This window comes from Nonomuraea recticatena, assembly GCF_039533245.1.
GTDB classification, from domain to species: domain Bacteria; phylum Actinomycetota; class Actinomycetes; order Streptosporangiales; family Streptosporangiaceae; genus Nonomuraea; species Nonomuraea roseola.
On sequence record NZ_BAAATE010000008.1, the window covers coordinates 1 to 56,003 of the forward strand.

51 protein-coding genes and 1 tRNA gene are annotated in these 56,003 nt (G+C 70.3%); 21 read left to right on the forward strand and 31 right to left on the reverse strand.

What is annotated here, in order from left to right; translation table 11 throughout:
* Positions 1 to 235: 235 nt before the first annotated feature.
* The 5 genes from ABFX50_RS17380 to ABFX50_RS17400 all read right to left on the reverse strand — a co-directional run bounded on the left by ABFX50_RS17380 (position 236) and on the right by ABFX50_RS17400 (position 3,672).
* Positions 236 to 309, reverse strand: a tRNA-Lys gene (locus tag ABFX50_RS17380).
* A 45-nt stretch (positions 310 to 354) separates the two neighbouring features.
* Complete coding sequence (locus tag ABFX50_RS17385; RefSeq protein WP_346129758.1) at positions 355 to 1,278, reverse strand: nucleoside hydrolase; 924 nt, start codon at positions 1,276 to 1,278, stop codon at positions 355 to 357.
* Positions 1,279 to 1,530: 252 nt separating this feature from the next.
* Positions 1,531 to 1,920, reverse strand: a complete 390-nt coding sequence (locus ABFX50_RS17390; RefSeq protein ID WP_183656569.1) for an OsmC family protein — start codon at positions 1,918 to 1,920, stop codon at positions 1,531 to 1,533.
* Between the two features lie 61 nt (positions 1,921 to 1,981).
* Positions 1,982 to 2,998: a HAMP domain-containing sensor histidine kinase gene (locus ABFX50_RS17395; protein WP_183656566.1), complete on the reverse strand. Its 1,017-nt coding sequence runs from the start codon at positions 2,996 to 2,998 to the stop codon at positions 1,982 to 1,984.
* On the reverse strand, positions 2,995 to 3,672 hold the full coding sequence (locus ABFX50_RS17400) for a response regulator transcription factor (protein WP_183656563.1): 678 nt from the start codon (positions 3,670 to 3,672) through the stop codon (positions 2,995 to 2,997). Before ABFX50_RS17400 ends, ABFX50_RS17395 begins: the two co-directional genes overlap by 4 nt.
* 45 nt (positions 3,673 to 3,717) lie before the next feature.
* On the opposite strand from ABFX50_RS17400, the gene ABFX50_RS17405 reads away from it, so the two are divergent.
* Both ABFX50_RS17405 and ABFX50_RS17410 read left to right on the forward strand, forming a co-directional pair.
* Positions 3,718 to 4,122 carry a ferric reductase-like transmembrane domain-containing protein gene (locus ABFX50_RS17405; RefSeq protein ID WP_346147604.1) on the forward strand — a complete coding sequence of 135 codons (405 nt, stop codon included), beginning with the start codon at positions 3,718 to 3,720 and terminating at the stop codon, positions 4,120 to 4,122.
* A 35-nt stretch (positions 4,123 to 4,157) separates the two neighbouring features.
* A complete protein-coding gene (locus tag ABFX50_RS17410) occupies positions 4,158 to 4,958 on the forward strand; it encodes an FAD:protein FMN transferase (RefSeq protein ID WP_346147606.1) in 801 nt (266 codons plus the stop codon).
* Here the strand turns inward: ABFX50_RS17410 and ABFX50_RS17415 are convergent.
* Positions 4,955 to 5,230, reverse strand: coding sequence for a hypothetical protein (locus ABFX50_RS17415; protein WP_183656556.1), 276 nt, complete (start codon positions 5,228 to 5,230; stop codon positions 4,955 to 4,957). The genes ABFX50_RS17410 and ABFX50_RS17415 overlap by 4 nt on opposite strands.
* 95 nt (positions 5,231 to 5,325) lie before the next feature.
* On the opposite strand from ABFX50_RS17415, the gene ABFX50_RS17420 reads away from it, so the two are divergent.
* The 3 genes from ABFX50_RS17420 to ABFX50_RS17430 are packed head-to-tail and all read left to right on the forward strand — an operon-like array spanning position 5,326 to position 7,228.
* Entirely contained in the window at positions 5,326 to 5,541 is a 216-nt protein-coding gene (locus ABFX50_RS17420) for a hypothetical protein (protein WP_346147608.1), read from the forward strand.
* Positions 5,538 to 5,909, forward strand: a complete 372-nt coding sequence (locus tag ABFX50_RS17425) for a phage holin family protein (RefSeq protein WP_183656550.1) — start codon at positions 5,538 to 5,540, stop codon at positions 5,907 to 5,909. The genes ABFX50_RS17420 and ABFX50_RS17425 overlap by 4 nt, the downstream gene beginning before the upstream one ends.
* Positions 5,909 to 7,228: an aromatic amino acid ammonia-lyase gene (locus ABFX50_RS17430; RefSeq protein WP_346147611.1), complete on the forward strand. Its 1,320-nt coding sequence runs from the start codon at positions 5,909 to 5,911 to the stop codon at positions 7,226 to 7,228. Before ABFX50_RS17425 ends, ABFX50_RS17430 begins: the two co-directional genes overlap by 1 nt.
* Here the strand turns inward: ABFX50_RS17430 and ABFX50_RS17435 are convergent.
* Positions 7,218 to 8,210 (reverse strand): LacI family DNA-binding transcriptional regulator, encoded by a 993-nt coding sequence (locus ABFX50_RS17435; protein ID WP_346147613.1) that lies wholly within the window; start codon positions 8,208 to 8,210, stop codon positions 7,218 to 7,220. The genes ABFX50_RS17430 and ABFX50_RS17435 overlap by 11 nt on opposite strands.
* Positions 8,211 to 8,340: 130 nt before the next feature.
* Here ABFX50_RS17435 and ABFX50_RS17440 point away from each other — a divergent pair, with 130 nt between their 5' ends.
* Together ABFX50_RS17440 and ABFX50_RS17445 are read left to right on the forward strand one after the other, a co-directional pair.
* On the forward strand, positions 8,341 to 9,189 hold the full coding sequence (locus ABFX50_RS17440) for an amidohydrolase family protein (protein ID WP_346147615.1): 849 nt from the start codon (positions 8,341 to 8,343) through the stop codon (positions 9,187 to 9,189).
* A 6-nt stretch (positions 9,190 to 9,195) separates the two neighbouring features.
* The gene (locus ABFX50_RS17445; protein ID WP_183656544.1) at positions 9,196 to 9,723 is read left to right on the forward strand and encodes a cysteine dioxygenase; all 528 of its coding nucleotides are present in this window, start codon (positions 9,196 to 9,198) and stop codon (positions 9,721 to 9,723) included.
* A 2-nt stretch (positions 9,724 to 9,725) separates the two neighbouring features.
* Here the strand turns inward: ABFX50_RS17445 and ABFX50_RS17450 are convergent, their stop codons facing one another.
* Positions 9,726 to 10,397, reverse strand: a complete 672-nt coding sequence (locus ABFX50_RS17450) for a (2Fe-2S)-binding protein (RefSeq protein WP_346147618.1) — start codon at positions 10,395 to 10,397, stop codon at positions 9,726 to 9,728.
* A 33-nt stretch (positions 10,398 to 10,430) separates the two neighbouring features.
* The gene (locus tag ABFX50_RS17455; RefSeq protein ID WP_428834696.1) at positions 10,431 to 11,588 is read right to left on the reverse strand and encodes a CynX/NimT family MFS transporter; all 1,158 of its coding nucleotides are present in this window, start codon (positions 11,586 to 11,588) and stop codon (positions 10,431 to 10,433) included.
* Between the two features lie 177 nt (positions 11,589 to 11,765).
* Between ABFX50_RS17455 and ABFX50_RS17460 the strand changes: the two genes are divergently transcribed.
* Positions 11,766 to 12,764, forward strand: coding sequence for a LacI family DNA-binding transcriptional regulator (locus ABFX50_RS17460; RefSeq protein WP_346147621.1), 999 nt, complete (start codon positions 11,766 to 11,768; stop codon positions 12,762 to 12,764).
* A gap of 112 nt (positions 12,765 to 12,876) precedes the next feature.
* On the opposite strand, the gene ABFX50_RS17465 is transcribed toward ABFX50_RS17460, so the two are convergent.
* The 3 genes from ABFX50_RS17465 to ABFX50_RS17475 are packed head-to-tail and all read right to left on the reverse strand — an operon-like array spanning position 12,877 to position 15,891.
* The gene (locus tag ABFX50_RS17465) at positions 12,877 to 13,674 is read right to left on the reverse strand and encodes a carbohydrate ABC transporter permease (RefSeq protein ID WP_346148068.1); all 798 of its coding nucleotides are present in this window, start codon (positions 13,672 to 13,674) and stop codon (positions 12,877 to 12,879) included.
* Entirely contained in the window at positions 13,674 to 14,579 is a 906-nt protein-coding gene (locus ABFX50_RS17470) for a carbohydrate ABC transporter permease (protein WP_346147623.1), read from the reverse strand. Before ABFX50_RS17470 ends, ABFX50_RS17465 begins: the two co-directional genes overlap by 1 nt.
* 13 nt (positions 14,580 to 14,592) lie before the next feature.
* Positions 14,593 to 15,891, reverse strand: a complete 1,299-nt coding sequence (locus tag ABFX50_RS17475) for an ABC transporter substrate-binding protein (RefSeq protein WP_183656533.1) — start codon at positions 15,889 to 15,891, stop codon at positions 14,593 to 14,595.
* A 917-nt stretch (positions 15,892 to 16,808) separates the two neighbouring features.
* Here ABFX50_RS17475 and ABFX50_RS17480 point away from each other — a divergent pair.
* Positions 16,809 to 17,360: a hypothetical protein gene (locus ABFX50_RS17480; protein WP_346147626.1), complete on the forward strand. Its 552-nt coding sequence runs from the start codon at positions 16,809 to 16,811 to the stop codon at positions 17,358 to 17,360.
* A gap of 55 nt (positions 17,361 to 17,415) precedes the next feature.
* Here the strand turns inward: ABFX50_RS17480 and ABFX50_RS17485 are convergent, their stop codons facing one another.
* On the reverse strand, positions 17,416 to 18,849 hold the full coding sequence (locus ABFX50_RS17485; protein ID WP_346147628.1) for a peptidoglycan D,D-transpeptidase FtsI family protein: 1,434 nt from the start codon (positions 18,847 to 18,849) through the stop codon (positions 17,416 to 17,418).
* 60 nt (positions 18,850 to 18,909) lie between these two features.
* The gene (locus ABFX50_RS17490) at positions 18,910 to 19,269 is read right to left on the reverse strand and encodes a MerR family transcriptional regulator (RefSeq protein ID WP_183656527.1); all 360 of its coding nucleotides are present in this window, start codon (positions 19,267 to 19,269) and stop codon (positions 18,910 to 18,912) included.
* An 80-nt stretch (positions 19,270 to 19,349) separates the two neighbouring features.
* On the opposite strand from ABFX50_RS17490, the gene ABFX50_RS17495 reads away from it, so the two are divergent.
* Complete coding sequence (locus ABFX50_RS17495) at positions 19,350 to 20,273, forward strand: aldo/keto reductase (RefSeq protein ID WP_346147631.1); 924 nt, start codon at positions 19,350 to 19,352, stop codon at positions 20,271 to 20,273.
* Here ABFX50_RS17495 and ABFX50_RS17500 read toward each other — a convergent pair.
* A complete protein-coding gene (locus ABFX50_RS17500; protein WP_346147633.1) occupies positions 20,245 to 20,904 on the reverse strand; it encodes a TetR/AcrR family transcriptional regulator in 660 nt (219 codons plus the stop codon). The genes ABFX50_RS17495 and ABFX50_RS17500 overlap by 29 nt on opposite strands.
* A gap of 36 nt (positions 20,905 to 20,940) precedes the next feature.
* On the opposite strand from ABFX50_RS17500, the gene ABFX50_RS17505 reads away from it, so the two are divergent.
* Positions 20,941 to 22,206 (forward strand): GH1 family beta-glucosidase, encoded by a 1,266-nt coding sequence (locus tag ABFX50_RS17505; protein WP_346147635.1) that lies wholly within the window; start codon positions 20,941 to 20,943, stop codon positions 22,204 to 22,206.
* 198 nt (positions 22,207 to 22,404) lie between these two features.
* Here the strand turns inward: ABFX50_RS17505 and ABFX50_RS17510 are convergent, their stop codons facing one another.
* A complete protein-coding gene (locus tag ABFX50_RS17510; RefSeq protein ID WP_183656514.1) occupies positions 22,405 to 23,304 on the reverse strand; it encodes a coiled-coil domain-containing protein in 900 nt (299 codons plus the stop codon).
* A gap of 192 nt (positions 23,305 to 23,496) precedes the next feature.
* Here ABFX50_RS17510 and ABFX50_RS17515 point away from each other — a divergent pair, with 192 nt between their 5' ends.
* Positions 23,497 to 26,544 (forward strand): M14 family metallopeptidase, encoded by a 3,048-nt coding sequence (locus ABFX50_RS17515; protein WP_346147637.1) that lies wholly within the window; start codon positions 23,497 to 23,499, stop codon positions 26,542 to 26,544.
* 109 nt (positions 26,545 to 26,653) lie between these two features.
* On the forward strand, positions 26,654 to 28,087 hold the full coding sequence (locus ABFX50_RS17520; RefSeq protein WP_346147639.1) for an aldehyde dehydrogenase: 1,434 nt from the start codon (positions 26,654 to 26,656) through the stop codon (positions 28,085 to 28,087).
* 165 nt (positions 28,088 to 28,252) lie between these two features.
* Here the strand turns inward: ABFX50_RS17520 and ABFX50_RS17525 are convergent, their stop codons facing one another.
* From ABFX50_RS17525 to ABFX50_RS17535, 3 genes are read right to left on the reverse strand one after another with little or no spacing between them, the layout of a single operon-like run.
* A complete protein-coding gene (locus tag ABFX50_RS17525) occupies positions 28,253 to 29,029 on the reverse strand; it encodes an alpha/beta hydrolase (protein ID WP_346147641.1) in 777 nt (258 codons plus the stop codon).
* Positions 29,030 to 29,038: 9 nt separating this feature from the next.
* Positions 29,039 to 29,314, reverse strand: a complete 276-nt coding sequence (locus ABFX50_RS17530) for a hypothetical protein (protein ID WP_183656508.1) — start codon at positions 29,312 to 29,314, stop codon at positions 29,039 to 29,041.
* A 55-nt stretch (positions 29,315 to 29,369) separates the two neighbouring features.
* A complete protein-coding gene (locus tag ABFX50_RS17535) occupies positions 29,370 to 31,778 on the reverse strand; it encodes a helix-turn-helix transcriptional regulator (RefSeq protein ID WP_346147643.1) in 2,409 nt (802 codons plus the stop codon).
* A gap of 200 nt (positions 31,779 to 31,978) precedes the next feature.
* Between ABFX50_RS17535 and ABFX50_RS17540 the strand changes: the two genes are divergently transcribed.
* A complete protein-coding gene (locus ABFX50_RS17540) occupies positions 31,979 to 32,584 on the forward strand; it encodes a TetR/AcrR family transcriptional regulator (RefSeq protein WP_346147645.1) in 606 nt (201 codons plus the stop codon).
* Here the strand turns inward: ABFX50_RS17540 and ABFX50_RS17545 are convergent.
* Positions 32,547 to 33,308: a hypothetical protein gene (locus ABFX50_RS17545; RefSeq protein ID WP_346147646.1), complete on the reverse strand. Its 762-nt coding sequence runs from the start codon at positions 33,306 to 33,308 to the stop codon at positions 32,547 to 32,549. The two genes, ABFX50_RS17540 and ABFX50_RS17545, sit on opposite strands and share 38 nt — an antisense overlap.
* A gap of 186 nt (positions 33,309 to 33,494) precedes the next feature.
* Between ABFX50_RS17545 and typA the strand changes: the two genes are divergently transcribed.
* Positions 33,495 to 35,348, forward strand: coding sequence for a translational GTPase TypA (typA, locus tag ABFX50_RS17550; RefSeq protein ID WP_183656496.1), 1,854 nt, complete (start codon positions 33,495 to 33,497; stop codon positions 35,346 to 35,348).
* Between the two features lie 86 nt (positions 35,349 to 35,434).
* Positions 35,435 to 37,999, forward strand: a complete 2,565-nt coding sequence (locus ABFX50_RS17555; protein WP_346147648.1) for a hypothetical protein — start codon at positions 35,435 to 35,437, stop codon at positions 37,997 to 37,999.
* A gap of 81 nt (positions 38,000 to 38,080) precedes the next feature.
* Here the strand turns inward: ABFX50_RS17555 and ABFX50_RS17560 are convergent, their stop codons facing one another.
* From ABFX50_RS17560 to ABFX50_RS17580, 5 genes are all read right to left on the reverse strand, one after another.
* Positions 38,081 to 38,731 (reverse strand): DUF2461 domain-containing protein, encoded by a 651-nt coding sequence (locus ABFX50_RS17560; RefSeq protein WP_346147650.1) that lies wholly within the window; start codon positions 38,729 to 38,731, stop codon positions 38,081 to 38,083.
* 29 nt (positions 38,732 to 38,760) lie between these two features.
* Complete coding sequence (locus ABFX50_RS17565) at positions 38,761 to 40,254, reverse strand: helicase HerA-like domain-containing protein (RefSeq protein ID WP_346147651.1); 1,494 nt, start codon at positions 40,252 to 40,254, stop codon at positions 38,761 to 38,763.
* Positions 40,251 to 41,039 (reverse strand): polysaccharide deacetylase family protein, encoded by a 789-nt coding sequence (locus tag ABFX50_RS17570; RefSeq protein WP_346147653.1) that lies wholly within the window; start codon positions 41,037 to 41,039, stop codon positions 40,251 to 40,253. Before ABFX50_RS17570 ends, ABFX50_RS17565 begins: the two co-directional genes overlap by 4 nt.
* Positions 41,040 to 41,071: 32 nt before the next feature.
* A complete protein-coding gene (locus ABFX50_RS17575) occupies positions 41,072 to 41,377 on the reverse strand; it encodes a hypothetical protein (protein WP_183656472.1) in 306 nt (101 codons plus the stop codon).
* Between the two features lie 91 nt (positions 41,378 to 41,468).
* Positions 41,469 to 41,780: a cupin domain-containing protein gene (locus ABFX50_RS17580; protein WP_346147655.1), complete on the reverse strand. Its 312-nt coding sequence runs from the start codon at positions 41,778 to 41,780 to the stop codon at positions 41,469 to 41,471.
* A 78-nt stretch (positions 41,781 to 41,858) separates the two neighbouring features.
* Here ABFX50_RS17580 and ABFX50_RS17585 point away from each other — a divergent pair, with 78 nt between their 5' ends.
* Positions 41,859 to 42,725, forward strand: a complete 867-nt coding sequence (locus tag ABFX50_RS17585; RefSeq protein WP_346147657.1) for an anti-sigma factor RsbA family regulatory protein — start codon at positions 41,859 to 41,861, stop codon at positions 42,723 to 42,725.
* Here ABFX50_RS17585 and ABFX50_RS17590 read toward each other — a convergent pair.
* Positions 42,722 to 43,318: a sigma-70 family RNA polymerase sigma factor gene (locus ABFX50_RS17590; RefSeq protein ID WP_183656464.1), complete on the reverse strand. Its 597-nt coding sequence runs from the start codon at positions 43,316 to 43,318 to the stop codon at positions 42,722 to 42,724. The two genes, ABFX50_RS17585 and ABFX50_RS17590, sit on opposite strands and share 4 nt — an antisense overlap.
* Positions 43,319 to 43,554: 236 nt before the next feature.
* Between ABFX50_RS17590 and ABFX50_RS17595 the strand changes: the two genes are divergently transcribed.
* Positions 43,555 to 44,625: a PLP-dependent cysteine synthase family protein gene (locus tag ABFX50_RS17595; RefSeq protein WP_346147658.1), complete on the forward strand. Its 1,071-nt coding sequence runs from the start codon at positions 43,555 to 43,557 to the stop codon at positions 44,623 to 44,625.
* 190 nt (positions 44,626 to 44,815) lie between these two features.
* On the opposite strand, the gene ABFX50_RS17600 is transcribed toward ABFX50_RS17595, so the two are convergent.
* Positions 44,816 to 45,814, reverse strand: a complete 999-nt coding sequence (locus tag ABFX50_RS17600) for an ABC transporter substrate-binding protein (protein ID WP_183656458.1) — start codon at positions 45,812 to 45,814, stop codon at positions 44,816 to 44,818.
* 47 nt (positions 45,815 to 45,861) lie between these two features.
* On the opposite strand from ABFX50_RS17600, the gene ABFX50_RS17605 reads away from it, so the two are divergent.
* Genes ABFX50_RS17605 through ABFX50_RS17615 form a run of 3 tightly spaced genes read left to right on the forward strand, consistent with a single transcriptional unit; the run spans position 45,862 to position 48,727 of the window.
* Complete coding sequence (locus tag ABFX50_RS17605) at positions 45,862 to 46,908, forward strand: FecCD family ABC transporter permease (protein WP_346147660.1); 1,047 nt, start codon at positions 45,862 to 45,864, stop codon at positions 46,906 to 46,908.
* Positions 46,905 to 47,948 (forward strand): FecCD family ABC transporter permease, encoded by a 1,044-nt coding sequence (locus ABFX50_RS17610; protein WP_346147662.1) that lies wholly within the window; start codon positions 46,905 to 46,907, stop codon positions 47,946 to 47,948. The genes ABFX50_RS17605 and ABFX50_RS17610 overlap by 4 nt, the downstream gene beginning before the upstream one ends.
* Entirely contained in the window at positions 47,945 to 48,727 is a 783-nt protein-coding gene (locus ABFX50_RS17615; protein WP_346147664.1) for an ABC transporter ATP-binding protein, read from the forward strand. Before ABFX50_RS17610 ends, ABFX50_RS17615 begins: the two co-directional genes overlap by 4 nt.
* A 20-nt stretch (positions 48,728 to 48,747) precedes the next feature.
* Here ABFX50_RS17615 and ABFX50_RS17620 read toward each other — a convergent pair whose 3' ends face one another.
* The 4 genes from ABFX50_RS17620 to ABFX50_RS17635 all read right to left on the reverse strand — a co-directional run bounded on the left by ABFX50_RS17620 (position 48,748) and on the right by ABFX50_RS17635 (position 55,965).
* Entirely contained in the window at positions 48,748 to 50,400 is a 1,653-nt protein-coding gene (locus ABFX50_RS17620) for a tetratricopeptide repeat protein (RefSeq protein ID WP_346147666.1), read from the reverse strand.
* A gap of 269 nt (positions 50,401 to 50,669) precedes the next feature.
* Positions 50,670 to 51,779 carry a signal recognition particle-docking protein FtsY gene (gene ftsY, locus ABFX50_RS17625; RefSeq protein WP_379506674.1) on the reverse strand — a complete coding sequence of 370 codons (1,110 nt, stop codon included), beginning with the start codon at positions 51,777 to 51,779 and terminating at the stop codon, positions 50,670 to 50,672.
* Between the two features lie 122 nt (positions 51,780 to 51,901).
* The gene (gene smc, locus ABFX50_RS17630) at positions 51,902 to 55,597 is read right to left on the reverse strand and encodes a chromosome segregation protein SMC (protein WP_346147670.1); all 3,696 of its coding nucleotides are present in this window, start codon (positions 55,595 to 55,597) and stop codon (positions 51,902 to 51,904) included.
* 173 nt (positions 55,598 to 55,770) lie between these two features.
* Positions 55,771 to 55,965 carry a hypothetical protein gene (locus ABFX50_RS17635; protein ID WP_183656443.1) on the reverse strand — a complete coding sequence of 65 codons (195 nt, stop codon included), beginning with the start codon at positions 55,963 to 55,965 and terminating at the stop codon, positions 55,771 to 55,773.
* Between the last annotated feature and the right edge of the window lie 38 nt (positions 55,966 to 56,003).

Consider the following 56,003-nt stretch of genomic DNA (forward strand, 5'->3'; position numbering starts at 1 on the left):
CGAGCGGCAGATCATGACCGCGCGAACAGCCACCAAGGCGAGGTCTCAGGAGGCCATCGCCGCATAACCGAGTCTCCACGCTTTCAGGGGATGGACAATCTGCGTGGATACGCCCGGATACACGCGACCACACCACGAGCAGCACGAAGATCAACACCGCCCCAGACAGGCCAATATGTTGAGGCGTCAAACGAATAAACCCCAGCTCAGAAACCCAAGCTGGGGTCTTTCGGTGTGCGCCGCCAGGGACTCGAACCCCGGACCCGCTGATTAAGAGTCAGCTGCTCTAACCAACTGAGCTAGCGGCGCTTGCGACGTCGATAACTCTAGCAGCAGCAGAGCACCACTCGCACATCACCCGATCCGCTCACCCACTCGCTCAAAAGCCTCCAGCGTCAGCTTCCAGAACCGGTCCACGTCCAGGCCCGTCGCCACGGAGGCGTTGGCCGTCCGCTCGTCGATCCTGAAGTCCGTCACGGTCATGCCGGCCGTGTACGTCCCCATCGTCTCGACGTCGACCACCGCGGGCACGCACGTCAGCAGCGTCGGGTCGATCACGTGCGCGACGGCGACCGCGTCGTGGATGGCGGGGCCTCCCTCCGCCGTCACCATCCCGTAGAACTGGGAGATCGGCACCACGAGGTCGGCCAGGCGGCCGAGTGTGCGCATGCGGTCCAGGATCGCCTCGGTGACGACCGCGGTGAGGGTCACGTCGAGGCCGACCATGGTGACCGTCCATCCGGCCCTGAACACGATCGAGGCCGCCTCGGGGTCGGCCCTGATGTTGAACTCGGCCGCGGGGGTGTGGTTGCCGCGGGTGTACGAGCCGCCCATGATCACGAAGTCGCGGGCCCACTCCACGATGCGCGGCTCCCGCCGTACGGCCAGGGCGATGTTGGTCAGCGGGCCGACGGCGGCAAGGGTGATCTCCCCGGGATTCGCCCTGAGGGTCTCGATGATGAAGTCGACGGCGTGGCCGTCGGACACCCCCTTGACCGGCGCGGGAAGTTCCACGCCGCCCAGGCCCGTGGCGCCGTGGACGGATTCGGCGCGCACCCGCTCCCCCATCAGGGCCCCTGCGCAGCCGGGCGTCACGGGGACGTCGCCCAGTCGGTAGAACTCGCGCAGCGCGAGGGCGTTGGCGGTGGTCAGTTCCAGGCTGACGTTGCCGCCCACGGTGGTGATGCCGACCAGGTCGATCTCGGGAGAGCCTCCGGCGAGCGCGAGGGCCAGGGCATCGTCGATACCGGGATCACAGTCGATAAGGAGCTTTTTCACCCTAAGACAGTACATATGAATCGGGGCCGGGCAGTTTCCCCCAAAACTGCCCGACCCCGATCTATCGCGGTCCAGGCCGGGCACCTTCCCCCGAAGCGCCCGGCGGTCCCGCACAGCAGACGACGGTCCCCCTCCGCGTCCGCATCGGCAAAAGCTCTGCAAGTCAGTCGCAGCACCCTTGACCTGCTTCAACGTTACAGAGCCGAATGCAACGGACGCGTCATACCAGGGTCGATAATCGCCCTAATCAGCCTAGGGGAGCTCCAAGCGGACCTCCGTGCCCTCCCGCAGGGAGCGGCTGACCGTGCAGTGCTTGGCCTCCACGCGCTCCGCCACCGCCCTGAACACCTCGTCGGCCTGCTCCGAGGGGAGCTCCACGTCGTAGGTGATGGTGACGGGGCCCAGCTTGTTCGGCTCGACCTTCTCCGCGTCGACGGTCATCGCCAGCTTCAGCAGCCGGTGCCCGCGCTTGGCCGTGAGCGGCTCCACGGTCACGATGCTGCAGCCGCCGACCGCGGCGAGCAGCAGCTCGACCGGGGTGAACACGCCGTCCTGGTCACCGCCGCCGATCTCCACACGCGCGCCCCGCGCGTTGGTCGCCACGAAACCGTCATCTGTCCGCTCAACACGTACGTTCGCCATGCTCGCAAACCTACCGGGAGTATCAGGGCGCCGCGCGAGGCGGTGGAGGTCTCTCCGCGGGTCAGGCCGGGGTGGGGAGAACGAGGCGGACCAAGGTGCCGCCGTCCGGGGCGGGGACCGCCGCCACCGTTCCTCCGTGACTGTCCACCACCTGTCGTACGATCGCCAGGCCCAGCCCCGAGCCCGGCTTCGCCCGCGCCTGCGCCGACCGGTAGAACCGGTCGAAGACGAACGGCAGGTCGGACACCGGAATCCCCGGACCGTGGTCGCGCACCTCGAGCACGCCGTCGTGCAGCGTCACCTCGACCGCGTCGGTGGGCGCGCCGTACTTGGCGGCGTTGTCCAGCAGGTTGCCCACCGCCCGCGCCAGCCGATCGGGCACGCCCCGTACCAGGGTCGGCGAGACCGACACCGTGAAGCGGGTCTCCGGCCAGTGCGACGCCGCCCTCGTCACCTGGTGGGAGACGATCTCGTCGAGGCGCACGACCTCCACCAGGGCCGCGGGCTCCTCGTCTCTGGCCAGCTCGACCAGGTCGGACACCAGCCCCGTGAGCTCCTCGAGACCGAGGACCACCGCCTGCCCCACCTCGGCCCGCTCGGACTCCGGCACGTCGCCCCTGACCAGCAGCTCGGCGTTGGTGCGCACCGCCGTCAGCGGCGAGCGCAGCTCGTGCGAGGCGTCGGCGACCAGCTGCTTCTGCGCCTTGGCCGAGCGCTCCAGGGCGTCCAGCATCGTGTTGAAGCTGGCCGCCAGCTTGCCGATCTCGTCGTCGCGCGTGACGGCGATGCGCAGGCCGAGGTCTCGGGTCACCGCGATCCTGGAGGTCGTGGCGGTGAGGGTCGACAGCGGACGGAGCGAGGTGCCCGCGGCCAGCCAGCCGAAGAACGCCGCGATGACCAGCCCGCCGGCCGCCACGGCCAGGAAGGGCCAGCCGAACTCCGCCTGCCACCGCCCGATCTGCCCCATGACGCTCTCGGCCCTGCGGCAGGTCACGTAGTAGGCGGCGCCCAGCACCAGCAGGACCGACAGCGCCGCCGCGAGGCCCGCCGCCATCGCGAGCCGGAGATGCAGCTTCATAGCTCCCTCAACACGTATCCGAGGCCGTGCACGGTCTGGATGAGCCGCGGCTCCCCGTCGTGCTCGGTCTTGCGCCGCAGGTATCGGATGTAGACCTCCAGCGAGTTGGAGCCGGGGGTGAAGTCGTAACCCCAGATCCGCTCCAAGATGACCTCGCGGGTGAGCACCTGTCCAGCGTTGCGCATGAGCAGTTCGAGCAGCGCCGCCTCCGTGCCCGTGAGGTCGAAGACCCTGCCGCCGCGCCTGGCCTGGCGGCTGGCGGGGTTCAGCGCGAGCCCCGCGAACTCCAGCGCTCCGCCCGACGAGGAGGTACGGCGCAGCAGCGCCCTCACCCTGGCGAACAGCTCCTCCAGGGCGAACGGCTTGACCACGTAGTCGTCGGCCCCCGCGTCCAGCCCCTCGACCCTGTCCCCCACGCCGGACAGCGCGGTGAGCATGAGGACGGGAGTCCTGTCCCCTTCGGCGCGCAGGCGGCGGCAGACCTCGAGACCGTCCATGCCGGGCATCATGACGTCGAGGACGATGAGGTCGGGCCTGTCCACGGCGACCACCGCCAGCGCGGTCGGCCCGTCGGCGGCGCCTCTGACCCGGTACCCCTGGACGCGCAGCGCCCTGGTGACCGCCTCCCGCACCTGCGGCTCGTCGTCCACCACCAAAACTTCGGGCTTACCCATCTTTTGTTCAGGCAACTCTCATGTACGTCGCACACCGTCGGTTCTATGACTACCAGCACCCAGTCTCTCTCGTCTCTGCTCTGCGCCGCGCTGGCGGTGGCGCTCTGGCGGCGCCGTCCCGAGCAGAGAGCGGGGACGCTGCTGATCGCCGAGGGCGTCGGCGCCGACAGGATCGCCTCCAGGGTGAAGGACCCGGCGCGCACGCTGGTGCTCTACAGGGCGCGCGACCCGCGTGAGGCCGAGGCCGCCCGCGAACTGCGCGCCCGCGGCGTGCCCGTGATGATCGTCGAGGGCGCCGAGCACGACCCGAGGGCCAAGGAGGCGGTCAGCGCCTCGGGCCTGAGCCGTCTCGTCCCCGACATCTCCGAGCGCAGGGTCGTGGTCTACGGTCCTCGCGGTTTCGTGAGGTACGTCAGGGGCGCGCTGTCCAAGCTCCGGCAAAGGGCTTAGCCGTGCGTTATCCCGCCCGTGCCACGGTGACTCCTATGACCTTTCCCGGTGTCGCTGGTGTGCAGATGGTGATGGACCTTCCCGTGTGCGTGGACATTCGCACCGCGCTGCCGGAGCGGGAGCTGACGCCCCTGCTCGACGACGCCTTCTCCTGGCTGCGGTGGGTGGAGGACACCTTCAGCCCCGACCGCGAGGACAGTCAGATCGCCAGGCTGAACAGGGGCCAGACGATCGACCAGGTCCCCGAGGTGGTGGAGATCCTGCACAGGTGTGACACGTTGCACGAGGCGACGGGCGGCTGGTTCGACGGACGCGCGGGCGGCAGGCTCGACCCGATGCCGTACGTCAGGGGGTGGGCGGTGGAGCGCCTGTCACGGGCGCTGACCATCGCGGGCGCCGTCGACCACAGGGTGAGCGCGGGTCACGACCTGCGCGTGCGGGGCTCCTCCTCGCCGGGCCGCCGGTGGCGGCTCGGCGTCCGCGATCCCTACGACGGGGTCACCACGCGGGTGCTCTTCCCTCACGACGCCGCTGTGGCCACGGCGGGCGGCTCGGAGTTCAGCGGCGAGGGCAGGGCGTGGGTGTGCGTGATCGGACCCGACCTGGGCGTGGCGGGCGCGTACGCCTGGGCGATGCACGCCATGGGCACCGCGAGGGCCAGGCGTTTCGCCATGCGCCTCGCCGCAGACCCGGGTGCGGGCGCGGCCCCGCACCCCGGCGCCGGGTGGAACGGGGGCGCCCAGCCGTACCAGAGCATGGTCGTGGGCCCCGACGGGCGCGCGACGCTCACGCCGGGGTTCGCGACCTATGACGCCGAGACCAGGCTGGCGGGCTAGGCCTCGGGATGTTTGGCCAGGTACTCGACGTAGAGAGGACGTAGCGCCTCGCCCAGCTCGCCCTGGCCCGAGCTCATGGCGTCGCTGAGCAGCGCGGACAGGTGGCTGAGGTCGTTGACGACCTCGCCGCCGTGACCGCTGGCCGCCTCCGCCGCGGGGATGGCCCTCAACAGCTCCCAGAGGAACCCGAAGTCCCCGTGGCGTACGGCATAGCGCACGGCCCGCTCGTGAAGTTCGCTGGCCGGCATCGACTCGAGTTCCTCAGTGTCCATGTCACTTCCTCCCCAGAATCGGCTCTTTCCCCATAACCCCTCTCGGTAACGCCCTCACGTGACTACGTGGAGTCATCTCCGGGCACATAGCGTGCATGCCTGATCGTCAGCTGACGACCTCTCCGGTCGTCACGCTCGCCACGATTGTGGCGCCGATCATCGCTGACCGGCTGAAACCGTGGATCAGAGTCACGCCCGCCACGGCCGCCGCGATGGTGGCCGCGGGTGTGTCCAGCGTGATGATCTATCCCTTGGCCGCACCGCGGCCCTATCGAATCGCCGATCAGAAATGCGAGGATCCTGTGGCGTGAAGTTCATCATCAAAATTCTCGTCGTGGCGGCTTCCCTCTGGGTCGCCATCCAGTTCGTGGACGGAGTCGAGATCACGACTCCCACGGGCACGGCCAACTACTGGGGCACGCTGCTCGTGGTGGCGCTGATCTTCGGTGTCATCAACGCCGTGATCAAGCCGATCATCGAGACCATCGGCTGCGCCTTCTACGTGCTGACCCTGGGGCTGTTCGCCCTGGTCGTCAACGCGGGGCTGATGCTGCTCACAAGCTGGATCTCCTCCCAGATCGACGTCCCCTTCCATGTCTCCGGCTTCTGGGCCGCCTTCTGGGGGGCGCTCGTCGTCTCCATCGTCAGCTGGGTGCTCAGCCTGGTCCTGCCCGACTGATGCTGCTCGACGGCGCCACCCTCACCTGCGCGCAGGTGGCCTCAGGAGTCCCCGTCTCGATCGTCTCCCTCGATCGGGCCGGGGCCGCCTGGCGGACCGCCCGGACACTGACAGCTCCCGTGTACGGGCAGAGCACGGGCGTCGGCGCGAACAAGGACACCACCGTCGAGGAGGGCGGACTCGACCTGCTGCGCAGCCACGCGGGAGGAGCGGGACCGCTGGTCGGCGAGGAGCGCGCCCGCGCGATGCTCGTCGTCAGGCTCAACCAGCTCCTCGCGGGCGGCTCGGGGGTCGACCCCGCCCTCCTGCCCGTGCTCGCCGAGGCGATCAACGATGGGTTCACACCTCCTGTCCGCACCTACGGCGCGATCGGCACCGGCGACCTGACAGCTCTGGCCACCACCGCGCTGTGCCTGCTGGGCGAGCGCGAATGGCGGGGGCCCGAAGGGCGGCCAGGGCCTGGGCCCAGGTTCGCGCTGTCGTCGGGCGACGCACTGCCGTTCATCAGCTCGGGCGCGGCCACGCTGGCCGACGCGGCGCTGGCCGTCCACAGGCTGCGGACGCTCATGGAGTCCGCCGTCACCGTGGCGGCGCGCTCGTTCACCGCGGTCAACGCCTCCGCCGAGCCGCTGGCGCCGGCCGTGCACGAGGCCAGGCCGCAGCCGGGTCAGGCCGACGTGGCGGCCCGCCTGCGCGGGATGCTCGCCGCCGAGGAGGCGGTCAGGGTCCAGGACCCCTACGGCTACCGCGCCTTCGCGCAGGTGCACGGCGCCGCCATGGACGCGCTGACCAGGGCCGGGCGCGTCGTCGAGGTCGATCTCAACGCCGCCACGGAGAACCCCCTGTTCAGCGACGAGCTGGCCTGGCACAACGGCAACTTCCACGCCGCCCCCGTCGCCCTCGCGCTCGATGCGATGCGGGCGGCGCTGGTGCCCGCGGCGCAGCTGTCGGCCGCCAGGCTGGCCACGCTGATGGAGCCCGCCTACACGGGGCTGCTGCCCTTCCTCGGCGGGGCTCAGGGCCGGTCGGGCGCGATGATCCTCGAGTACGTGGCGCAGGACGCGCTCGCCGAGCTGCGCCTGCTGTCCGCGCCCGTCGCGGGCGGCACGGCGGTGATCTCCCGCGGCACCGAGGACCACGCCAGCTTCGCCACCCAGGCGGCGAGGGCGGCGCTGCGCTGCGTGGAGCCCCTGGAGATCGTGCTGGCCTGCGAACTGGTCGCCGCCCGGAGGGCGCTGGCCCAGCCGGGCTCCCCCAGCGAGCCCGACCGCCCTCTCGACACCGATCTGGACGAGGCGCGCAGGGAGCTCAGCGGCTGATCCGCAGCACCGAGCCGCGCTCGCACAGCGTGGGCTGCTGCACCACCCTGCGCCGCCGCGCGGGGCCGTCCGCGGCGGCGGCGACCAGCCGTACGGCGGCGCGCACGATGCCGTCGATGTTCCAGTCGACCGTGGTCAGGCCGGGGCTGAGCAGGCCCGACATGGGATGGTCGTCGTAGCCCATCACCGACACGTCGCCTGGAATGGACATCCCTCGCTCGGCCGCCGCGGCGTAGACGCCGTAGGCGATGGAGTCGGAGAAGCAGAACACCGCGGTGTGGCGCCCGCTGTCGAGGATGCCGCGGGCGACCTCGGTGGCCGCCGTCAGCCCGTAGGAGGCGGTGGCCACCTCGATGTCGAGGCCGAGCCTGTCGGCCTCGGCGCTGGCGTGGACGTCGGCGGGCCTGTCGGGGGTGCGCGCGCCCGTGGGGGTGAGCACGGCGATGCGCTCGTGGCCGAGCTCCTTGAGGTGCTCGAGCGCGAGGGTGACGCCCCGCCTGTTGTCGAAGATCACCTCACCGGCCGTGCCGGGCAGCCCGTCGCCGATCGCGACCACGGGCACCGACTCGCACAGCTCGGCCCAGAACGCCGCGGCGGGATCGACCGGCTGCACGATCAGGCCGTCGACGCGCTGGTCACGTAGTTGCTGGGCCAGGGCCCGCTCGCGGGCGGGGTCGCCGACGGCGTCGAGGATCAGCGCGTAGCGATCCTTCTCCCTCAGCCCTCTGCTGATGCCGACTGCCAGCGACTGCTGCCACAGGTCCTCGAGGGAGCCGCAGAGCACGCCGATCATGCCGGTGCGCCCGCTGGCCAGCGCACGGGCGATGGGGTCGGCCTCGTAGCCGAGCTCGGCGGCCGCGGCCCGCACGCGCTCCATGGTCTCCTCAGAGACCTGGAGCCCGCGTAGCGCGTAGGAGACGGCTGCAGGCGAAAGGCCGGTCGCCTGCGCGACCTCTTTGATGGTCGCTCGCTTTCTGGCCATCGGACCAGCGTAGCCAGCATTGACAAAACCGGGGGTGAAGCGTTTCACTGAAACGCATCACTGAATCGCTTCACATGGCAGCCCCAGGGTTTACATGTATTCTCGGTAGGAAATAGAGGGAGGTGTGGCCGTGAGCATCGATGTCCATCAGCACCTGTGGACGCCTTCGTTCGTCGAGGCGCTGCGCGCCAGGTCGCGCCCTCCCTACCTGGACGGCTGGACCCTGATCCTGGACGGCGAGCCGCCGTACGAGGTCGACCCCGCCGACCACGACGCGCGCGACACCACGGACCTGGAGCTCGCGCTGGTCTCCCTCTCCAGCCCGCTGGGCATCGAGTTCCTGCCGCCCGAGGAGGCCTGGCCGCTCATCGACGCCTACCACGAGGGCGCGCTGAAGCTGCCCGAGCCGTTCGGCGCGTGGGCGGCGACCTGCCACAGCGACGTCGACCCGGCCAGGCTGGCCGCCGACCTCGACCGCGGCTTCGCAGGGCTGCAGATCCCCGCGACCGCCGAGCCCGACGACCGGCTGCTCGACGTGCTGACCGAGCGTGACCTGCCGCTGTTCGTCCATCCGGGCCCCGCGGCCGCCACGCCTGGCGTGCCGGGCTGGTGGCCGGCGCTGGTGCCGTACGTGCAGCAGATGCACGCCGCCTGGCATCACTTCCACGCCGTCGTGCGCCCGCGCCACCCCAGGCTGCGAGTCTGCTTCGCGCTGCTGGCGGGACTCGCGCCGCTGCACACCGAGCGCCTGATCGCCAGGGGCGGCGGCAGGGGCCAGGTGGACCCCCTCTGTTATGTGGAGACCTCCTCCTACGGCCCGCGCGCGATCGACGCGATCGTCCGCGAGCTCGGCATCGACGTGGTGGTGAACGGCTCGGACGCGCCGTACGCCACCGCCCCCGACCCGGGGATGGGCGCCGCCGCGGCGCACGCCATCAGGGTCGCCAACCCTCGACGTCTACTCGGACGAAAGGAGTAAACGCACGTGAGCACCAACCTTCCCGCCAGGACGCTCGACCGGCGGGAGCTACGCGAGCTGGTCGACGACCTGGCCGCGGACCCCGCCCAGTGGCAGGACCAGGTGGACTTCCCCGCCGACGGCGGCCGGCACTACGCCTCGCTCTACCGTGACGCCTATGTGGACGTGTGGCTGCTCTGCTGGCGTCCCGAGGACGACACGGGCTGGCACGACCACGACATCTCCTCCGGCGCCGTCCACGTGGTGCAGGGCGCGCTGCTGGAGTGCAACCCGCGCATCGGCGGCGAGCACCTGGAGACCGTGGTGGCCGAGGGGCAGTCCTTCCACTTCGGCCCCGACCACATCCACCGGCTGACAGGCGCGGTGGACAGAAGCGTGTCGATCCACGCCTACTCCCCTCCGCTGTGGCGCCTGGGGCAGTACTCCATCGACGACACCGGGCTCATGCGCAGGGTCTCGGTGAGCTACGCCGACGAGCTGCGCCCGATCGACGACGACTTCATGGGCGAGGTGCCCGCCGCCGAGGTCGCCTGAGCTCAGGCCGCGCACGACTCCCGCAGCACGCAGCAGGTCGAGCAGGGCTCGGCCTCGGGCAGCGTGACCCACAGACAGCAGGTCCTGCGCCGGTAGCCGTCGGCGGTCTGCTCGAGCAGACCGTCGACCGGCCGGCCGACCGCACGCAGCAGGCCCATGTAGTCGCCCTGGAGCACCGCGGTCATCGGATGAGCGAACGCCTCCGCGGTGGAGCCCCACAGCGTGCGCGCGCCGACCCGCGCCTGGCCGCTGATCGCCTTGACCAGTGGTTCCTGCGACTGACGCAGGGCCTCGGCGATGGCCTGCGGGCTGTCGACGACCGTCACCGCCGTGGCCGCGACCGTCACCCCCGCCTCCGACTGCTTGAAGTAGGTGTCCTCGAACCGCATGACGGGCGCCCGCCCGTCGAGCGCCCAGCCGACGGCCATCGGGAAGGTGAGCCAGTAGCCGAGCGTCTTCCACAGCAGCGCGGCGCCCACGTGCCTCGGCGCGTCGTAGCGGCCCGCGGTCTGCTCGATCAGGGCGCTGAGCAGGGTGTACGGCTCGCGCGTCAGCTCCTGGAGCGGTGTCCACGAGTCGTCGGGTTCGACGAGCAGGCCGGGCAGGACGCCGAGCACGCCCCCTCGCGCGGCGGCGACGCGCTCCAGCACTCCGGTCAACTCGGCGAGCGGCACGGCAGGCCCTTCAGTCGAATAGGTAAGCCTTGCCTAAGATATCAGAGGACGTCCCGCCAGTACCCCTACCACCAGTTGCACCGCGCACGCGGCGAGCCCTGCCAGCAGCGGAACCGTCCAGCCGCCCGTCGCCTGCCTGAGCAGACCGATCACCAGCGGGCCGAGCGCGGCCAGCACGTACCCCACCGACTGGGCCACCGCCGACAGCGCGGTCACCGAGGAGGGGTCGGGGGCGCGCAGCGTGATGATGAGCAGGGCCAGCGCGAGTGACGCGCCCTGCCCGAGGCCCAGCACGATCATCCACAGCCACGGCACGGTGGTCGGCGCGAGGAGCACGCCGAGATAGCCCGCCACGGTCAGCAGCGCGGCGCCTGTCACGTGCGGGACCTGCGTCCTGCTCCGCTCGGCGTGCACCGGCACCGCCAGCGTCGCGGCGACCTGGGCCAGGTTGGAGATGGCGAGCAGAAACCCCGCGTGGTCGGCGGGCAGGCCGGCCTCCTGGAAGATCGTGGGCAGCCAGGCGAGCATCACGTAGAACGTGAGCGACTGGATGCCCATGAACGCGGTCAGCTTCCAGGTGACGGGGCTGCGCATGAGCGCCCTGAACGGCCTCGGCCCGTTGGCGGGGGCAGACTGCCTGCCGAAGGCCTGAGGCAGCCAGAGCACGGCCGCGGCCACGGCCGGCACGGCGACCAGCGCGGAGACGCCGCGCCAGCCGTAACCCGTGAGGTGCTCCATGGGGATCGCCAGCGCGGAGGCCGCGGCGGCGCCGCCCACGAGAGCCGAGACGTAGATGGCCGTGAGCAGGCCCGCCTTCTCGGGGAAGTGCTGCTTCACCACGCCCGGCATGATCACGTTCATGATCGCGATGGCGGTGCCCGCGATGGCCGCGCCCGTGTAGAGGACGGGGGCGCCGTCGAGGCTGCGGATCACCACGCCCGCCGCGAGGATCAGCAGGGCCACCAGGAGGGTGCGGTCCAGACCGATCCTGCGGGCCAGCAGCGGCGCCACGGGACCGAACAGGCCCAGGCAGACGACCATGACCGTGGTGATCGCACCGCCGCCCGCGGGCGTGAGGCCCACGTCGGTCATGATCTCGTCGAGGAGGGGGGAGATTCCGGCCAGGGCGGGTCGCATGTTGAGCGCGGCGAGGACCAGCCCGGCGACCACGAAAGTTGATCTCAAGGACATAGCCAGGCCCACTCTGCCATGCGGCCTCCGGCTCGGAACGGGTAGGTGGCGGCATCTGCCCGCATCGTCGCCCACTGCGTCATCGTCGAGAAGGTGATCACGAGAGCCACGGGTTTGAGGGCCCTTCTGCCTGCTGACAACGTTGTCAGAGGGTCCGGCATGGGAAATGATCGGGGTGTGAGACCGACGATGAAGGATGTCGCCGCCGAGGCGGGCGTCGCGCTCAAGACCGTGTCCAGGGTCGTGAACAACGAGCCCGGGGTGAACGCCGCCACCGCTGACCGCGTCAGGGCCGCGATCGAACGGCTGGGCTACAGCCGCAACGAGAGCGCCAGGGTGCTGCGCCAGGGCAGGACGTCGAGCATCGGCCTGGTCATCGAGGACGTCGGCGACCCGTTCTACTCGGGGGTGAGCAGGGCGGTCGAGGACGTCGCGATCAGGCACGGCTCCCTGGTGCTGAGCGGCTCCTCGGCCGAGGAGCCCGCGAGGGAGCGGGAGCTGGTGCTCACCTTCTGCGCGCGAAGGGTCGACGGGCTCATCGTGGTGCCGGCCGGCGCCGACCACTCCTACCTGCGGTCGGAGCTGGCGGCGGGCACGCCGGCCGTCTTCGTGGACCGTCCGGCAGGGCCTGGCCTGGACGTCGACACGGTGCTCTGCGACAACAGGGGCGGGGCCCGCATGGCCACGGCCCACCTGCTCGCCCACGGGCACCGCAGGATCGCCTTCCTCGGGGACAGCCCCACCATCTTCACGGCGGGCGAGCGCGAGCACGGCTACCGCGAGGCGCTCGGCGACCTCGTGGACGAGCGGCTGATCTCGATGGCCCACCCCGAACTCGACAGGGTGCGCGCCGACCTCGACAGGATGCTCGGGATGGACGACCCTCCGACCGCGCTGTTCACCGGCAACGGGCGGCTGACGATGACGGCCCTGCGCGCGCTGGCCGGACGGCGGATGGCGCTGATCGGGTTCGACGACTTCGAGCTGGCGGACCTGCTGAGCCCGGGCGTGAGCGTCGTCTCCCAGGATTCGGCGGGCCTGGGCAGGGTGAGCGCGGAGCTGCTGTTCCGCAGGATCGCGGGCGGCGGCGGCCCCGCGGAGCGCGTCCAGCTGCCGGTGAGGCTGATCCCCCGAGGCTCGGGAGAGCTCCCGCCCGAGGCCCCGCGGAGTTCGTGAGCACAGAGCACGCGCGGCTCTCCCGGGCGCCACCTCGCCGCCCCGCGCGGGCGCCGGCCCGGTCACCGGCGCCCGCGGGACGCGGCGTGGTTTGCTCCCGCAACCCCCGAGCTCACCCCTTGAGCGCGCCCGCCATCAGCCCGCGCATGAAGAAGCGCCCGAGCAGCAGGTAGATCAGCATCGTGGGGATCGAGGCGAGCAGCGCCGCCGCCATCTGCTGGCTGTACGGCGTGGCCTGCGCCCCTGCGATGTTGTTCAGCATGACCGTGGTGGGCCAGCTCGTCGGGCCGGTGAGGAAGACCGCGAACAGGAAGTCGTTCCACAGCGAGGTGAACTGCCAGATGATCACTACGGCGAACGCGGGCGCCGACACCGGCAGCACGACCGACCAGTAGGTGCGCAGCATGCCCGCGCCGTCGACCCTCGACGCCTCGATCAGCTCGTCGGGGATCGTCACGTAGTAGTTGCGGAAGATGAGTGTGCAGATCGGGATGCCGTAGACGACGTGCGCGAGCACCAGCCCCGAGATGTCGCCGTACAACCCGATGTTCACCATGAGCTGGACCAGCGGGATCATCACCCCCTGATAGGGGATGAACATGCCGAACAGGAAGAGCGTGAACAGCACGTCCGCGCCGGGAAAACGCCATTTCGACAGCACGTAGCCGTTCATGGAGCCGAGCACGCACGACAGCAGCGACCCCGGCACGGCGAGCAACACGCTGTTCCAGATGCCGGGCGCCAGCTTCTCCCACGCCACCCGCCACGCCTCGAGGGTCCAGACCTGCGGCAGGTTCCAGGCCTGCGACGGGTTGGCCTCGGTGAGCGGCTTGAAGCTGGTGACCAGCAGCACGTAGATCGGGATCAGGAAGACGACCGCGAAGACGATCAGCAACCCACGGCGGAGGATCACGAGCGCCTCTCCTTGCGGACCGACCAGATCAGGTAGGGGATGACGAAGACCGCGACGCTCAGCACGATGTAGGAGGCGATGGTCGCGCCCTTGGCCGGGTCGTGGAAGTCGAAGACGGCCACCCACATGAACACGGCGGGCACGTCGGTGATGATCTGCTTGCCCGACACGGCCATGACCAGGTCGAACGTCTTCAGCGAGATGTGTCCGAGGATGATCAGCGCGGAGAGCGTGACGGGCCGCAGCAGTGGGAGCACGACGTGCCGGTAGACGCCCCACTCGGTGCAGCCGTCGACTCGGGCGGCCTCGCGCAGCTCCTCAGGGATGCCCCTGAACCCCGCGAGGAAGAGTGCCATGACATATCCGGACATCTGCCAGATGGCGGGGATCGCCATGGCGGCCATGCCCCAGTCCTGGTCCCTGAACCAGGCCCACTGAGGCAGGCCGACCACGTCGAACAGCCGGTTCAGGCCGACTGCCCTCTCGTCCTGGCCGGAGTTCATTAGCCAGCGCCACACGATGCCCGTCGCCACGAACGAGATCGCCATCGGGAAGAGGTAGATCGCCCTGAAGGTGCCCTCCCCCCTGATGCCCTTCTCCATCAGGAAGGCGAGGAACCAGCCGAGCACCAGCGCGCCGAGGACGAACACGACGGTGAACAGGATCGCGTGGTTGACCGACAGGTGCCATCGGGGCTCGTCCCAGATGTCGACGAAGTTCTGCAGCCCGACGAAGTTCCCCTCGGAGACCTCGTCGTGCTTGTCGGTCATCGCCAGGCTGAAGTTCCAGCCGAGCATGCCGTAGACGAACACGCCGATCGCGATGATCGAGGGCGTCACCAGCAGCAGCCCCGGCAACCAGGCGCGGGCCCGCCGCAGGGCGGACCCGCCTTTTCTCGCCATCACTGTGCCTGCCTCACTGGGCGTTGGCCGCCGCCGCGTCGACGAGGCCCTTCTGCAGCGCGGCCACGTCCTTGGTGCCGATGAACAGACCGACCGACTCGTTGATCGAGGCGAGCCAGGGCTGGCTGACGGCCACGCCGTGCTGGACGGATCCGGCCAGCTTGTTGGATGACCAGTCCTTCAGCGCGTCGCCCAGGTAGTCGGTGTAGAGGGCGGCGTCGGCGTCCTTGCGGGCGGGGATGGAGCCCTTCTTCGGATTGAAGGCGTCCTGCCCCTCCTTGCTGGCCGCGACCTTGAGCCACGCGACCGCGCCGTCCCTGTTCTTGGCGCCCTTGGGCAGGGTGAAGCTGTCGGACAGCCACATGTAGGTGCCCTCGGTGCCGGGCGAGGGGGCCCAGTCGAAGTCGGTCTTCGACTTCTTGCCGAGGCCGCCCTCCGGCGGGTTGTGGAAGTAGCCGTAGGCCCAGTCGCCCATGATGTTGAAGGCGGCCTGTCCCTCGGCCACCTGGGCGGCCGCCGGCTGCCAGTCGTCCTGCGGGTCGCCCGCGTAGGACATGATCTTGGCGAAGTCGTTCAGCGCCTTGGTGACCGCGGCCGAGCCCCAGTCGGCGCCTGGCTTGAACAACGCGTTGTAGGCGTCGGTGCCCAGCGAGCCGAGCAGGACGCTCTCCATCAGGTGGGTGACGGTCCACTCCGAGCCGATGGACAGCGGGATCTTGCCCTTGGCCTTGACCTTCTCCAGCGCCGCGATGAACTCCTCGATCGTCTTGGGCGCGGCCGCGACGCCCGCCTCCTTCAGGACGCTCGGGTTGAACCACAGGATGTTCGACCTGTGGATGTTGACCGGCACCGAGTAGATCTTGCCCTCGTGGCTGATCTGCTCGACGAGCTGGGCGGGGAAGGCGTCCTTGAGCTTGAGCTCGTCATAGAGGAAGGTGAGGTCCTCGAGGTCGCCCGCCTTGATGTAGCCCAGCAGCTCGGCGCCCGCGTGACCCTGGAAGGTGTCGGGCGGGGTGTCGGCCTGGAGCTTGGACTGCAGCAGCGCCTTGGCCTTGTCGCCCGACCCTCCTGCCACCGCCGCGTCGAAGAACGTGAGGTTGGGGTTCTCCTTCTCGAAGATCTCCTTCATGGCCTTCAGACCGTCGGCCTCGCCGGGGCCCGTCCACCAGGAGAAGACCTCCACCTGCTGTTTGCCGCCGCCACCCGTGCCCGACGCCTGGCCGGAGGGAGCCGGAGTGCCTCCCCCTCCGCCGCAGGCCGCCAGACCGAGCAGGGCCGCCATGGTGATGCCTGCCAGCCACCGTCGTCTCATCGCACACCGCTCCTTCACCACGGTCGGTGACAACGTTGTCAGTAGGGCCATCAACCCACTTCGCACTTGGCGACGTCAAGGCATGTGCGGATAACAGCTCGGCATATTCGGGGAGCGCTCTCTTTGCAGAGGCCCGATCGCCGGTCGGGCGCGCAGGCCACGCCACGCGTGGGCCGGAAGGCCGGCCGCCAGGCGCCGGCGGCCCAGCCACGCCACGGCGAGCCCCCCGGCTTCAGAGCGCCTCACGTATGTATGGCCATGTGTACTCGACCGGCGCCGCAGAAGGCTGGGCGGGCTCGAGCCCTGCGCGGCTCGAGCCCGCTGTCGCGCCCGCAGGACCACGACCTCCACCCCTCTGAGGAGGCCAGGCCCATCAGCGAACGCGACGTCTCGGGTGGATCGACAGGCCGTGCTCGCCCTGCGTGCGGGCGCCCCCGCACCTGGGTTCGCGATGCGCGCCGCCGGTCGATCACAGAGGCAACGCTAGGCCGAGCCCGCTCCTGGCACATGCTCCGAGATGGCCATTCGGGCATGTATCCGCGGGGGGTCAAGGGTGTGTAGAGAGGCGGTCGCCGTGTGGCCGCGTCACCTGAGCGGAGCGGGCACCTGTGTACGTGAGGGCCGGCCTCCCGGCCGCCTGCTCGCGCTCGCCCGGGCCGCGATCGGCGCGCCCCGGCGGTGCGTCCACGTCTGACTCGCGGCCGACGAAGTCGTTCGGTTCGGTGGGCGGCCTCAGGCGCACAGCGGCTTCTCCAGGGGGGAGGTGGCGTTACCGACAGTGTTACACCGATTACCCACACCGAGGCGATCTTATGCATGCGGGGCACGGCGGCGACGGGTGGCGGCGTGGCCCTTCCAACCGGCCCCTGGCGGGAAAGCTGTGGAGAATTGTCAGTGGCGCCGGTCACACTCCTTGTATGGCGGACGAGCCCCTCGAACTAGGCGAGACCTCCTTCTCCGACTGGCACGCCCACACCGACAAGATGACCGAGGTCGGCTTCCTGACCATCGCCAGGCGCCTGCCCGCCCTCGTGGGGCAGGCGATGCGCATGGCCTGGCGGGCCAGCCCCCGCGACACTGCGGCCACCATCGGCTTCAACCTGGCCGGCGGCATCTTCACCGCCTTCGGCCTGCTCGCCACGACAGGCGTGCTCGACGCGCTGTTCCGCGAGGGCCCCACGCCCGACAGGGTGCGCGCCGCGCTGCCCAGCCTGGCCCTGGTGGCGGTCGCCGCCGCGCTGCGCACGGTGACGCAGGCCGCGGCCGGCTGGGCGCAGTCGCGCCTCGACCCCCAGGTCTCCAGGCTCACCGAGGAACGTCTGTACGGTCTGACCAGCAGGGTCCCCCTGGCCGCCTACGACGACCCCGACTTCCACGACGCGCTCCAGCGGGCAAGGATGGCTACGCCGACCGCATCTACGTGCTCGACCACGGCAAGGTGGTGGAGGAGGGCACGCACCAGCAGCTGATGGCCGTCGAAGGGCTCTACGCCGACCTCTACACCCTGCAGGCGCAGGCCTACCGCTAGTCCAGCACCGCCTGCATGATCTGCCTGGCGACGGGGGCGGCCACGTCGCCGCCGAATCCGGCCCGCTCGACCACCACGCCGACCGCGACCCGCGGCTCGCCGGCTGGGGCGAAGGTGGTGAACAGCGCGTGGTCCTGGGCGCCCGGCAGGTTCTCCGCCGTGCCGGTCTTGGCCGCCACCTCCACCCCTGGGATGGCGGCGGCCGTCCCTGTGCCTCCAGGCTGGGTGACGCTGACCATCATGGCCGTGAGGGCGCCGGCGTCCTGGGCGCTCATGACGGAGCGCCACCGCGAGGGCTCGGCCCGCTCGACCACCGAGCCGTCCGGCAGGCGCACCTCCTCCACCAGGTACGGCCGCATCAGCGAGCCGTCGTTCGCCACGGCCGCCGCCATCATCGCGATCTGGAGGGGCGTCGCCCTGTCATCGAACTGCCCGATCGCCGACATGGCCGTCTGCGCCTGGTCCATGCCTGCCGGGTAGACGCTCCGCGCGACCGGCATCGGCACGGTCAGGCTGTCGTCGTCGAACCCGAACGCCTCCGCCTGCCGGCGCAGCACGTCCTGTCCGAGGTCGAGGCCCATCCTCGCGAAGGCGGTGTTGCAGGACATCTGGAAGGCGTAGGCCAGCGGTGGGTGCCCGTCGCCGCACGCCTCGCCGCCTGCGTTGCCCAGGTCGATGGAGGTGCCGGGCAGCGGCATGCGGGCGGGCGCCTCGACCTGCGAGTCCGGCGTGTACCTGCCCGAGGTCAGCCCCGCGGCGGTGGTGACGATCTTGAAGGTGGAGCCTGGCGGGTAGTTCTGGTTGATCGCCCTGTTGAGCAGCGGCTGGCCGGGGTCCTTGCGCAACTGCTCGTCGGCCCTGGCCAGCTTCTCGCTGTCGAAGGTGGTGTAGAGGGTGGGGTCGTAGGACGGGTAGGAGACCATGGCCAGGATGGCGCCCGTGGCCGGATCCATCGCGACGGCGGCTCCGCGCCTGCCGGTCGCGGCCAGCCCCGCGTAGGCGGCCCGCTGGGCCCGCGCGTCGATCGTGGTCCGCACGTCGGCGCCCTCGATCGTGCCGTCCCTCACCAGCGCGCGCACCCGCACCCTGGCATCGCTGCCCGACAGCCTGGCGTCCTCCGCCCGCTCCAGTCCCGTGGTGGTGTAGAGGGAGGCGTACCCCGTGACGGCGGCGTAGAGGTTGCCCTCGGGGTAGGTGCGGCGGTACCTGTAGCCGGCGTCGCTCGCCCTGCGGCTGCCCGCGATGACCGTGCCGTCGGCGGTGAGGATCCTGCCGCGCGGATGGTCGAACTTGGCGATCAGCGTGCGCTGGTTGCGCGGGTCGGCGTTCAGCGTCTGCGCTCTGAAAGCCTGGATGACCGTGACGTTGCCGAGAAGGGCGAACATCATCACCGCGCACACCAGCGCCACGCGACGCAGCGGGATGTTCATTCGTCTCGCCCGGGGTCCGGCCATACCTTCCGGTCTAACAACCGCAACCCCAAGCGCGTGCTACAGCACGCTGCGATAGTAGGAAATCTTGTTGTGGATGTAGCGCTGGCGCTCGGCCAGGTTGTCGATCTGGTCCCTGACGCGCCGGTCGTGCTCCTCCAGCAGCGCGATCCTGTCGGCGATGGTGTGGTCGCCCGCGCGCACCAGCTCGGCGAAGCGCAGCATCTCGGCGATCGGCATGCCGGTGTCGCGCAGGCATCTGATCGTGCCGAGCCATCCGAGGTCGTCCTCGGAGAACCTGCGCTGGCCCGCGGAGTTGCGGTCTACGGGGGCCAGGAGGCCGATCTTCTCGTAGTAGCGAAGGGTGTCGATGCTGAAGCCGGTCTCCTCGACCACTTCAGCAGGGGTGTAGACGCTCACGGGGCCGATCCTCCCACCTGGAGTGGGCTCCAGGTCAACCGCTTGACATGGAGTGCGCTCCAGGTCGCACAGTCTCGGCCATGAACATCGCACTCGGCACCATCGACTTCGGCACCAGGGTCGGCCTGAAGGACACCTTCGCGCTCCTCGACCGCTTCGCCGAGGCGGGCGGCACGATGATCGACACGGCGAACAACTATCCGTTCTGGAACGAGGGATGCACCGGCGACGAGAGCGAGGCTGCCATCGGGGCCTGGCTGGCCGCGCGCGGCAACCGTGACAGCGTCGTGCTCAGCACCAAGGTCGGCGGACGGCCGACGATCACGGGAGACACGACGCTCGGCTCGGCGGAGGGGCTGTCGGCCAAGGCCGTACGCGCCGGCGTGGAGGGGAGCCTGCGGCGGTTGGGGACCGACTACGTCGACGTGTACTGGTCGCACATCGACGACAGGTCCGTCCCGCTGGAGGAGTCTCTCGGGGCCTTCGACGAGCTGGCGCGGGCCGGCGCCATCCGCAGGCTCGGCGCGAGCAACATGGTGACGTGGCGGCTCGAACGGGCGAGGAACCTCGCCGCGGCCCACGGCTGGATGCCCTACACCGCGCTGCAGCTGCGCCACACCTACCTGCGTCCGAGGCCCCTGACCAGGCTTCCCGAGAGCGGGCACGTCCTGGCCACCGACGAGAGCCTGGCCTACGCGCGAGAGGAGAGGGACCTCACGCTGTGGGTGTACAACACGCTGATGTCAGGCGCCTACACCAGGGCCGACCGGCCCGTTCCCGAGTTCTACGACCACAGCGGGACCACGGGACGGCTGCGGGCGCTGCGCGAGGTCGCGGACGAGCTGGGCGCCACGCCCAACCAGGTGGTGCTGGCGTGGCTGCTGGCCCAGGGTCTGGTGCCGATCGTGGGAGCGACGACGACGGCCCAGCTGGACGAGGCCATCGGCGCCGCAGGGATCACGCTCGACGAGGCGCTCATGGCGCGTCTGGACGAGCCGCGCTGAGGTGCTCGGCGAGGTAGCGGCGCACCAGCTGCTTGCACTCGGCGATCAGCGCGGCGTCGCCCTGGGGGTGGGTGCGGAAGGCCAGCTTCAGCACCGCGTCGGCCGCCTCGACCGCCACGCGCAGGGCCAGGTCGAGACCCTCCCCCGCCGGCTTGTCGTGCAACCCCGCGACCAGGGCGCGCAGCCGCTGGGCGACCACGGCGCTGTTCTCCAGGGCGCTGTCGAGCATGTGGTTGGTGCCCTGCAGCGCCGGGCCCCCCGGGGAGGGCAGCACCTCGCCGAAGTCGACCACCGCGAAGCCCGGCGTGGTGCGTTTCATCGCCACGAACTCGTCGATCGCCAGGTCGGACAGCTGCGACCAGTGCGCGGGCTCGGCCGCGGCGATCCTGTCGGTGACCCTGACGAGAAACCTGTCGAGGTTGCGCATCGCGAGCGCCCTGACCAGGCCCTGCTTGTCGGGGAAGAACTGGTAGAAGGTGCCGATGGGCACCTCGGCCCTGCGGGCGACCTCCTTGGTGGTCAGCCCGTCGTAGCCCACCTCCTCCAGCAGCGTGGCGCACTCGTCGAGCATGCGCTCGACCCGCTCGGCGCTGCGGCGCTGGGAGGGACGGCGGCGCAGAGTACTCGTCATACCCCTCATCCTGGCCCATGTTTAGGATGACCAACTATGTTCCTGTGGGGTACGGCCACCGCCGCTTACCAGATCGAGGGCGCCGCAGACGAGGACGGCCGCGGCGCCTCCATCTGGGACACCTTCGCCCGCCAGCCCGGCAGAACCCGTGACGGGCACACCGGTGACGTGGCCTGCGACCACTACCATCGCTGGCCTGAGGACCTGGCGCTCATGTCGGACCTCGGCGTCAACGCCTACAGGTTCTCCCTGTCGTGGCCGAGGATCCAGCCCGAGGGGTCGGGGCCGGTCAACCCGAAGGGCCTCGACTTCTACGACCGGCTCGTGGACGGGCTGTGCGAGCGCGGGATCACCCCGCTGCCCACGCTCTTCCACTGGGACCTGCCCCAGGCCCTGGAGGACGGGGGCGGCTGGCTGAACCGCGACACCTCTCACCGTTTCGCCGACTACGCCGCGACCGTGGCCGAACGTCTCGGCGACCGGGTGCGCGGCTGGATCACGCTCAACGAGCCGTTCGTGCACATGGTGTTCGGCTACGCCATGGGCGTGCACGCTCCCGGCCACACCCTCATGCTCGACGCCCTCCCCGTCGCCCACCACCAGCTGCTCGGGCACGGGCTGGCCGTGGGGGCGCTGCGGGCGGCCGGGGCCGAGCGGGTGCTGATCACCAACAACTGCACGCCTGTCTGGGCGGAGGACGCCGCCGCGGGCGACGCCTACGACATCCTGCACAACCGCCTGTTCAACGATCCGGTGCTGCTGGGCTCCTACCCCGACCTGTCGGCGTACGGTGTGACGCTCGACTGCGTGCGCGAAGGGGACCTGGAGATCATCTCCGCTCCGCTCGACGGGCTCGGCGTCAACTACTACAACCCGACGCGGATCGGCGCCCCTACCGACGACTCGCTGCCGTGGACCGACCTCGGCATCACCGGCTACCCCACCACGGCTTTCGGCTGGCCCGTCGTCCCCGACGGCCTGCGCGAGCTGCTCGTCGGCCTGCGGGCGCGCTACGGCGACGCGCTGCCTCCCGTGTACGTCACGGAGAACGGCTGCTCCTACCCCGAGCTCGACGACCAGGCCCGCGTCGACTTCCTCGACGGTCACCTCGCCGCCCTCCGCGCCGCCCAGGACGAGGGCGTCGACGTGCGCGGCTACTTCGTCTGGTCGCTGCTGGACAACTTCGAGTGGGCCGAGGGCTACCACCAGCGCTTCGGACTGGTCCACGTCGACTTCCCCACCGGCCGCCGCACGCCCCGCGCCTCGTACCACTGGTACAAGGACTTCCTCGCCCGCCAGTAGCCCGCCGCCGCGCCCCCCCGGCGGGCCCACGCCCGCTCCACGCGCCCCCGACCGTGGCCGGCATCCCCGACGACGGGGAGGACCTGTGCGACGGCGGGCGGCAGGCCTGTGCCGCCAGACGGCCGAAGGAGTGGCCCACGCCCTGGAGACCTGCGCCGCTCCAGGGCCCACGTCACCGGGCGGGCGCGGAAGGCCGGCTCAGAACACCGACACGTGGACGTGGTCCCAGTGGTTGGCGGTGACGCCGCCGCGGTTGGACATCATGTCCCAGCCGCCGCCGGTGCGGATGTCGTAGTAGCGCTGCTTCCAGATGATGTACATCACCCCGTAGCGCGAGCCGTTGGCGATGAGCCACTGCGCCAGCTCGTCGCCCCTGGCCAGGTTGGCGCCCGTGGCCATGCTCCCGCCCGGGCTCATCATGAAGTCGCACGCGCGGCCCTTGCCGTGCTCGCCCGGGTCGCCGACGCGCAGGCAGCCGACGCCGTAGAACATCGGGAAGTTGCGCATGACCTCGTCGCGCAGCGTGATCATGCGCTGGGTGAGACCCGAGGCGCTTCCTGGCTGCTGGATGCCGTACTTGGCCAGGAGCTTCTCGATGTCGCGCCGCTTGGACTGCATCTTCTTGATGTCGCGCTCGAGGTCGTCGATCTTCTCGTCGGCGTCCTTCTTCGCCTTCTGCGCGTCGGCGACCATCGCCTCGACGCGGTTGAGCGTGGAGGTGCGCTCCGCGGCCAGATAGGCCATGTTCGCCGCCTGCCCGAGCACCTGGTACGGCTCGCCGCCCGTGGTGAAGAGGCTGGTGCCGTCGAGCGGCCCCTGGATGTAGGTGGTCTGCGCGATCTGGGTCACCTCGACCCTGGCGGCGGCCAGCGACGCCTTGAGGTTGGCCGCCCTCTCGGTGGCCCGCTTGGCCGACAGCCTGGTGTCCTCGAGGCTCTCGATCGTGCCCCGGTAGACGGTGTTGAGCGCCGTGGCCTGCTTGGTGAGTTTGCGCAGCTTGGACTGACTGTCGGGGTCAGCGGCCGCCACGTGCGGGAGGGGGGTGGCGAGCAGCGCGACGAGAGTGGCGGCGAGCACGGCACGACGCCCTGATCTCACGCTCGTCCTCCCCTCATAGACGGAGCGACTATAGAAGATGATCTTGATGCTTGCCACCCGAACCATGGAACTCGTGCGCCTTTGGCGAAGTATCTACCACTTTGTCGGGTGGCAGGCCAACAGTTGGGTCTTGCCGAGACCATCGCCGAGGGCGACATTGCGAGCATCCCGTCTTCTGCAAAGGGGCAGAACTTGGCTCGAACATTCACCCTCATCGCGGCCGTGACCGCCTGCCTCGCCACCTCCCTCGTGGCGGGCCAGGCCGTCGCCTCCGAAGACCCTCCGTTACCCCCGTCGGACAGGATCGAGCTCTACCAGCTCGACGCCACTCCCGGCACGGGACAGGCGCTCGCGGAGAGCGGCATCGACGTCGTGCGGAAGGAAGCCGCCGCGGGCAAGGAGCACATCGAGTTCACCGCGGACCAGGGCGACCTGGCCAAGGTCGGCAAGCTCGGCCACAAGCCGGAGCCCGTGCGCAACCCGCAGGGGCAGACCCAGCTGGAGGCCGCCAGGGCGCAGGCCTCGGGCGGCTACACGGTCTTCCGCAGTTACTCCGAGCAGGGCGGCATCGCCGACCAGCTACGGGCCATCGCCGACGCCAACAAGGACGTCGTCAAGCTGCAGTCGATCGGCAAGACGATCAAGGGCCAGGACATCCTCGCGGTCAAGGTGACCAGGCACGCGAGGACGCTACGCGACGGGGCCAAGCCCGCGGCGCTCTACTCGGCCACCCAGCACGCCCGCGAGTGGATCGCCACCGAGGTCGACATGCGGCTGCTGAAGCACGTGGTCGCCAACAAGCAGGCGCTGGCCGACCTGCTCAGGACGACCGAGCTGTGGTTCGTCCCCGTGGCCAACCCCGACGGCTACGACTTCACCTTCACCGAGGGCAACCGCCTGTGGCGCAAGAACCTGCGCGACAACAACGGCGACGGGCAGATCGCCAGCGGCGACGGCGTGGACCCCAACCGCAACTTCCCGACCAACTTCCACTACGACGAGGAGGGCGCCTCCAGCATCCCCAGCAGCGAGACCTACAGGGGCACGGGCCCGGCCAGCGAGCCCGAGACCAAGGCCATGGACGGGCTGATGCGGCGCATCAGGTTCGCCCTCCAGCTGAACTACCACTCCTTCGGCCCGCTGCTGCTCTATCCCGCGGGCTGGCAGATGTACACCGAGACCGCGGACAACCCGGTCTACGAGGCGCTCAGCGGCACCGACGCCAAGCCCGCCGTACCGGGGTACAACCCCGGCCTCGCCGCCGGAGAGCTGTACATCACCAACGGCGACACCAACGACCGCGCCCACGGCGAGTACGGCACGCTGTCGTGGACGCCCGAGCTGAACGAGGGCTGCGAGGGCTGCGGCTTCGTCTTCCCCGACGACGAGGCACTGGTGCAGGCGGAGTTCGAGAGGAACCTCCCCTTCGCCCTCGACATCGCCAGGTCGGCCGCCAACCCGGTGGAACCCGTCACCCACCTCGGCAACAAGACGCCCGACTTCGTCGTCGACCCCTTCGAGGTCAGCCACGGCAGGGACCAGGTGGTGGAGGTCAACGCCAAGCGCAAGCTGGGGCCCGTCGTCGTGCAGTACCAGGTCAACGGCGGACGCACCAGGACCGCCCTGACCACCGAGTGGAAGGGCGGCGAGCGCTACGGCAAGGGCTACGACGTCTACTACCACCGGCTGCGCGGCAAGATCAGCGGCACCAAGCCGGGTGACAGCGTCAAGGTCTGGTTCAGGTCGCTGACCAAGCAGAGCGCGAACTTCACCTACAAGGTGGCCGACGACATCGGCGGCAAGGTGCTCATCCTGGCGGCCGAGGACGTCACGGGCATCAGCCCCGTCCAGGGCGTGACGGAGTCGAAGTACGTCGACGACTACGCCAAGGCCGTCTCCGAGGCCGGATACAGCTCCGACGTCTACGACATCGACAGGAACGGCCGCAAGGCCCCGCACCCGCTGGGCGTGCTCAGCCACTACAAGGCCGTGATCTGGGAGACCGGCGACGACATCAACCCGCGCACCCCCGAGCAGGTGCCCGGCACCATCGCCAGGCACAGCGTCGAGACCGAGCTCGCGGTCCGCGACTACCTCAACGAGGGCGGCAAGCTGCTGTCGGCGGGCAAGTACGCCCATTACGCGCGCCACGCCAACCAGGGCTTCTTCTTCCAGCCCGACGCGGCGCTCGGCGAGTGCGTGACAGCCACCACCCCGCCGTGCTTCGAGCTCAACAACGACTTCCAGCAGTACTGGCTGGGGGCATACATCTGGTTCGACAACGGCGGCACGAGCCCGCAGACCCACGAGCCGTTCGGGCTCAAGGGCGCCGAGGGCCCGTTCGCCGGTTTCACCGCCACGCTCAACGGCGGCGACTCGGCGGACAACCAGGACCACAACAACTCGTGGGTGGCCACCTCGGCGATCCTGCCGGTGACGACCTTCCCGCAGTTCGAGAGCAGGGCGGGCATCACGTGGGACAGGCCGGGCGGCCCGTTCGACCCGCACACGGGCGCGTGGGACGTGCAGAGCGGCATCGCCGACGCCTCGTGGAAACGCCTGACCAAGACCATCGACCTGACCGGGAAGACCAGCGGTGACCTGACGTTCTGGGCCTCGCTGGACACCGAGGCCGACTGGGACTTCTTCACCGTCGAGGCGCACACCGTCGGCCAGGACGACTGGACGACGCTGCCCGACGTGAACGGGCACACCAGCCAGTCCACGGGTTCGAGCTGCGCCACGCCCAACGGCCAGCACTGGCGGACCATCCATCCGTTCACCACCCGCTACCAGGGACCGAACTGCGAGCCGACGGGCAGCAGCGGCGCCTGGCACGCCGCCTCGGGCAACTCGGCGGGCTGGCAGCAGTGGAAGATCGACCTGACTCCCTACGCGGGCAAGAAGGTCGAGATCTCGCTGTCCTCCATCACCGACTGGAGCACCCACCAGGCCGGTGTCTTCCTCGACGACGCGAAGGTCACGCTCGACGGCGCGGTGGCCGAGGAGACCTCCTTCGAGTCCGACTTCGGCGGCTGGAGCGCGAGCGGCCCGCCGCCCGGCTCGGGTCCGCTGTTCAACAACTGGATCCGCACCGACAAGGTCTTCGACGAGGGCGGCGGCATCCTCACCAAGGACACCGTGCTGCTCGGGTACGGCGTCGAGGGCGTCACCACGCAGGCCCAGCGCACCGACCTGGTGAAGCGGTCGCTGGCCTACCTGATCGGCGACCCCAGGTAACCCGCCGGGGGGTACGGCTCGCCGAGCCGTACCCCCCTTGCGTGCCCGCACAGAACATGATTCGGTCTCCCTGGGAACCAAGCACTCGGTCAAGCGGGAAGGTCACGACATGCGCCAGCACGACACGCTGTTCATCGGGGGCGAATGGGTGGCCCCCGCGGGATCAGGGACGATCGAGGTCGTCAACCCGCACACCGAGCAGGTCATCGGCCGCGTGCCCGACGGCACGCCCGCCGACATGGACCGCGCCGTGGCCGCCGCCCGCGAGGCCTTCGACCACGGCCCCTGGCCGCGCCTCAGCTTCGCCGAACGGGCCGAGGCGATCGGCAGGCTCGCCGAGATCTACGCCGCCAAGCAGGGCGAGATGGCCGCGCTCATCACCGAGGAGATGGGCTCGCCCATCACCTTCTCGCAGCTGGCCCAGGCCCCCCAGCCGCTGGGCATGCTGCAGTACTACGCCGAGTACGGCAGGACCTTCCAGCAGGAGGAGCAGCGTCCTGGCCTGTTCGGCCCCTCCACCGTGCGCAGGGAGCCCGTGGGCGTCGTCGCGGCCGTGGTGCCGTGGAACGTCCCGCAGTTCGTCTCCATGACCAAGATCGCGCCCGCCCTGCTGGCCGGGTGCACGATCGTGCTCAAGCCCGCCCCCGAGACCCCGCTCGACGCCTACCTGCTGGCCGAGATGGTGCAGGAGGCCGGCATCCCCGGCGGCGTGCTCAACATCGTCCCCGCGGGACGCGAGAGCGGCGAGCACCTGATCTCCCACCCCGACGTGGACAAGGTCGCCTTCACCGGATCCACGGCGGCGGGCCGTCGCATCGCCGCGATCTGCGGCGAGCAGCTCAAGCGCTGCAGCCTCGAGCTGGGCGGCAAGTCGGCGGCGATCGTGCTCGACGACGCCGACCTCGGCGCCAGCATGGGCATGCTCGCCATCGCCTCGCTCATGAACAACGGCCAGGCGTGCGTGGCGCAGACCCGCATCCTCGCCTCGCACCGCCGCTACGACGAGGTCGTCGAGGCCGTGGCGGGCATGGTCACCTCGCAGGCCGTCGGCGACCCCTCCGACCCCGCCACCGGCATCGGCCCGCTGGTCGCCAAGCGCCAGCAGGAGCGCGTCGAGGGTTACATCAAGATCGGCATGGACGAAGGCGCGAAGGTCGTCGTCGGCGGCCTCGACCGCCCCCACGACCGGGGCTGGTACGTCGCGCCCACCGTCTTCTCCGGCGTCACCAACGACATGCGCATCGCCCGCGAGGAGATCTTCGGCCCGGTGCTCGCGGTCATCCCCTACGAGGACGAGGCCGACGCCATCCGCATCGCCAACGACAGCGACTACGGCCTGGCCGGCACGGTCTGGACGGCCGACGCCGACCACGGCATGGACGTGGCCCGCCAGGTGCGCACCGGAACCTACGGCGTCAACTGCTTCATGCTGGAGGCCAACGTGCCCTTCGGCGGCTACAAGGCCAGCGGCGTGGGCCGCGAGCTCGGCCCCGAGGGCCTGTCGAGCTACCTGGAGTACAAGACGATCTCCAGGCTCGGCTGACCGTTCCAGGCTCCGGTACGGCGTGCCGTACCGGAGCCCGCTGGCCGAGTTGCACCCAGCGCGCCCCCGCGACGCTGGGCGTTCGCCCGCGGCAGCGTGATGCCCCGCGTCCGCCGTGGGCGGTCCCCTCGCGAGTTGCTGCCGTACGTCCTAGGTAGACGCGATTCATGCGGGAAAGGTTCGATCTTTCGTCGCATTAGTTGAAATCCATCCGCCGACGCGGCGGATGAGCGCCGGAGTGGCCGCCGATTCGGCATGGCCGTAACCGGGCTCGATCCACAGCTCCTTGGGCTCACGGGCCGCGTCGAACACCTGGTGGGCGTGGTCGACGGGGAAGAAGGTGTCGGCGTCGCCGTGCACCACGAGCAGCGGGGTCGGCGAGATCAGCCCCGCCGCCTCGTGGGGCGCCATCGGGACAGGGTCCCACCGGCCCCTGGCGATCCTGGTGCGCTTGACCATCCGCGCCGCCCACCTGCCCACAGGCCGCTCGATCGCCCAGTGCACCTGCCGCATGGGCTTGGTGCCCCTGTAGTACCACCGGGCGGGGCCGCTGACCGCCGCCACCGCGTCCACGCCGCGGTAGAGGGCCGCGTGCCGTAGGGCGACCGCCGCGCCCATCGAGAAGCCCACGACGGCGACGCAGGAGTAGCCGATGATCCTCGCGTGCCGTACGGCCGCGTCGAGGTCGAGCACCTCCAGGTCGCCCACCGTCGTCTCGCCGCCCGAGTGGCCGTGACCGCGGAAGTCGAAGGCCACCACCCCTCCGAAGCCGCTGAGCACGTGCACGATGCGGCGCGCGGTGCGGTCACGCCACGAGCCGGTGAAGCCGTGTGCCACCACGATGCCCAGATCGCCTCTGCCTCGCGAAGGGGTGTGCGCGGCGTCGATCCGCACGCCGTCGTCGGTCCTGAGCATGACGGGGAAGTTGGCGGCGAAAGACATAGGGCGAGCTTATGATCCCTTGAGTTCCCGGCTGCCGATGACCTGCCTGATGCGTGAGTCCTCCGCCGCCTTGATGGCGTCGTCGGAGTCGGAGATCATGATGCGCGCGGCGCTGGCCCTGATGTGCTCGTCCACCTCGAAGCCGGCGGGCAGCACCGTGACGATGGCCCCCACGGCGATCGCGCCGTCCACCGCCGCGCTGAGGTGCTCTCCCCGGGGCAGGCAGACGACCACCCGATCACCGGGGCGCAGCCCTCGGCTTCGGAGCAGGTCTTCTGTGCTCATGCGCTCAGGCTAGGGAGCGCGCTTCGCCCGCACATGGGGCGTAATATGCAGACCGTTATGCAGAACCCAGGTTGTGCTCGACCGCCCAGAGTGCGATCTGCGAACGCGAGGTGAAGCCCAGCTTCTCCATGATGTTGGCGATGTGCCTGGCGACCGTGGCGGGGCTGATGACCAGCTCGTCGGCGATGGCCCTGTTCGACAGGCCGCGGGTGAGCAGCCCTGCGATCTCCTGCTCCCTGGCGGTGAGCACGGGGTGCGGCACCTCCGCCACGGCGGGAACGGGAAGCGGGCCCTGCTCGCGCCTGCCGTCCAGAATGAGGCGGGCGATCTCGACCGGGTCGAGCTCCCTTCCGCGCGACCACTGCAGCGCCGTACGGCCCTCCCCCAGCCTGTCGCGGGCGCGCGCGAGCACCTGCTCGATCCTGCCCGACGCCACGGGCTCGCCCATCTCCTCGGCGAGGGCGACCGCGGCGGCCGAGGCGAGCACCGAGCCCTGGACGTCGTCCTCGACGTCGGCCAGGCGCGAGAGCACCCGCAGGACCCTGGCCATGCCCAGCCGCTGGCCGGTGCTCTGCGCCAGCGCGAGGCACTCGGCCAGCAGGCTCCGCGCCGTGACGTGGTCGCCGCGCGCGATCGCGACCTTGGCCACCATGACCAGGCAGCGCTCCATCTCGACCCTGTTGTCCAGCTCGTCGAAGATGGCCGCGGCCGCCCTGTAGTGGGTCACGGCCGCCTCGGTGTCGCCGCGCCACTCGGCCACCGCGGCCAGCTGGCTGGTGGCCATCGCGACGTGCCAGGGGTGCCCGTTCTCCTTGGCGACGGCCAGCGCCTCGCCCGCGTGCCGCTGCGCGAGCCTGAGCTGCCCCTTGACGCCCGCCAGCACGGCCAGGCACGACTGCGCGATGACGCGGTTGAAGGTGTCGTCGTGCTGCCTCGTGGTCGCCACGACCTCGTCGAAGTGCCGCTCGGCCCTGTCGAACTGGCCGGTGCGCAGCAGCAGGACCCCCGCGACGTTCAGCGTGACGCCCTTGCCCAGGCTGTGCGGGACCTTCTCCTGCTCCTTGAGCGCCTCGGCGACCACCCGCTCACAGCCCGCCAGGTCGTCCCTCGCCTCCATGCCGTAGGCCAGAGCGCCCTTGCAGAGCGCGACCACCTCGGGCGGCACGCCGGTGAGGTCGAGCAGCAGGAGCCTCTCGAACCAGTCGACGCCTTCGGCGATCTCCCCGTGGACGGCCAGCATGGCCGAGGCCACGTAGGCCAGGCGCAGCCCGAGCAGGGCGTTGCCGGACTCCACCGCCCAGTCGACCGCCACCCTGCAGTCGTCGACCAGGTTCCTCGAGCGCACGAAGTACCGCCTGCGCTCCTGCCACGAGGCGCGCGGCGCGGCCAAGCCCGCTTCGAAGCAGCGCTCCTCCATCTCGCAGACCACCTGCAGGTGGCGATCGCGGAACCAGCCGTGCTCGTCCTCCTTGCGCAGCAACCGGCCGGCGAACTCCTTGATCGTCTCCAGCAGCCGGTAGCGGCCGCCGTCGGCCAGCAGCAGCGACTTGTCCACCAGGCCGCCGAGCAGGTCGAGCACCTCCTCGCGGGGCAGCAGCCGCTCGTCGGCGCACACCTGCTCGACCAGGTCGAGGTCGAAGTGCCCGGCGAAGACCGACAGCCGCCGCAGCAACACCCGCTCCTTGGCCGTGAGCAGGTCGTGGCTCCACTCCACGGTGGCGAGCAGCGTGCGCTGGCGGGCGGGCGCCGTACGGTCGCCGGTGGTCAGCAGCCTGAACCTGTCGCCGATCCGGTCGGCGATCTGCGCGGGGCTCAGCATCCTCGTGCGGGCCGCGGCCAGTTCGAGCGCGAGCGGGAGCCCGTCGAGCGCCACGCAGAGCCTGGCGACGTCGTCGAAGTCGCCGGCGGCCAGGCGGGTGCCCGCGGCCATGGCCCTGTCGGTGAACAGCAGCACGGCCTCGGCGTCGGGGTGGCGCGCGTCGGGCAGGTCGAGCGGGGGGACCCGCCAGACCAGCTCGCCGGGGATGCGCAGCGCCTCCCTGGTCGTGAGCAGGATGCGCAGGTCGGGACAGCCGGCGAGCAGTTCGGCCACCAGTTCGGCGCAGCGCTCGACGACCTGCTCGCAGTTGTCGAGCAGCAGCAGGGCCCGCGCGCCGCGCAGCCGTACGCGCAGGCCGTCGAGAGCGGGGCGCGAGCGCTCCTCCCTGACCCCGAGCACGGTCGCGATCTCGTGCGCGACCAGGTCGGGGCTGGTGATCCTGCCCAGCTCGACCAGCCACACGCCGTCGGGGAACTCGCCGACGACGCTGCCCGCCACGCGCAGCGCGAGGCGCGTCTTGCCGATGCCGCCCACACCGCAGAGCGTGACCAGGCGCTGGTCACGCAGCAGCCCGCGCAGTTCGTCGACGTCGCGGGCGCGGCCGACGAAACGGTTGGGTTCAGCCGGGAGGTTATGCGATGTCATGCCTTCAACCGGGTATATGGGGCAGGCGTCACCGCGAGTGTGCATGCGATCACTCGGTCGCACAAGCGGTTCCGGGTCCAGCAGCGGCGCGCTCTCATCTTCGCGTACATCGAGCGGCATCTCCGGGCTTTCGATCTCTTCCAGGACCCTCGCCCACCTCCGGCGGGGACATGGTGCTACAAAACTCCTATCGTTGTCTCATGACGCTGCTCGACCTGCTCCACGCCGACGACGGCACCGACGCGGCGAGCGAGCGGATCCTCGACGCGGCCTACGCGCGGTTCCTGGCGTACGGGGTGCGGGGCACGACCATGGACGACGTCGCCAGGCAGGCGGGGCTGTCGCGCATCACCGTCTACCGGCGCTTCTCACGCAAGAACGACCTCATCCAGGGCGTCATCCTGAGAGAGTTGCGCCGATTCCTGCGCGACTTCGAACAGGCGGTCGCGGGGCTGCCCACGCCTGCCGAGCAGGTCGTGGAGGGGTTCGCGGTGACGCTGCGCCTGGTGCGCGGCCACTCCCTGCTCGGCCGCCTGCTCGCGGGCGAGCCCGAGACGATCCTGCCGCACCTGACCACGGGCGCCGAGCCGTACATGGCGGTGGCCAGGCGGTTCGTGGCCTCGCACCTCGACTCGCCGGACGCCGAGGCGATCGCGGAGATGTTCATCAGGATCTCCCTGTCGTTCCTTCTGACGCCGTCGTCGGCGATTCCGCTGGAGAGCGACGAGCAGGCCAGGGCCTTCGCCCGCCGCCACCTGGTGCCCTTCCTCAGCGCGGGCGGCGCTGAAGCGCGCCCTCCCGCCTGAGCCTGACACCCAGCGCGATCACCCACGGCAGCGTCGGCAGCCAGCCGCCGAGCGCCCACACCGGTACGGCCAGCAGCGCCCCCGCCAGCACCACGTTGACCCGCACGACCCCGCTCACCCGCAACGCCCTGAGGAGGGCGTCCCCCATGAAGAGCCAGGCGAGCGCCGCGCCTGCCGCGCAGAGCATCGCGGTCCAGACGATCCTGGACAGGGCGGGCGCGACGAACGGGATCATCTCGGACCCCAGGCTCGACATGACAGGCACGACGAACAGGGCCAGAGAGGCAAGGCCCGCGCGAAAGCGCAGGTTCCGGTCGTCCAGGCCTGCGTAGAAGGCCCTGACCGTGGCGATCCGCCCGCGGGCCACCTCAGCGGGCGGCTGTCCCCTCAGCCTGACCACGGCGGCCCAGCCCGCCACGCACGCGGCGACCGCGAGGAGCACGCCGGGCGCGCCTCCCCTCGGCAGGTGGTCGAGGCCGGTGACCCGCTCTCCGACGACCTCGAACACGCTCGTCAGGAGAAGGAGGCAGAAGACCCACGCCCCGCGGGTGTCGCGCCGAGGCGGGGCGGGAGCCGGCCGTTCGAGCAGCGGGGTGTAGCGGCCGCCCAGCGCCTCCGCCTGTCGCGCCTGCTCCTCGAAGGAACGACCCTCATGATCCAGGATCAGCGCCTTCAGCAACAGCGGCTCCGGATCGCAGGGCGCGTCGGATATCAGTCGATCCACGTACGAATGCGCCCAGGGGAAACGACCCTTGTCGAGCAGGTGACGGACATGCCGCAGATGGGGGGACACAGGGTGAAGTGTGCCTCGTTCTGCCCACCGCACCAAGGGTGGTAACGGGATCAACTAAACTGGGTGTGTCGCGACGTCCCGCGGCCAGCTTCCACGAACCCAGAGTGAGACCTCATCATGCCTTTGAACAGCCGCGACGACCTGCGGAACATCGCGATCATCGCGCACGTCGACCACGGCAAGACCACTCTCGTGGATGCCATGCTCTGGCAGTCAGGCGCCTTCCGCGCCAACCAGGACGTCGACGATCGCGTCATGGACTCCAACGACCTCGAGCGCGAGAAGGGCATCACCATTCTCGCGAAGAACACCGCCGTCAAGCACGGCGACATGACGCTCAACATCATCGACACCCCTGGGCACGCCGACTTCGGTGGCGAGGTCGAGCGCGGCCTTTCGATGGTCGACGGCGTGGTCCTGCTCGTCGACGCCTCCGAGGGCCCGCTGCCGCAGACGCGGTTCGTGCTGCGCAAGGCGTTCGCCGCGAAGATGCCTGTCATCCTCTGCATCAACAAGGTCGACCGCCCCGACGCCCGCATCAAGGAGGTCGTCGACGAGGTCTACGAGCTCTTCATGGACCTCGACGCCACCGAGGAGCAGATCGACTTCCCGATCGTCTACGCCTCGGCCAAGGCGGGTCGCGCCTCGCTGAACCGTCCCGACGACGGCGGGCTGCCCGACTCCGAGGACCTCGAGCCGCTCTTCGACGTCATCAAGTCGACGATCCCCGCGCCGACCTACGACCCGAGCGCGCCGCTGCAGGCCCACGTCACCAACCTCGACGCCTCGTCCTACCTGGGCAGGATCGCGCTGTGCCGCATCCACCAGGGCACGATCAAGAAGGGCCAGCAGGTCGCCTGGTGCCGCACCGACGGCACGATCCAGCGGGTCAAGATCACCGAGCTGCTCATGACCGACGCGCTCGAGCGCAAGCCGGCCGAGGAGGCGGGCCCCGGCGACATCATCGCCATCGCCGGCATCCCCGAGATCATGATCGGCGAGACCCTCGCCGACCCCGAGGACCCGCGCCCGCTGCCGCTGATCACGGTCGACGAGCCCGCGATCTCCATGACCATCGGCACCAACACCAGCCCGCTGGTCGGCAGGGTCAAGGGCTCCAAGGTCACCGCCCGCATGGTCAAGGACCGCCTCGAGAAGGAGCTCGTCGGCAACGTGTCGCTGCGCGTGCTCCCCACCGACAGGCCCGACGCGTGGGAGGTCCAGGGCCGTGGAGAGCTGGCGCTGGCCATCCTGGTCGAGCAGATGCGCCGTGAGGGCTACGAGCTGACCGTGGGCAAGCCGCAGGTGGTCACCAAGACCATCGACGGCAAGATCCACGAGCCCGTCGAGCGCCTGACCGTCGACTGCCCCGAGGAGTACCTCGGCGCGGTGACGCAACTGCTGGCCGTCCGCAAGGGCCGCATGGAGCACATGACCAACCACGGCACCGGCTGGATCCGCATGGAGTTCGTGGTCCCCGCCCGCGGCCTGATCGGCTTCCGCACCGAGTTCCTCACCGAGACGCGCGGCACCGGCCTGGTGCACCACGTCTTCGAGGCCTACGAGCCGTGGTTCGGCGAGCTGCGCACCCGCAACAACGGCTCGCTGGTCGCCGACCGCTCGGGGCCCGTCACCGCCTTCGCGATGACGAACCTGCAGGAGCGCGGCATCCTGTTCGTCTCCCCCGGCACCGAGGTGTACGAGGGTATGATCGTCGGCGAGAACTCCCGCTCCGACGACATGGACGTCAACATCACCAAGGAGAAGAAGCTCACCAACATGCGCTCCTCCACGGCCGACGTCACCGAGACGCTGATCCCGCCGAGGGTGCTCTCACTGGAGCAGGCGCTGGAGTTCATCCGCGAGGACGAGTGCGTGGAGATCACGCCGGAGAACGTCCGCATCCGCAAGGTGGTGCTCGACGCGTCCACCCGCGGCAGGTCCGCCGCCCGCGCCAAGCGCACCAACTGACGTCATCGCCTCGGCCGCCGTCCTGTCCACAGGGCGGCGGCCATCGTGCTCCTGCTGGTGCTCCCCGGTAACCACTCCGTTACCGCATGCCGTGGATCATGCTGGGTGTGGGCTGGCTGCGGAAGATCGTCGGGTACGCGCTCGCCGCGCTCTCCATAGGGGCGATCGTCTGGTGCGTGGTCGAGGCCAGGCCGGTCACCACGGCGGTCCCGCGCCCCGCCCCCCACTCGCCCTCCCTGCTGGAGACCTACGGGCTGCAGGAGCACACCCCGCGCACCCCTCCCGAGCTGGTCACCGAGATCAGGGTCACCGACGCGACGGACGCGGACCTGTCCGCGGTCCCGCAGGGCAAGATCGACGAGCGCCTCCGGCAGCTGAAGATCGTCGTCGAGCATCGTCTCGTGCTCGACAGCACCGACCCGCAGGCCGCGATCCTCCGCTCGGAGGGCGCCTTCCCCGACGACATCCAGGGCTTCACCGACCGGCAGCTCGGCGCGGTGAAGGCCGAGGGCGGCGCCGTCCTGGCCCCCACCACCAGGCTCGCGCCCGTGCTGTCGACCTCGGGCGAGCGCACCACCATCCGCTTCACCCTCACGCTGCTGCGCCAGATCGATCAGGACGAGTTGCCCACGCTCGACCTCCTGCCGCCCACCGCGCCGGGGGCGGTGTCCGAGCGGGAGATCACGGTGATCTCCCCGCAGTGGGTCGTGTTCAGGGCCGACGGGGTGACTCCCGAGCGCGAGGAGGCGGGGCGGCTGGACTTCACCGCCCACGCGAGCCCCGTGCGCCTCCAGCTGGCCCACAAGACGTACGGCAGGCCTGACGCCGTGCCGCAGGACCTGTTCTCGTGGACCCCCGTGCTCAGCGTCTTCACCGCGATCGCGTTGACGGTCTACATGGTCAGGGCGCTCGGGCCGATCTGGTGGCGGCGCCGGTCCAACCGCGAGCTGGTCGCGGGCGTCGGCCTGTGCGCGGTGGCGCTCGCGGTGGCGATGTTCATGGCGGACATGCCGTACCTCGGGCCGGTGATCCTCTTCGGCGCGCTGCCGGTGCTGGCGCTGCGGCACGCGCGCCGCGTCGTGCCGGGGCCGCCGCCATGGAGCTCCATGGACGCGCTGCTCGTGACCCTCATCGGCGTGCTCGTCGCCAGCGGCATGCTGACCTGGTCGTTCATCCACGGGCAGGTGCCGCCGCAGACCCTGGTCGTGGGCACCGTGACGGCGGCGCTGGCGGCTGCGGGCTCAGCGGTCGCCTTCGGCGGCGATCTCGGCATCCCCGTCCTGATCGCGAGGATGGCAGGGGTGACGGCGGGCGTCGCCGTCGGCGCGCTGGCGCTGGCGCTGTGGGTGCGTGCGCTGATGAGCGGCGGCTACTACCCACCCGACAGCGTACGGCTGGTCCTCGCGCTGTGCTGGTCCCTGATCGCCATCTCGGGGGCGGCGGTCGCCACGCGGTCGTGGTCGCGCACGGCGATCGTGGTGGCGGTGCTCGGCAGCCTCTTACTGCTCGGCTGGCCCACCGAGTGGCTCGACACGGGCTCGTGGAGTGTGCAGCCCGACCAGCAGCCGCCCAAGAGCCCGCTGCCTCCCGTGCTCGGTCAGCCGCTCAACGAGGTCACCCGCGGCGTGCTCGGGCTGCTGCTGCTGACCTTCGTGCTGTTCGTGCTCAGGCTGCGCCGCCTCGGCTCCGAGCTGTCCGCCATGGCGGACCCGGCGGTCCAGGCGACGGTGCTCGTCTGCCTGATGGTGCTCTATCTCACGCCTCGCGCCGAGGCGGGATCCAGCGTGATCGACCTGCCGCTGCCGTCGCTGGCCATCACCTCGCTGGTGGCGTGGGCCGCTGCGAGCTGGCTGCTGAGCGGGCCCAGGCCCGAGATCCCCGAGCCCGCCTCCCGCCTCGAACACCGCGAGCTGATCAGGCAGGCGCTGCACCGGCGGCTGCTGCACGTGTCGGAGCAGGAGCTCTACCGGCTGGGCAGGTCCAGGCTGGGCACTGGCGAGATCACGATGGCGGACTTCGAGCAGCAGCGTCTTGTCCTCGACGAGGCCCTCACCAGGGACCCTCCGCACACCGAGACCGCCTTCGCCTCCTCAGCGGGCTGCTCGCCGTGGCACAACGGCCTGGCGGCCTTCGTCGTCAGCGTGCTGCTGTCGATGCCCTTCGCGCTCATCTACGGCTGGCCCTCGGGGGTCGAGCTGACGAGCTGGGTGTTCGACTCGCGCTTCCTGGTCGCGCTGTCGGCCTTCGGGTTCGTCTACGGCTACTTCTATCCCCGCATCAGGGGCACCCAGCCGGTCACCAAGGCGCTCTACCTGATGAGCGCGGCGCTGGTCACCGAGCTGTCGGCCTACATCCCCGCGCTCGTCGACCCCGACATCGGCGGCTGGGACAAGCTGCAAGTGCTGGCGATCGTGGTCGGGCAGGTGGCGCTGGTCAGCATCGGCCTCGGCCTCTACTGGGAGTGGCGGATCATGTACGTCGCGGGCGAGCCGTGGGCCAGGGTGCGCAACATCAGGAGCGTGCGCAGCCTGGCCACCCCGGTGGTAGCGGTCGTGATCGCGGCGGGCACGGCGGCCGCCACCTCGGCCGCGGGCAACACCGTCGACCGCATCCTCAAGGGCGGCTCCTCCACGAGTCAGAGCCCGCCCTGAGCCGCGAACAGGTGGTTACGTCGCGCGGCCGTCACCGAGTTCACCATGGCGCTCCCCGCAGGGCGGAACCGGGACCATGGGTCAGCGGGGAGGCAGCTCGCTGCCCCTGACATGGGTGCAGACCCACTCGACCAGCGCGCCGTAGTCGCGCCACGTGGCCCGGACCCTGTCGGCGGCCTGCTCGGTGTGCACCCACGGCTCGGGCTCGAAACGGCGGCCGAAGTAGAGCGAGCGGTGCCGCAGCAGCTCGATGCGGGGATGGTCGTCGGGCACCCCGCGCGGCCTGGTCTTCAGCCTGTCGCCCTCGGCGGCGTAGCCCTTCGCGGTGAGCTCGTCGGCGATGCGCTGCAGGCGCTTGCCCGACAGGTCCTCGTCGACCGCCGCGCGGTAGCGGGCCACCTGGTCGGTGGCGGTGGAGTAGAAGCCGCCCGCGGTGTAGAGGCCGGAGGCGTCGAGCTGCACGTAGAGGCCGATGCCGGGCATGAAGTCGACGAAGGCGCCCTGATGGGTCTTGTAGGGCGACTTGTCCTTGGCGAAGCGCACGTCGCGATGCGGCCTGAACAGTTGGGCGGCCCCGAACTCCGTCGCGAGCTCCTCGGTCAGCGCCAGCATGGGAGCCCTGACCGCCTCCTCGTAGAGCTGCCGGTGGCGGGTGAAGTAGGTCTTGCTGTTGTCCGCCTCGAGGCCCTCGTAGAAGACGAAGGCCTCGTCGGGGAAGCCGGTGAATCCCATGTTCACAGCGTGCCATGCGGCACCGACACCTAGCGCCGCCGCTTGGCGGTACCGAAGATGGAGCGGCTGATCTCGCGTCCGAGGGAGCTGGCCGCCGACCTGGCGAACGACTTGAAGATCGACGAGCCGAGCACCGACTCCAGCACCGACGGCTGCTCGGGAGCGGGTTCAGACGCGGGCGAGGACGGCTCGGGCGCCGCGGGCGGCGGCGCGACCCTCGCCGCCAGCAGCTCGTAGGCCGACTGCCTGTCGATCTCCTGGCCGTATCTGGCCCGCAGCGGCGAGGCCGCGACGATCCCGCCGACGACCGAGGGATCCGAGGGCGCCATGAGCGAGCGGGGCGCCAGCAGCCGGGTCCACGCCACCGGGGTCGGCACGCCCTTGTCCGACAGCACCGTCACGACCGCCTCGCCGATGCCGAGCTGGGTCAGCAGCTCCTCGAGGTCGTAGGAGGAGTGCGGGAAGGTGGAGACCGTCGCCTTCAGCGCCTTGGCGTCCTGCGGGGTGAAGGCCCGCAGCGCGTGCTGGACCCTCGCGCCGAGCTGCGCCAGCACGTCGGCGGGCACGTCCTTGGGCGTCTGGGTGACGAAGAAGACGCCGATCCCCTTCGACCTGATCAGGCGCACGGTCTGGGTGATCGAGCGCAGGAACGGCTTGGAGGCGTCGGTGAAGAGCAGGTGCGCCTCGTCGAAGAAGAACACCAGCTTGGGCTTGTCGGGGTCGCCCACCTCCGGCAGGTCGCTGAACAGGTCGGCCAGCAGCCACATCAGGAAGGTGGAGAAGAGCAGGGGCCTGTCCTGGACCGAGGGCAGCTCCAGGATCGAGACCACTCCCCTGCCGTCGGGTGTGACCCGCAGCAGGTCGTGGGTATCGAACTCGGGCTCTCCGAAGAACCTGTCGGCGCCCTCCGCCGACAGGTTGGTCAGCGCGCGCAGGATCACCCCCGCCGTCTGCTTCGACAGCCCGCCGACGCCCTTCAGCACGTCAGGGTTGTCGATCAGGTACTGGATGACCGCCCTCAGGTCCTTCATGTCCAGCAGCGGCAGGCCGTTGGTGTCGGCGAAGTGGAAGATGAGGCCGAGCGAGGACTCCTGGGTCTCGTTCAGCTCGAGCACCTTGGACAGCAGGGTCGGCCCGAAGGCGGTCATCGTGGCGCGCAGCGGCACGCCCTCGCCCAGCCCGCCCAGCGCGTAGAACTCCACGGGGCAGGCGACGCCCGACCAGTCCTGGCCGATGCCCGCCGTCCGCTCCATCAGCCCCTCGGAGGGCTCGCCTGGCGAGGCCATGCCCGACAGGTCGCCCTTGATGTCGGCGAGGAAGACCGGCACTCCCTGCTCCGACAGCTGCTCGGCCATCACCTGGAGGGTCTTGGTCTTGCCTGTGCCCGTGGCTCCGGCCACCAGCCCGTGTCTGTTGAACGTCCGCAGCGGCACCCTGACAGGCGCGCCGGGGCGCGGCTCCCCGTTCTCCATGAGGACGCCCAGCTGCAGCGCGGGACCCTCGAAGTCATAGCCTTGCGTCATCGTTCGGTGTACTTCCTGCCTGGATCGGGCGTCCCGCCGTACAGCTCGGAGACGGTGACGAACCTGTAGTCACGCTTGGCCAGGGTGTCGATCAGGTGGGGCACGGCCTGCACCGTCGTGCGATGGATGTCGTGCAGCAGCACGATGGAGCCCTTCGTGGCCCTGGCCGCGCGCCGGGCGACCATGGAGGGCACGCGGTCGCGCCAGTCGAAGGTGTCGACGTTCCACAGGATCTGCGCGAGCCGCTCCCTGCGGGTCTCCGCCGCCACCCTGCCGTCGGTCGCCCCGTACGGCGGGCGCATCACCCTCATCCGGACCCCGGTGATCTTCTCCACCAGGTTCTGGGTGCGCAGGAGCTCGTGTCTGATGCCGTCCATCGGCAGCGCGGTGAGCTGGGCGTGGCTCCACGAGTGGTTGCCGAGCTCGTGCCCGTCCTCGACCATGCGCCGCAGATTGTGGTGCCTGTCGGCGGCCACCATCCGCCCGACCACGAAGAAGGTCGCCTTCACCTCCCGCTCGTCGAGCAGGTCGAGCAGCCGCCTCGTGTGGTCACCGGGGCCGTCGTCGAAGGTCAGCGCCACGCACTTGGACCTGGTGCAGTCGACAGGCTCGGTAGGCCGCGGCCAGTCCGGCTGGACTGCGGCCAGCAGCTTGGCCAGAACCTCGGGCTCGAACTGGGCGGGAATCCTGGCGTTGAGGGGGACGGCCGAGGGTTCCTTGACCGTCTCGTGGGCGGTGCACCCGGCAACCAGCGCCAAGGCGAGCAGCGCCGACCACACCCGCATGCTTCCCCCCGAAAGCGACACGGGGGGTCACATCACGGATAGTCCTGAACAGAGCCCCCCCGAAGCTCTTTGGCCAGGTCCTCCCACCAGACTGGGACATCAGCCTGCAATTCCGTGTAACGACGCGCCACGCGTATGGCACATCCAACCGGATCCGTACCCAGATGCCGACGTTTCACCGGGCCCTCCTGCCAACGGTAGAACCCCTCACGGAACCGCACGACAAGCCCGATCCAGACCGAAAGAGTGGCGTCGTCGCCCACCTCGTAGGCGCTGGTCACCCCCAGGCCGGTCAACTCCGCGTGAAGCTTCTCGATCGCCGCACGGGACTCAGTCAACGCACAACCCCCTGTCGAGGACGTGTCCCAGCAACTAGGGATGTACCCAGCTTGGACACGATCGAGTCCGCGAACGCCGGGGTTTCGGGGCCTAGTGATCAGGGGTCTCCCTCGGCTCGCTCACGACCATCACCATCCGGAGCTCATCTTCTCCTTGGTTGGCGTAGCGGTGTGGGCGATCGGCGGAGAAGACGACGGCGTCGCCTGTCGCGACGGCGTGGCTCTGGCCGTACACGCTCAGCGTCAGCTCGCCCGACAGCACCCAGAGCATCTCGCGCGCGCCCGGCAGGTGCGCGTCTCCGTCGTGGTGCTCGCCCGGCGCGAGACGCCATTCCCAGAGCTCGAGGATGGCAGGGGCGTCGGTGCCGACCAGCAGCCTGGTGGTCCTGCTGGCCGTCGTCACCCGCAGGACGCCTTCGCGCTCGGCGCGGTCGCACTGATAGCCGTTGCCAGTTAGTCAAGCGCTTGTTACGGTCTGGCCGTGCGCGCCCATCGGACGTTCAGGCATGTCGCCGTGCCGTACGACTCCGATGAGGGTTTCCTCCGGATGGTCCTGCCCAGGGTGCGGCACGCGCTGGCCGAGGGCAGGCAGGTGCTGGTGGTCACCGACGAGGCCAAGCTCGCGCTGCTCGGCCTCGACGTCGACACCAGGCTCGCCAGCCGTTGGTACGGTCACCCGCACCGCACGCTGGCCGCCTATCTCGACTACATGCGCGGCAGGCGCACGCTGGTCGTCGGCGAGCCGCCGTGGGAGGGCTGGGACGAACGCGAGTCCAGGGAGTGGATCCGCTACGAGTCGATCACCAACGCGGCGCTGGGCGGGGTCGACGCCACGCTGCTGTGCCTCTATCGCACGGAGTTCGCCTCGCGGGCCTACCTGACCCACCCCGAGGTGCTCAGCACCCGTTACGTGGAGCCGTGGTCGCTGGTGCTCGACGGCGACCTCGCCCCGCTCCCCGAGCCGAACGGCACCGCGGTGATCACGCCGTTCGCCGCCCGGACGCTCAACCGGTTGCGCAGGAGCGTCTCCGACTTCGCCAGGCAGGCGGGCATGGACCGCAACCTCGCCGCCTCCCTCGTGCTGAGCGTCTCGGAGATCGCCGCCAACAGCGTCGAGCACGGCGCAGGCCACGGCACGGTCGCCATGTGGACGGAGGGCGACGAGGTGGTGTGCGAGATCCTCGATCCTGGCGGCGGCGAACTGGACGATCCCTTACCCGGCTACATACCGCCAGAGCCCGAATCCCCTCGGGGATACGGGCTCTGGATAAGTCGTCAGTTGTGCGATCAGGTACTGGTGCGGGCCGACAGCGACGGCCTGCGCGTGCGCCTGCACATGAGAATCTAGGCGGCGGCACGCTGGGCGGGAAGGCGCAAGGCGCCCTCCTCGAGGGCATACCCCTCCAACATGGAGCGCAGCTGGCGCCGGCCGCGGTGCAGACGCGACATCACGGTGCCAATGGGGGTGCCCATGCGCTCGGCGATCTCCTTGTAGGGGAAGCCCTCCACGTCGGCCAGGTAGACCGCGACTCTGAAGTCCTCGGGAAGGGCGCGCAGCGCGTTCATCACCGCGCTGTCGGGCAGCCGCTCAAGCGCCTCGGTCTCGGCCGACTTCAACCCGCTGGACATGTGCGACTCAGCCGCGTGCAGCTGCCAGTCCTCGACCTCCTCGGCGGCGGCGAGCTTCGGCGAGCGCTGCTTCTTGCGGTAGTCGTTGATGAAGTTGTTGGTCAGGATGCGGTGCAGCCATGCCTTGAGGTTGGTGCCCTCACGGAACTGGTGGTAGGACGTGTACGCCTTCGCCACCGTCTCCTGGACGAGGTCCTCGGCGTCGGCCGTGTTGCGGGTAAGGCGCATCGCGGAGGCGAACAGCTGTGAGGTCACCGGAACGACGTCGCGTTCGAACCAGTCCTGGCGCTGCTCATCGGTCATAGTGATCATGGAATCCCCCTCCGTGCTCTCCCCCCGGATGCCTGTCTATCGCCCAGGCGTAACCATCCTCGCAAGCCCGGCGTAAGGGCGGCGTTAGGGGTTCTACCTGGTCAGGGGGCCGTTCGGTCCGTATGCTCGCGGCGTGCACCATCACGTCCACGGCCGGACAAGTCTCATTATCGTAACACTCTCTACTCGATTTTGCCTGAATAGTGGTCAGAGTCACATGAGATAGCGTATTGACCATGGAATACGTGGACCGTCACGACAGTCGAGCCCGGCGCTGGGTGGCTGAGGCCATTCGTAGGGTCGAGGCCGACACCAACCGCAGCTCTGACACTCACCTCCATGTGTTTCCGCTTCCCCCGCACTGGGGGGTAAACCTCTATCTGAAAGACGAGTCGGTCCACCCCACCGGTTCACTCAAACACCGCCTCGCCCGCTCCCTTTTCCTCTACGGGCTCGCGAACGGGTGGATCGGCCCCACCACCACGATCGTCGAGGCCTCCAGCGGTTCCACCGCGGTCAGCGAGGCCTACTTCGCCAGGCTCGTCGGCCTGCCCTTCGTCGCGGTGATGCCGGCGACCACGTCTCCCGAGAAGATCTCGCTCATCGAGTTCTACGGCGGCAAGTGCCACCTCGTGGAGGATCCGTCCTCGATCTACGACGAGTCGCACAGGATCGCCGCGGAGACCGGCGGCCACTTCATGGACCAGTTCACCTACGCCGAGCGCGCCACCGACTGGCGCGGCAACAACAACATCGCCGAGTCGATCTACGCGCAGATGGCCATGGAGCCCTTCCCTGAGCCCGAGTGGATCGTGGTCGGGGCGGGCACCGGCGGCACCTCGGCCACGATCGGCCGCTACATCCGCTACCGGCGCTACGACACGCGCCTGGCCGTCGTGGACCCCGCCGGCTCGGCGTTCTACCCGTCATGGACCACGGGCGAGGAGGTCGGCGCGCCGGGCTCGCGTATCGAGGGCATCGGCAGGCCCAGGGTGGAGCCCTCGTTCCTGCCCGGCGTGATCGACAGGATGATCCAGGTGCCCGACGCGGCCTCGATCGCCGCGATGCGCTGGGTGCGCGAGGTCACGGGCCGCGACGTGGGCGGCTCCACCGGCACCAACGTGGCCGCGGCCGTGCAGCTCATCACCAAGATGCGGGCGGCGGGTGACCAGGGCAGCGTCGTCACGCTGATCTGCGACAGCGGCGACCGCTACCGAGGCACCTACGGCGACGACGCGTGGCTGGCCTCCAAGGACATCGACATCTCCGCCGATCTCGCGGCCTTCCGCTCCTTCCTGACCAGCTAGACGGCAGGCCCGCCCGGCCTCGCCGCGGCCGGCGGTCCCGTCCGCCGAAGGCGCCCGCCCAGCGGGACTCCGGTGGCCTCCTTCACGGCGAGCGGCCCCCGTGAAGGCGCAGGCCCCGGCAGGGGCCAGAACGGACGCGAGCCCCGCGCCTTGTACGGCGCGGGGCTCGTGTTTTCGGGAGAGGGAGAGGTCAGGCGCCGCGCGCCGGGTCGACCTCGAAGATCTTGGCGAGGTCGTCCAGGATGGAGTGGGCACCCTGGATGCCCACCGCGCTCATCCACGTGGTGTCGGTCACGTCGTGCTTCTCGCCCTTGAGCTTGCCCCACAGCGGGTTGTTCACGAACTGCTTCTTCGGCCCCTCGGCCGACGGGTCGGCGTAGGTCGAGACGAAGATGTGGTCGGCGTCGAAGTCGGCGATGCGCTCCTGGCTGATGTCCACGGCGATCGCGTTCGGGTCCTTCGGCTGGTTGTCGGGGCGGGGGAAGCCGACGTCCTTCAGCACGATGCCCGAGTAGGAGTTCTCGACGTAGAGCCTGGTCGTCGGTTCACCGGCGAAACGGACCACCGAGACGGTCGGCAGCTTGCCCTCCTTCGCCTTGATCGCCTCGCCGACCTTCGCCGCGCGGGCCTCGAACTCCTTGAGCTTGGTGTCGGCCAGCTCCTCCTTGCCGAGCGCCTGTCCCATCAGGCGGACGTTCTCCTTCCAGATGGCGCCGGTGGTCTCGCTGAACACCGTGGGCGCGATCTGCGACAGCTTGGCGTAGAGGGCCTCGTGCCTGACCTTCGCCGAGACGATCAGGTCGGGCTTGAGCGCCATGATCTTCTCAAGGCTCGGCTGCTCGAGCGTGCCGACAGGCGTGGCCTCCTTGCCGTACTCGGCGGCGACGGAGCCGAGGTAGTCAGGCAGCTTGTCCTCGATCGAGCGGTAGGTCGAGTAGCCGACCACCGGGGTCTCCAGGGTGAGGACCGCGTCCACGAAGCTCTGGTCGAGCGCGACGACGCGCTTCGGCTGAGCGGGGATCTTCGTCTCGCCCATCGCGTGCTTGATCACGCGGAACGGCTGGCCCTCAGCCGGCTGCGTCCCGGCGGGCTGGCTTCCGGCGGTGGTGCTGGTCGAGCCACAGGCGGCCAGGCCCAGACTCAGTACGGCCCCCGCCACGCCCATGGCCACGGCGCGAAACGCTCTCATCAGGATCCCTCTCGCATTAGGTAAGGCAAACCTCATTTAGATTAGCTATGCCTAAGCTGGCATACTTCACCCGGGTCAGCAACAGCGAGGAGGAGCAGGTGAGGAGACGCACCGCCGTGTTCGGCGCGCTTCTCGTCATCGTCCTGATCACCGTTGTGATGAGCATCACGATCGGCTCGAAGTCCGTCCCGCTGACCGACGCCTGGCACGCGCTGACCTCTCCGACCGGCACGGAGAACGACATCGTCATCCGCTCGCTGCGCGTGCCGCGCACCGTGCTGGGCGTCCTGGCGGGCATCGCCCTGGGCGTCGCGGGCGCGCTGATGCAGGGCCACACCCGCAACCCGCTGGCCGACCCAGGGCTGCTCGGAGTCACCCAGGGCGCGGCCTTCGCCATGGTGGCAGGCATCATCTTTCTCGGCATGACCAGCCTCTACGCCTACATCTGGTTCGGCATGGCAGGCGCGTTGATCGCCAGCGTCGGCGTCTTCGCGCTGGGCATGGTCGGCGGCAGAGGCGGCCCCACCCCCGTCACACTGGCCCTCGCGGGCACCGCCGTCAGCGCCTTCCTCTACGCGCTCACCTCGGCGCTGGTGCTGATCGACGAGCAGGCCATGGACGTCTTCAGGTTCTGGCAGTCCGGCTCCATCGCCGCGAGAGGCGAGGAGGTGGTGTGGCAGGTGCTGCCCTTCATCGTGGCGGGGCTCCTGCTCGCGCTGATCAACGCTCCGGGGCTGAACGCCCTCTCCCTCGGTGAGGACGTCGCCCGCAGCCTCGGCCAGAACATCGCGCTCACCAGGGGCGTCGGCATCGCCGCCGTCACCCTGCTGTCGGGGGCGAGCGTCGCGGCGTGCGGCTCGCTGTCCTTCATCGGGCTCATCGTCCCGCACCTGGTCCGCCCGCTGTCCGGCACCGACCACCGGTGGCTGCTGCCGTACTCGGGGCTGGTGGGAGCGGCGCTGCTGCTGTTCGCCGACGTCATCGGCCGCGTGGTCGCGCCGCCCGGCGAGCTGGAGGTCGGCATCGTGCTCGCCCTGATGGGCGCGCCCTTCTTCGTCGCGCTGGTCAGGCGCAGGAAGCCGGTGCGGCTGTGAGCGCCCTCGCCCTGCGGGTGGCGGGGCTGTCCTGGCGCGTACGGCCGCGCGGCGTCGCGGTCACCGTCGGCGCTCTCGCCGCCGTGGTGCTGCTCATGGCGCTCAACATGCGCCTCGGCGACATCCCGATGAGCGTGGCCGAGGTGCTGCGCGCGGTCGTCGACCCCGGCAGCGACAACCACTTCGTCGTCATGGAACTGCGCCTGCCCCGCGCGCTGACCGGCGCGCTGGTCGGCGCGGCGCTCGCGCTGGCGGGCGCGATCACCCAGTCGATCGCCCGCAACCCGCTGGCCAGCCCCGAGATCCTCGGCGTCACCACGGGGGCCTCGGTCACCGTGGTCGCGGGCGTGGTGCTGAGCGGCAGCGCGGCCGGAGGGGTGAGCGGCGCGCTGGCCACCTTCGGCATCCCCGCCCTGGCCCTGCTCGGCGGCCTGGCGGGCGCGGTGATCGTCTACTCGCTCGCGTGGCGGCGCGGCCTCGACGGCTACCGGCTGGTCCTCGTCGGCATCGGCGTGGCGGCGGTGTTCACCAACGTGAAGTTCTGGCTGCTGACCGTCGGCGACGTCAACGACACCGGCAGAGCCATGGTCTGGATCAGCGGCTCGCTCAACGGGCGCGGATGGGAGCACGTCGGACCCGTCGCCCTGGCGCTGGTCCTTCTGGTCCCCGCCACGCTGCTCGGCGCCCGCTCACTCGACGCGCTTCGCTTCGGCGACGACACCGTGACCTCGCTCGGCGTGCGGATGAACCTCGCACGCGGGCTCATGATCTTCGCCGCCGTCCTGCTCGCCGCGGTCGCCACCGCCTCGGCGGGGCCCATCGCCTTCGTCGCTCTGGCCTCGCCGCAGATCGCGCTGCGCCTGACCAGGTCGGCGCAGCCGCCGCTGCTGGCCTCCGCGGTCGTCGGCGCGCTGCTCACCACCGCCGCCGACCTCATCGCCCGCACCGCCTTCTCCCCCATCGAGCTGCCCGTCGGCGTCGTCACAGCGGTACTGGGCGCGCCGTACCTGATCCACCTCATCTGGAGGGCCCGCAAATGAGACTTCAGGCACGCGACGTCAGGCTCGCCTACGGCGAGCGCGTCATCGTGGACGGTCTCGACCTCGGCATCGAGGCGGGCACCGTCACCACGATCATCGGCCCGAACGGCTGCGGCAAGTCCACGCTGCTGCGCGCCCTCGGCAGGCTGATGAAGCCCACGGGCGGAGAGGTGCTGCTCGACGGCAAGCGCATCGACAAGATCCCCACCCGCGAGGTGGCCAAGGTCCTCGGGATGCTGCCCCAGTCGCCCACGGCGCCCGAGGGGCTGACGGTGGCCGACCTGGTGGCGAGGGGCCGGCACCCGCACCAGACCTGGTACCGCCAGTGGTCCTCCGACGACGAGTCGTCGGTCACCGAGGCGCTGACCATGACCGGCCTGGCCGACCTGGCCGAGCGCCCGCTCGACGAGCTGTCGGGCGGGCAGCGTCAGCGCGCGTGGATCTCCATGGCGCTGGCGCAGGGCACCGACCTGCTCCTGCTGGACGAACCGACCACCTTCCTCGACCTGTCACACCAGGTGGAGGTGCTGGAACTGGTACGCCACCTGCACCAGGAGGCGGGCAGGACCATCGTCATGGTGCTGCACGACCTCAACCTGGCCGCCCGCTACACCGACAGGCTGGTCGCCATGCGCGAGGGCAGGGTGGTCGCGGCGGGCACCCCGCACGAGGTGCTGACCGAGGACCTGCTGCGCGGGGTGTTCGACCTGGACGCCAAGGTCATCGCCGACCCGGTCGCGGGCACCCCGCTGGTGGTGCCCATCGGCCGCAGGTCCTAGCCGTCGCCCGACGCCGCGCGTCACTGCTCGGCCAGTGCCCGCCGTACGTCCTCGTCGCCGGGGGCCAGCTCCCTCGCCCTGACCAGATCGGCGCGCGCCTCCTCCAGCCTGCCCAGCGCCCGTAGCGCCACCGACCGGTTGAAACGCAGCTCGGCGCTCTCCTTCAGCTCGATCGCCCTGGTGAGGTCGGCGACCGACGAGGCTAGGTCGCCGTTCTCGTAGGAGAGCACGCCCCTGGCCGCCAGCGCGGTCACCATGGAGGGGTCGCGTTCGAGCGCGGAGCCGAACGCCTTGTAGGCCTCCTCCGGGTTCCCCTCGGCCGCCTCCACCTGCCCGAGCGCGCACAGGAGGTAGGGGTTGGCGGCGTCGCGCTCGGCGTCGGCCCTCGCCCTGCCGTACTCACCCATGGCCACCAGCAGGCCGGCCCTGTTGACGTAGGCGTCGGTGAAATCGGGGTCCAGCTCGATCGCGTAGTCGAGGTCGGCCAGCGCCCCTTCCAGATCGCCCTCGGCGAACCGCAGCTCGGCCCTGTTGTAGTAGGGCTCGGGGAAGGGGGGACCGACCCGCATCGCCCGCTCGTAGTCGGCCAGCGCCTCCTGCGACCTGCCGAGCTTGACCAGCAGGTTTCCCCTGTCGAGGTAGTAGTCGGGGTATCCGGGGTCAGCGGCGATCGTGTGGTCGAGGTCGGCCAGCGCCGCCGTGCTCGTGCCCCGAAGCAGCGCCCTGTTGGCGCGCAGGACCAGCTTGTGGATCGGCTGCTCGCCGGGGCCGAGATCGCGCTCGGCCAGCTCGATGGCGCGTTCCACCAGCTGCGTGGCCTCCTCGAAGCGGCCCCTCCGCACCTGCACCAACGCCTTGCCGTTGAGGTCGAAGCTCAGGTGGAAGGCGCGCAGCCGGGGGTCGGGCAGCAGGTCGGTGATCGTGATGGCCTCGTTGATCCAGGCCAGCGCCTCCTCTGGGTCGCGCATGGCCGGGTCGTGGTGCCTGACCAGCAGCATCGCGGTCGCGTACGCGCACGTCGCCCGGTGCTTGGCGGTGACGCTCACCCGCCTCGCGTGGTCGAGCAGCGCCCGCGCCTCCTCCTCCCGCTCCAGCGCGGCCAGGGCCGTGGTGGTCCTGTGCAGGATCGTCCACCACTCCTCCGAGTCCTCGGCGAGCTCGGGCAGCAGCAGCCCGCCCGCCTCGGCCATCGCGTGGTGGAAGCCCTCGTTGCGGTAGCGGTCGGTGTCGAGCGGCAGCGTGCCGTCCCTGGGCGTGCTCGGCCCTTCGACGACCGCCAGCAGCTCGGCGGGCACCCTGCGCCGAAGCACCTCGAGGAACTCGATGTCGGTCGCGTCGGCCTCGCCCGCGTTGGCGACCGTGACCGTCAAGGGGCCACCCCGGGCCAGGTGGTCACGGACGAACTCGGCCAGCCCGTTGGCCAGCCGCAGCGTACGGCGCGGCGCCGGCACCAGGATGCGCTCCTCCTGCGCCACCCTGTCGGCCAGCGACGTGCGCCTGGCAGGAACGAGCTCCCTCAGCCCCGGCGCGGCCGCCCTGATCTCGATGTCGTGCGAGTGGACCAGCTCGGGCCACCGGGCCAGCGCCTCGGGCACGAGCACGTGCAACAGCCCGCCGGCCAGCGTGTACGGCCCGCGCAGCCGCCTGTCTGCGTCAAGAACGATCTGGTTCATAAGATGCGGAAGGGAGCCGATGCCCTCACCGTAGGCACCGACTCCCTCAGCCTTGGTCAGGCCGCGTGCTTCGGAGTCGCGGCACCGGTCAACCTGACCGTGCCGGGCTTGTGAACAACGACCTTCTTCATACGGCCTTCTTTCGGATCAATGACAGACGATCGCCCAATATCAACACGGGAACGGTGTACCCACAAGCCCCTGACCGGTAAGGGACATTTCCCTACTGGTTTCCCTACTGTCGCTTAAAGAGCGAGCTATTCGCCTGGTCAGTCACCCAGGATGGCGTCGACGAACACCTCGGGGTCGAAGGGCGCCAGATCGTCAGGGCCCTCTCCGAGCCCCGCCAGCTTGACGGGCACGCCGAGCTCCCGCTGCACCGAGATGACGATGCCGCCCTTGGCCGTGCCGTCGAGCTTGGTCAGCGCGATGCCCGTGATGTTCACCACTTCGGCGAAGACCTGCGCCTGGCGCATGCCGTTCTGGCCAGTCGTGGCGTCGAGGACCAGCAGGACCTCGTCGACCGTCGCCTTCTTCTCGATGACGCGCTTGACCTTGCCGAGCTCGTCCATCAGGCCCGTCTTGGTGTGGAGCCTGCCCGCGGTGTCGACGATGACCACGTCGACCTTGTCCTCGATGCCCTTGGCCGTCGCGTCGAAGGCCACGGAGGCGGGATCGCCGCCCTCGGGGCCGCGCACCACCTCGGCGCCGACCCTGTCGCCCCAGGTCTGCAGCTGGTCGGCCGCGGCGGCGCGGAAGGTGTCGGCCGCGCCGAGCACGACCTTCTTCCCGTCGCCGACCAGCGAGCGGGCCAGCTTGCCCGTGGTCGTGGTCTTGCCCGTGCCGTTGACACCCACGACGAGCACGACCGCGGGACGCTCGCCGTGCTTGGCGACGTGAAGGGTGCGGTCGAGGTTGGGGTCGATCTGCTTGAGCAGCTCCTCGCGCAGCAGGCCGCGCACCTCCTCGGGGGTGCGGGTGCCGAGGACCTTGACCTTGGTGCGCAGCTCCTCGACCATGGCCTGGGTCGGCGCGACGCCGACGTCGGCGGTGATGAGGCTCTCCTCGATCTCGTCCCAGACCTCGTCGTCGAGCCGGTCTCTGGACAGCAGCTCCAGCAGGCCCTTGCCGAGGGCGCTCTGCGAGCGGGCCAGGCGCGAGCGCAGCCGCACCATCCGGCCCGCGGACGGCGGAGGAACCTCGAGCTCGGGCGCCTTGATGACGGTCTCGGCCGGCTTGACCGGTGGCGGCACCGTGGTGGTGCTGCCCTCCTCCTCCGGCGCGGGCGGCTTGACCTGCGGTTCGGGCGCAGGCTTCACCTCGGGCGGCTCGACCGGCGGGGGCACGGCCTTTCCGCCCGGCCTGAACAAGAAGAACATGCCGCCGGCCGCCAAGAGGGCGACGACGACCACGATCACGATGATGCCGAGGTAGTCGTTCACAAGCACTCAGTTTTCCAGATCGTCCGGGATGGTCACGCCTTACGACCCACCCTGGCGAGTCAGACCTTTTCCCTGAGCCGCTGGGAGACCACCTGGGTGACACCGTCGCCGCGCATCGAGACGCCGTAGAGGGCGTCGGCGATCTCCATCGTCCGCTTGTTGTGCGTGATGACGATCAGCTGGGAGCTCTGCCGCAGCTCCTCGAAGAGGGTCAGCAGCCGCTGGGTGTTGGTGTCGTCGAGAGCGGCCTCGACCTCGTCCATCACGTAGAACGGCGAGGGCCTGGCCTTGAAGATCGAGATCAGGAACGCCACGGCCGTCAGCGACCGCTCGCCGCCCGACAGCAGCGACAGCCGCTTGACCTTCTTGCCTGGCGGCCTGGCCTCCACCTCGATGCCGGTGGTCAGCATGTCGTCGGGATCGGTCAGCACGAGCCTGCCGTCGCCGCCGGGGAAGACCCTGGAGAAGATCTGCTCGAACTCGCGGGCGACATCCTCGTAGGCGGAGGAGAACATCTGCTCGACCCTGTTGTCGACCTCCTGCACGACGGTCATGAGCTCGCGCCTGGTCTTCTTGAGGTCCTCCAGCTGGGAGGTCAGGAACGCGTGGCGCTCCTCCAGCGCGGCGAACTCCTCCAGCGCCAGCGGGTTGACCTTGCCGAGCTGGTTCATCTGCCGCTCGGCGGCGCGCATCCGCTTCTCCTGCTCCGCCCTGACGTAGGGCACGGGAGGATCGCCTGGCACGGGCGCCGCGGGGCCGTACTCGCCGACCAGGGCCTCGGCCTCGACGCCGAACTCCTCCAGCGCGCGCTGCTCGAGCTGTTCGAGCCTGAGCCGCTGCTCGGTCCTGGCCACCTCGCTGCCGTGAACCCTGTTGACCAGCTTGTCGAGCTCCTGGCTCAGCTCGCGGACCCTGACCCTGATCTGCTTCAGCTCGGCGTCGATCGCCACCCTGGCCAGGTCGGCCTCGTCGCGCTCGCGCGCCGCCCGCTCGACCGAGGCGCCCAGCGCCTTCAGCACCTGCCTGGCCCCGAGCGCCACGGCTTCGGCGACCACCGCCTGCCTCCTGCGCCGCTCACGCTGCGCGGCGGCCGTCAGCCGCTCCTGGCGCTCGCGCTGGGCGGCCCGCACCAGGCCCTCCGCCCTGCCCGCGATGCCCTTGACCCGCTCCTCGGCCGTGCGGACCTGCAGTCTGGTCTCCATCTCGCCCTGCCTGGCCACCTGGCAGGTCGCGGCCAGATCGTCGCGCACCTCGGTGGTCGGCTCGGTCTCGAGCTCCTGGGAGTACTCGGCCTCGGCCAGCTCGATCTCCAGCTCCGAGAGCTCGGCGAGCCCCTCCTCGCGCGCCTCCTGCGCCGCGCGCACGCCGCCCGCGAGACGCTCGGCCTCATCGGCCGCCGCCTTGGCCGCGGCGCCGAGCTGGGCCAGCAGCCGCGCGGCCGCCGCGATCGCCTGGTCGGCCTCGCGCTGGCGCGCCCTGACCTGGTCGAGCGCGCCCTGGGCGGCGTTGACCCCCGCCTGCGCGCCACCTGCAGCGGTCTGCGCCTCGTTGACATGCGCCTGTGCGGCCTCCAGCGCCGCCTGGGCGGCCTGCTCGGCCTGGACCGACTCCTCCAGCGCGGTCGCGGTGTGCTCGGCCCGCTCCCTGGCCTCCTCCAGGTCGGCGACGGCGTCGTCGAGGGCGGCCCTGACCTGCAACACCGAGGTGCCGCCCGCGGAGCCGCCGACCGCCAGACGCGAGCCGACGAGGTCGCCGCCGCGGGTGACGGCCCTCAACTCCGGATGCCGCCCGACCAGCGCGCGGGCGTCGTCGAGGTCCTGGACCACGACCACGTCGGCGAGCAGGTGGTCGACCGCCGCTCTGAGGTGGTCGGGCACGCCGACCAGCTCGGCGGCCCACCGCGCCTCTCCTGTCAGCTCGGCCCGCGCCCCGGACGAGCCCGCGGGCGAGGGAGAGTCTCCTGAAGCGCCTGCCACCAGGAGCGTCGCCTGGCCCGCCTCCTTGGCTCTGAGATGGTCGAGCGCCTCCACGGCCGCGCCCACCGACTCGACCGCCACCGACTCGGCGACCGAGCCCAGCACGGCCGCGATGGCCACCTCGAAGCCCTGCGTCACCGTCATAGACGCGGCCAGCGGCCCGAGCACCCCTGGCAGCCCCGCCGCCAGCAGCGCGGCGCCGCCGTCGGCCCCCTTGGCCAGGCCGAGCTCCAGGGCCTCTCGCCGGGCGTCGAGCGCCGCGACGGCGCGCTGGGCCTGCTGGTCGGCGGCGCGGGCCGTACCGACCGCCGACTTGGCGGCCTGCAGGGCCGCGCGCGGGCCCGCCAGCGCCTCCTTGGCCTGCTCCACCGTCTCGCGCGCCGCCTCGGCCAGCGCCTTGGCCTCCTCGACGGCGCCCTGCGCGGCCGCCAGCTCCTCGGCGAGCGCGGGATCGGCGGCGGGCTCCTCGCTCTCGTGCTCCTCGAGATCTTCGCGTGCGCGCTGGGCCCGCTGCTCGGCCTCGGCGAAGGACCTGCTCAGCCTGCCGATCTCGTCCTCGGCGGCGCGAGCCCTGCTGCGGGCCGACTCGACCCGCCCGCGCAGCCTGGCCAGCGCTTCGCGCCGATCGGCCGCCGCCCTCGAGGCCATGGCCAGCCGCCGCTCCTCGGCGTCGAGCGCCGCCTCGGCCTCCTCGCGCCTGGCGACGGCCGCCTCGAGCAGCTCCTGGGCCTGCTCCAGCGCGGCCGCCAGCTCCAGCTCCTGCTCGCGGACCTCGGCCGCCTCGCGCTCCAGCTCCTCGGGGTCGCGCCCGCGCCGCTCGATGGAGGCAGCGTCGAGCGCATGCCTGTGCCGCTCGGCCGCCAGGTGCTCCAGCCCGGTGAAACGCTCACGCAGGGAGGCCAGCCTGAAGTAGGTCTCCTGGGCGGCGCTCAGCCTCGGCTGCGCCTCGGCCTCGGCCGTCTCCAGCGCCTGCTCGCGCTGCTGGCCCTCGGCCAGCTCGGCCTCGACCTGGGTCCTGCGCGTCAGGATCGCCGCCTCGTCGGCGGCCTCCTTCGCGAGGTTCTCCCTCAGGATGCACACGTCGTCGGCCAGCAGCCGAAGCCGCGCGTCGCGCAGGTCGGCCTGGATGACCGCGGCCTTGCGGGCGATCTCCGCCTGCTTGCCCAGCGGCTTGAGCTGGCGGCGCAGCTCCGTGGCGAGGTCCTGGACGCGGGTGAGGTTGGCCTGCATCGCGTCGAGCTTGCGGAGCGCCTTCTCCTTGCGCTTGCGGTGCTTGAGGACGCCCGCGGCCTCCTCGATGAAGGCCCTGCGGTCTTCGGGACCGGCGTGCAGCACCGCGTCGAGCTGACCCTGACCGACGATGACGTGCATCTCGCGCCCGATGCCCGAGTCGGACAGCAGCTCCTGGATGTCGAGCAGCCGGCAGGTGTCGCCGTTGATCGCGTACTCGCTCTGCCCCGACCTGAACATCAGGCGGCTGATCGTGACCTCGGTGTAGTCGATGGGCAGCGCGCCGTCGGAGTTGTCGATCGTCAGCGTCACCTCGGCCCTGCCCAGGGGCGGCCTGCTGGAGGTGCCGGCGAAGATGACGTCCTCCATCTTGCCGCCGCGCAGCGACTTGGCGCTGTGCTCGCCCATGACCCACGCCAGGGCGTCCACCACGTTGGACTTGCCTGACCCGTTGGGCCCCACCACGCAGGTGATGCCGGGCTCCAGGCGCAGGGCGGTGGCGGAGGCGAAGGACTTGAATCCGCGCAGCGTGAGCGTCTTCAGGTACACCGAACGCTGCCCTCCCCTGAACCGACTGCGGGAAAGCCTACTGGCCCGCGCCGCCCGCCGCTGGTCACAGCGATCCAGCGGTCAGGTGGGCAGTAAAAAGACCCCCGCGGACGGGGGTCGAAAAATTACGAGGGACGCCTCTCCGAGACGTCCCTGATTCGCGCTCCGACCTCTCAGGTGAGAGCCGGCTCGCGCTCCTGCAGGCGGCTGAACGCCTCATCGCGGGTCTGCGCTGCAAGAGCGTCGTTCTGTGCCTGGAGCCGGGTGAGTTCTGCCTCCAGGTCGCGGATTCGCTGCTGCAAGCGGCGCATCTCCGAGACCATCCGAGGGTCAGGACCGCCGACGTGGCCGAGTAGAGCCTTCGCCATAGTAAAGGGTCCTCCACGCTGAGTGACCAGACTGGTTC

Coding starts and splice junctions, on each gene's coding strand:
- ABFX50_RS17590 (WP_183656464.1), bottom strand. CDS start 43,318: ATGATCACTATGACCGATGAGCAGCGCCAGGACTGGTTCGAACGCGAC.
- typA (WP_183656496.1), top strand. CDS start 33,495: ATGCCTTTGAACAGCCGCGACGACCTGCGGAACATCGCGATCATCGCG.
- ABFX50_RS17540 (WP_346147645.1), top strand. CDS start 31,979: ATGACGCTGCTCGACCTGCTCCACGCCGACGACGGCACCGACGCGGCG.
- ABFX50_RS17400 (WP_183656563.1), bottom strand. CDS start 3,672: ATGGGTAAGCCCGAAGTTTTGGTGGTGGACGACGAGCCGCAGGTGCGG.
- ABFX50_RS17415 (WP_183656556.1), bottom strand. CDS start 5,230: ATGGACACTGAGGAACTCGAGTCGATGCCGGCCAGCGAACTTCACGAG.
- ABFX50_RS17435 (WP_346147613.1), bottom strand. CDS start 8,210: ATGGCCAGAAAGCGAGCGACCATCAAAGAGGTCGCGCAGGCGACCGGC.
- ftsY (WP_379506674.1), bottom strand. CDS start 51,779: ATGTTCTTCTTGTTCAGGCCGGGCGGAAAGGCCGTGCCCCCGCCGGTC.
- ABFX50_RS17555 (WP_346147648.1), top strand. CDS start 35,435: ATGCCGTGGATCATGCTGGGTGTGGGCTGGCTGCGGAAGATCGTCGGG.
- ABFX50_RS17485 (WP_346147628.1), bottom strand. CDS start 18,849: ATGAACATCCCGCTGCGTCGCGTGGCGCTGGTGTGCGCGGTGATGATG.
- ABFX50_RS17615 (WP_346147664.1), top strand. CDS start 47,945: ATGAGACTTCAGGCACGCGACGTCAGGCTCGCCTACGGCGAGCGCGTC.
- ABFX50_RS17410 (WP_346147606.1), top strand. CDS start 4,158: ATGACCTTTCCCGGTGTCGCTGGTGTGCAGATGGTGATGGACCTTCCC.
- ABFX50_RS17530 (WP_183656508.1), bottom strand. CDS start 29,314: ATGAGCACAGAAGACCTGCTCCGAAGCCGAGGGCTGCGCCCCGGTGAT.
- ABFX50_RS17565 (WP_346147651.1), bottom strand. CDS start 40,254: ATGACGCAAGGCTATGACTTCGAGGGTCCCGCGCTGCAGCTGGGCGTC.
- ABFX50_RS17390 (WP_183656569.1), bottom strand. CDS start 1,920: ATGGCGAACGTACGTGTTGAGCGGACAGATGACGGTTTCGTGGCGACC.
- ABFX50_RS17420 (WP_346147608.1), top strand. CDS start 5,326: ATGCCTGATCGTCAGCTGACGACCTCTCCGGTCGTCACGCTCGCCACG.
- ABFX50_RS17430 (WP_346147611.1), top strand. CDS start 5,909: ATGCTGCTCGACGGCGCCACCCTCACCTGCGCGCAGGTGGCCTCAGGA.
- ABFX50_RS17605 (WP_346147660.1), top strand. CDS start 45,862: ATGCCTAAGCTGGCATACTTCACCCGGGTCAGCAACAGCGAGGAGGAG.
- ABFX50_RS17560 (WP_346147650.1), bottom strand. CDS start 38,731: ATGGGATTCACCGGCTTCCCCGACGAGGCCTTCGTCTTCTACGAGGGC.
- ABFX50_RS17470 (WP_346147623.1), bottom strand. CDS start 14,579: ATGGCGAGAAAAGGCGGGTCCGCCCTGCGGCGGGCCCGCGCCTGGTTG.
- ABFX50_RS17505 (WP_346147635.1), top strand. CDS start 20,941: ATGTTCCTGTGGGGTACGGCCACCGCCGCTTACCAGATCGAGGGCGCC.
- ABFX50_RS17520 (WP_346147639.1), top strand. CDS start 26,654: ATGCGCCAGCACGACACGCTGTTCATCGGGGGCGAATGGGTGGCCCCC.
- ABFX50_RS17495 (WP_346147631.1), top strand. CDS start 19,350: ATGAACATCGCACTCGGCACCATCGACTTCGGCACCAGGGTCGGCCTG.
- ABFX50_RS17480 (WP_346147626.1), top strand. CDS start 16,809: ATGGCGGACGAGCCCCTCGAACTAGGCGAGACCTCCTTCTCCGACTGG.
- ABFX50_RS17635 (WP_183656443.1), bottom strand. CDS start 55,965: ATGGCGAAGGCTCTACTCGGCCACGTCGGCGGTCCTGACCCTCGGATG.
- ABFX50_RS17570 (WP_346147653.1), bottom strand. CDS start 41,039: ATGCGGGTGTGGTCGGCGCTGCTCGCCTTGGCGCTGGTTGCCGGGTGC.
- ABFX50_RS17600 (WP_183656458.1), bottom strand. CDS start 45,814: ATGAGAGCGTTTCGCGCCGTGGCCATGGGCGTGGCGGGGGCCGTACTG.
- ABFX50_RS17405 (WP_346147604.1), top strand. CDS start 3,718: ATGACTACCAGCACCCAGTCTCTCTCGTCTCTGCTCTGCGCCGCGCTG.
- ABFX50_RS17455 (WP_428834696.1), bottom strand. CDS start 11,588: ATGTCCTTGAGATCAACTTTCGTGGTCGCCGGGCTGGTCCTCGCCGCG.
- ABFX50_RS17535 (WP_346147643.1), bottom strand. CDS start 31,778: ATGACATCGCATAACCTCCCGGCTGAACCCAACCGTTTCGTCGGCCGC.
- ABFX50_RS17525 (WP_346147641.1), bottom strand. CDS start 29,029: ATGTCTTTCGCCGCCAACTTCCCCGTCATGCTCAGGACCGACGACGGC.
- ABFX50_RS17475 (WP_183656533.1), bottom strand. CDS start 15,891: ATGAGACGACGGTGGCTGGCAGGCATCACCATGGCGGCCCTGCTCGGT.
- ABFX50_RS17620 (WP_346147666.1), bottom strand. CDS start 50,400: ATGAACCAGATCGTTCTTGACGCAGACAGGCGGCTGCGCGGGCCGTAC.
- ABFX50_RS17395 (WP_183656566.1), bottom strand. CDS start 2,998: ATGAAGCTGCATCTCCGGCTCGCGATGGCGGCGGGCCTCGCGGCGGCG.
- ABFX50_RS17500 (WP_346147633.1), bottom strand. CDS start 20,904: ATGACGAGTACTCTGCGCCGCCGTCCCTCCCAGCGCCGCAGCGCCGAG.
- ABFX50_RS17595 (WP_346147658.1), top strand. CDS start 43,555: ATGGAATACGTGGACCGTCACGACAGTCGAGCCCGGCGCTGGGTGGCT.